54 protein-coding genes (1 of these 54 only partly in view) are annotated in these 57150 nt (G+C 70.5%); 27 read left to right on the plus strand and 27 right to left on the minus strand.

The genetic code is table 11. From position 1 onward, the window contains the following. Positions 1–337 precede the first annotated feature (337 nt). Together AB0I53_RS18120 and AB0I53_RS18125 are read left to right on the plus strand one after the other, a co-directional pair. Positions 338–1864, plus strand: coding sequence for a DUF222 domain-containing protein (locus tag AB0I53_RS18120; RefSeq protein WP_358603721.1), 1527 nt, complete (start codon positions 338–340; stop codon positions 1862–1864). 448 nt (positions 1865–2312) lie between these two features. Beyond that, on the plus strand, positions 2313–2969 hold the full coding sequence (locus AB0I53_RS18125) for a class I SAM-dependent methyltransferase (RefSeq protein ID WP_358603996.1): 657 nt from the start codon (positions 2313–2315) through the stop codon (positions 2967–2969). Positions 2970–2977: 8 nt separating this feature from the next. On the opposite strand, the gene AB0I53_RS18130 is transcribed toward AB0I53_RS18125, so the two are convergent. After that, positions 2978–3763 carry a phosphotransferase gene (locus tag AB0I53_RS18130; protein ID WP_358603724.1) on the minus strand — a complete coding sequence of 262 codons (786 nt, stop codon included), beginning with the start codon at positions 3761–3763 and terminating at the stop codon, positions 2978–2980. Between the two features lie 113 nt (positions 3764–3876). On the opposite strand from AB0I53_RS18130, the gene AB0I53_RS18135 reads away from it, so the two are divergent. Then, positions 3877–5418, plus strand: a complete 1542-nt coding sequence (locus AB0I53_RS18135) for an MFS transporter (RefSeq protein WP_358603727.1) — start codon at positions 3877–3879, stop codon at positions 5416–5418. A gap of 6 nt (positions 5419–5424) precedes the next feature. Here AB0I53_RS18135 and AB0I53_RS18140 read toward each other — a convergent pair whose 3' ends face one another. Both AB0I53_RS18140 and AB0I53_RS18145 read right to left on the minus strand, forming a co-directional pair. Beyond that, positions 5425–6180, minus strand: coding sequence for a lipoate--protein ligase family protein (locus AB0I53_RS18140; protein WP_358603730.1), 756 nt, complete (start codon positions 6178–6180; stop codon positions 5425–5427). Positions 6181–6215: 35 nt separating this feature from the next. After that, positions 6216–7328 (minus strand): FAD-dependent oxidoreductase, encoded by a 1113-nt coding sequence (locus tag AB0I53_RS18145; protein WP_358603733.1) that lies wholly within the window; start codon positions 7326–7328, stop codon positions 6216–6218. 385 nt (positions 7329–7713) lie between these two features. Between AB0I53_RS18145 and pqqC the strand changes: the two genes are divergently transcribed. Genes pqqC through ligD form a run of 4 tightly spaced genes read left to right on the plus strand, consistent with a single transcriptional unit; the run spans position 7714 to position 11635 of the window. Then, positions 7714–8409, plus strand: coding sequence for a pyrroloquinoline-quinone synthase PqqC (gene pqqC, locus AB0I53_RS18150; RefSeq protein ID WP_358603736.1), 696 nt, complete (start codon positions 7714–7716; stop codon positions 8407–8409). Then, positions 8400–9764 (plus strand): pyrroloquinoline quinone biosynthesis protein PqqE, encoded by a 1365-nt coding sequence (pqqE, locus tag AB0I53_RS18155; protein ID WP_358603738.1) that lies wholly within the window; start codon positions 8400–8402, stop codon positions 9762–9764. Before pqqC ends, pqqE begins: the two co-directional genes overlap by 10 nt. Further along, positions 9764–10633, plus strand: a complete 870-nt coding sequence (gene pqqB, locus AB0I53_RS18160) for a pyrroloquinoline quinone biosynthesis protein PqqB (protein ID WP_358603741.1) — start codon at positions 9764–9766, stop codon at positions 10631–10633. The genes pqqE and pqqB overlap by 1 nt, the downstream gene beginning before the upstream one ends. A gap of 45 nt (positions 10634–10678) precedes the next feature. Continuing rightward, positions 10679–11635 (plus strand): non-homologous end-joining DNA ligase, encoded by a 957-nt coding sequence (ligD, locus tag AB0I53_RS18165; RefSeq protein ID WP_358603744.1) that lies wholly within the window; start codon positions 10679–10681, stop codon positions 11633–11635. Between the two features lie 6 nt (positions 11636–11641). Here ligD and AB0I53_RS18170 read toward each other — a convergent pair whose 3' ends face one another. Then, positions 11642–12805, minus strand: a complete 1164-nt coding sequence (locus tag AB0I53_RS18170; RefSeq protein WP_358603747.1) for an MFS transporter — start codon at positions 12803–12805, stop codon at positions 11642–11644. Positions 12806–12859: 54 nt separating this feature from the next. Here AB0I53_RS18170 and AB0I53_RS18175 point away from each other — a divergent pair, with 54 nt between their 5' ends. Continuing rightward, positions 12860–13603, plus strand: a complete 744-nt coding sequence (locus AB0I53_RS18175) for a helix-turn-helix transcriptional regulator (protein WP_358603750.1) — start codon at positions 12860–12862, stop codon at positions 13601–13603. A gap of 1 nt (position 13604) precedes the next feature. Here AB0I53_RS18175 and AB0I53_RS18180 read toward each other — a convergent pair whose 3' ends face one another. Both AB0I53_RS18180 and AB0I53_RS18185 read right to left on the minus strand, forming a co-directional pair. Further along, positions 13605–14849, minus strand: coding sequence for an FAD-dependent oxidoreductase (locus AB0I53_RS18180; RefSeq protein ID WP_358603753.1), 1245 nt, complete (start codon positions 14847–14849; stop codon positions 13605–13607). Between the two features lie 19 nt (positions 14850–14868). Further along, on the minus strand, positions 14869–16116 hold the full coding sequence (locus tag AB0I53_RS18185; protein WP_358603755.1) for an MFS transporter: 1248 nt from the start codon (positions 16114–16116) through the stop codon (positions 14869–14871). A 212-nt stretch (positions 16117–16328) separates the two neighbouring features. On the opposite strand from AB0I53_RS18185, the gene AB0I53_RS18190 reads away from it, so the two are divergent. After that, on the plus strand, positions 16329–17213 hold the full coding sequence (locus AB0I53_RS18190) for a LysR family transcriptional regulator (RefSeq protein ID WP_358603758.1): 885 nt from the start codon (positions 16329–16331) through the stop codon (positions 17211–17213). A 42-nt stretch (positions 17214–17255) separates the two neighbouring features. Further along, the gene (locus tag AB0I53_RS18195) at positions 17256–18440 is read left to right on the plus strand and encodes an esterase-like activity of phytase family protein (RefSeq protein WP_358603761.1); all 1185 of its coding nucleotides are present in this window, start codon (positions 17256–17258) and stop codon (positions 18438–18440) included. A gap of 6 nt (positions 18441–18446) precedes the next feature. On the opposite strand, the gene AB0I53_RS18200 is transcribed toward AB0I53_RS18195, so the two are convergent. After that, complete coding sequence (locus tag AB0I53_RS18200; protein WP_358603764.1) at positions 18447–19184, minus strand: dienelactone hydrolase family protein; 738 nt, start codon at positions 19182–19184, stop codon at positions 18447–18449. A gap of 112 nt (positions 19185–19296) precedes the next feature. Here AB0I53_RS18200 and AB0I53_RS18205 point away from each other — a divergent pair, with 112 nt between their 5' ends. Together AB0I53_RS18205 and AB0I53_RS18210 are read left to right on the plus strand one after the other, a co-directional pair. Further along, complete coding sequence (locus AB0I53_RS18205) at positions 19297–20115, plus strand: class I SAM-dependent methyltransferase (RefSeq protein ID WP_358603766.1); 819 nt, start codon at positions 19297–19299, stop codon at positions 20113–20115. A 104-nt stretch (positions 20116–20219) separates the two neighbouring features. Then, a complete protein-coding gene (locus AB0I53_RS18210; RefSeq protein ID WP_093270020.1) occupies positions 20220–20372 on the plus strand; it encodes a hypothetical protein in 153 nt (50 codons plus the stop codon). Between the two features lie 57 nt (positions 20373–20429). Here the strand turns inward: AB0I53_RS18210 and AB0I53_RS18215 are convergent, their stop codons facing one another. The 11 genes from AB0I53_RS18215 to AB0I53_RS18265 form a co-directional block, all read right to left on the minus strand. Further along, complete coding sequence (locus AB0I53_RS18215) at positions 20430–20894, minus strand: hypothetical protein (RefSeq protein ID WP_358603769.1); 465 nt, start codon at positions 20892–20894, stop codon at positions 20430–20432. Between the two features lie 117 nt (positions 20895–21011). Continuing rightward, on the minus strand, positions 21012–22403 hold the full coding sequence (locus AB0I53_RS18220) for an LLM class flavin-dependent oxidoreductase (RefSeq protein WP_358603772.1): 1392 nt from the start codon (positions 22401–22403) through the stop codon (positions 21012–21014). Next, on the minus strand, positions 22400–23068 hold the full coding sequence (locus tag AB0I53_RS18225) for a methionine ABC transporter permease (RefSeq protein WP_358603775.1): 669 nt from the start codon (positions 23066–23068) through the stop codon (positions 22400–22402). The genes AB0I53_RS18220 and AB0I53_RS18225 overlap by 4 nt, the downstream gene beginning before the upstream one ends. Further along, on the minus strand, positions 23058–23837 hold the full coding sequence (locus AB0I53_RS18230) for an ATP-binding cassette domain-containing protein (RefSeq protein ID WP_358603778.1): 780 nt from the start codon (positions 23835–23837) through the stop codon (positions 23058–23060). Before AB0I53_RS18230 ends, AB0I53_RS18225 begins: the two co-directional genes overlap by 11 nt. Further along, positions 23834–24784: a MetQ/NlpA family ABC transporter substrate-binding protein gene (locus tag AB0I53_RS18235; RefSeq protein WP_358603780.1), complete on the minus strand. Its 951-nt coding sequence runs from the start codon at positions 24782–24784 to the stop codon at positions 23834–23836. The genes AB0I53_RS18230 and AB0I53_RS18235 overlap by 4 nt, the downstream gene beginning before the upstream one ends. Positions 24785–24803: 19 nt before the next feature. Beyond that, entirely contained in the window at positions 24804–25292 is a 489-nt protein-coding gene (locus tag AB0I53_RS18240; RefSeq protein WP_358603783.1) for an acyl-CoA dehydrogenase family protein, read from the minus strand. Positions 25293–25304: 12 nt separating this feature from the next. Further along, positions 25305–26021, minus strand: a complete 717-nt coding sequence (locus AB0I53_RS18245; RefSeq protein ID WP_358603786.1) for an acyl-CoA dehydrogenase family protein — start codon at positions 26019–26021, stop codon at positions 25305–25307. Positions 26022–26071: 50 nt separating this feature from the next. Further along, complete coding sequence (locus AB0I53_RS18250; RefSeq protein ID WP_358603789.1) at positions 26072–27298, minus strand: acyl-CoA dehydrogenase family protein; 1227 nt, start codon at positions 27296–27298, stop codon at positions 26072–26074. A gap of 17 nt (positions 27299–27315) precedes the next feature. Continuing rightward, the gene (gene sfnG / locus AB0I53_RS18255) at positions 27316–28449 is read right to left on the minus strand and encodes a dimethylsulfone monooxygenase SfnG (protein ID WP_358603792.1); all 1134 of its coding nucleotides are present in this window, start codon (positions 28447–28449) and stop codon (positions 27316–27318) included. Positions 28450–28576: 127 nt separating this feature from the next. Continuing rightward, positions 28577–28705, minus strand: a complete 129-nt coding sequence (locus AB0I53_RS18260; protein WP_358603795.1) for a hypothetical protein — start codon at positions 28703–28705, stop codon at positions 28577–28579. 100 nt (positions 28706–28805) lie between these two features. Then, the gene (locus tag AB0I53_RS18265) at positions 28806–29978 is read right to left on the minus strand and encodes an LLM class flavin-dependent oxidoreductase (RefSeq protein WP_358603798.1); all 1173 of its coding nucleotides are present in this window, start codon (positions 29976–29978) and stop codon (positions 28806–28808) included. A gap of 284 nt (positions 29979–30262) precedes the next feature. On the opposite strand from AB0I53_RS18265, the gene AB0I53_RS18270 reads away from it, so the two are divergent. Continuing rightward, positions 30263–30343 carry a putative leader peptide gene (locus AB0I53_RS18270; RefSeq protein ID WP_358603999.1) on the plus strand — a complete coding sequence of 27 codons (81 nt, stop codon included), beginning with the start codon at positions 30263–30265 and terminating at the stop codon, positions 30341–30343. A 40-nt stretch (positions 30344–30383) separates the two neighbouring features. Next, positions 30384–31718 (plus strand): MFS transporter, encoded by a 1335-nt coding sequence (locus AB0I53_RS18275; protein WP_358603800.1) that lies wholly within the window; start codon positions 30384–30386, stop codon positions 31716–31718. 45 nt (positions 31719–31763) lie between these two features. Here the strand turns inward: AB0I53_RS18275 and AB0I53_RS18280 are convergent, their stop codons facing one another. Together AB0I53_RS18280 and AB0I53_RS18285 are read right to left on the minus strand one after the other, a co-directional pair. After that, positions 31764–32306: an acyl-CoA dehydrogenase family protein gene (locus AB0I53_RS18280; RefSeq protein WP_358603803.1), complete on the minus strand. Its 543-nt coding sequence runs from the start codon at positions 32304–32306 to the stop codon at positions 31764–31766. A 13-nt stretch (positions 32307–32319) separates the two neighbouring features. Then, positions 32320–33519, minus strand: a complete 1200-nt coding sequence (locus AB0I53_RS18285; protein WP_358603806.1) for an SfnB family sulfur acquisition oxidoreductase — start codon at positions 33517–33519, stop codon at positions 32320–32322. Positions 33520–33784: 265 nt separating this feature from the next. Between AB0I53_RS18285 and AB0I53_RS18290 the strand changes: the two genes are divergently transcribed. The 3 genes from AB0I53_RS18290 (at position 33785) to AB0I53_RS18300 (ending at position 36661) form a co-directional block, all read left to right on the plus strand. Further along, entirely contained in the window at positions 33785–34630 is an 846-nt protein-coding gene (locus AB0I53_RS18290; protein ID WP_358603809.1) for a metallophosphoesterase, read from the plus strand. Further along, complete coding sequence (locus tag AB0I53_RS18295; RefSeq protein ID WP_358603812.1) at positions 34627–35265, plus strand: 4'-phosphopantetheinyl transferase superfamily protein; 639 nt, start codon at positions 34627–34629, stop codon at positions 35263–35265. The genes AB0I53_RS18290 and AB0I53_RS18295 overlap by 4 nt, the downstream gene beginning before the upstream one ends. 100 nt (positions 35266–35365) lie before the next feature. Continuing rightward, entirely contained in the window at positions 35366–36661 is a 1296-nt protein-coding gene (locus AB0I53_RS18300) for an NAD(P)/FAD-dependent oxidoreductase (RefSeq protein WP_358603815.1), read from the plus strand. An 8-nt stretch (positions 36662–36669) separates the two neighbouring features. Here the strand turns inward: AB0I53_RS18300 and AB0I53_RS18305 are convergent, their stop codons facing one another. Further along, the gene (locus AB0I53_RS18305; RefSeq protein WP_358603817.1) at positions 36670–36864 is read right to left on the minus strand and encodes a hypothetical protein; all 195 of its coding nucleotides are present in this window, start codon (positions 36862–36864) and stop codon (positions 36670–36672) included. 241 nt (positions 36865–37105) lie between these two features. Between AB0I53_RS18305 and AB0I53_RS18310 the strand changes: the two genes are divergently transcribed. Together AB0I53_RS18310 and AB0I53_RS18315 are read left to right on the plus strand one after the other, a co-directional pair. Further along, a complete protein-coding gene (locus AB0I53_RS18310; RefSeq protein ID WP_358603820.1) occupies positions 37106–37975 on the plus strand; it encodes an arpA protein in 870 nt (289 codons plus the stop codon). Positions 37976–38005: 30 nt separating this feature from the next. After that, complete coding sequence (locus AB0I53_RS18315; RefSeq protein ID WP_358603823.1) at positions 38006–39808, plus strand: choline/carnitine O-acyltransferase; 1803 nt, start codon at positions 38006–38008, stop codon at positions 39806–39808. Here the strand turns inward: AB0I53_RS18315 and AB0I53_RS18320 are convergent. Together AB0I53_RS18320 and AB0I53_RS18325 are read right to left on the minus strand one after the other, a co-directional pair. Further along, the gene (locus tag AB0I53_RS18320; RefSeq protein WP_358603826.1) at positions 39805–41112 is read right to left on the minus strand and encodes an SLC13 family permease; all 1308 of its coding nucleotides are present in this window, start codon (positions 41110–41112) and stop codon (positions 39805–39807) included. The two genes, AB0I53_RS18315 and AB0I53_RS18320, sit on opposite strands and share 4 nt — an antisense overlap. A gap of 129 nt (positions 41113–41241) precedes the next feature. After that, positions 41242–42006 carry an IclR family transcriptional regulator gene (locus tag AB0I53_RS18325; RefSeq protein WP_358603829.1) on the minus strand — a complete coding sequence of 255 codons (765 nt, stop codon included), beginning with the start codon at positions 42004–42006 and terminating at the stop codon, positions 41242–41244. Between the two features lie 108 nt (positions 42007–42114). Here AB0I53_RS18325 and AB0I53_RS18330 point away from each other — a divergent pair, with 108 nt between their 5' ends. From AB0I53_RS18330 to AB0I53_RS18340, 3 genes are all read left to right on the plus strand, one after another. Beyond that, positions 42115–43332 (plus strand): CoA transferase, encoded by a 1218-nt coding sequence (locus AB0I53_RS18330; RefSeq protein WP_358603832.1) that lies wholly within the window; start codon positions 42115–42117, stop codon positions 43330–43332. Then, positions 43329–44099, plus strand: a complete 771-nt coding sequence (locus AB0I53_RS18335; RefSeq protein ID WP_358603835.1) for an enoyl-CoA hydratase-related protein — start codon at positions 43329–43331, stop codon at positions 44097–44099. Before AB0I53_RS18330 ends, AB0I53_RS18335 begins: the two co-directional genes overlap by 4 nt. Positions 44100–44210: 111 nt before the next feature. After that, the gene (locus AB0I53_RS18340) at positions 44211–45485 is read left to right on the plus strand and encodes an aminotransferase class I/II-fold pyridoxal phosphate-dependent enzyme (RefSeq protein WP_358603838.1); all 1275 of its coding nucleotides are present in this window, start codon (positions 44211–44213) and stop codon (positions 45483–45485) included. A gap of 3 nt (positions 45486–45488) precedes the next feature. Here AB0I53_RS18340 and AB0I53_RS18345 read toward each other — a convergent pair whose 3' ends face one another. Further along, positions 45489–47003 carry an FAD-dependent monooxygenase gene (locus AB0I53_RS18345; protein WP_358603840.1) on the minus strand — a complete coding sequence of 505 codons (1515 nt, stop codon included), beginning with the start codon at positions 47001–47003 and terminating at the stop codon, positions 45489–45491. 69 nt (positions 47004–47072) lie between these two features. Between AB0I53_RS18345 and AB0I53_RS18350 the strand changes: the two genes are divergently transcribed. Then, complete coding sequence (locus AB0I53_RS18350) at positions 47073–47789, plus strand: TetR/AcrR family transcriptional regulator (RefSeq protein ID WP_358603843.1); 717 nt, start codon at positions 47073–47075, stop codon at positions 47787–47789. 4 nt (positions 47790–47793) lie between these two features. On the opposite strand, the gene AB0I53_RS18355 is transcribed toward AB0I53_RS18350, so the two are convergent. Next, on the minus strand, positions 47794–48492 hold the full coding sequence (locus AB0I53_RS18355) for a class I SAM-dependent methyltransferase (protein WP_358603846.1): 699 nt from the start codon (positions 48490–48492) through the stop codon (positions 47794–47796). Between the two features lie 79 nt (positions 48493–48571). Further along, a complete protein-coding gene (locus AB0I53_RS18360; protein ID WP_358603849.1) occupies positions 48572–51754 on the minus strand; it encodes a cytochrome P450 in 3183 nt (1060 codons plus the stop codon). 143 nt (positions 51755–51897) lie between these two features. Between AB0I53_RS18360 and AB0I53_RS18365 the strand changes: the two genes are divergently transcribed. Both AB0I53_RS18365 and AB0I53_RS18370 read left to right on the plus strand, forming a co-directional pair. Then, a complete protein-coding gene (locus AB0I53_RS18365) occupies positions 51898–52560 on the plus strand; it encodes a PAS domain-containing protein (protein ID WP_358603852.1) in 663 nt (220 codons plus the stop codon). Between the two features lie 173 nt (positions 52561–52733). Next, positions 52734–53879: an alkaline phosphatase PhoX gene (locus tag AB0I53_RS18370; RefSeq protein WP_358603855.1), complete on the plus strand. Its 1146-nt coding sequence runs from the start codon at positions 52734–52736 to the stop codon at positions 53877–53879. A gap of 72 nt (positions 53880–53951) precedes the next feature. On the opposite strand, the gene AB0I53_RS18375 is transcribed toward AB0I53_RS18370, so the two are convergent. After that, entirely contained in the window at positions 53952–54386 is a 435-nt protein-coding gene (locus AB0I53_RS18375) for a MarR family transcriptional regulator (protein WP_358603858.1), read from the minus strand. A gap of 85 nt (positions 54387–54471) precedes the next feature. Between AB0I53_RS18375 and AB0I53_RS18380 the strand changes: the two genes are divergently transcribed. Together AB0I53_RS18380 and AB0I53_RS18385 are read left to right on the plus strand one after the other, a co-directional pair. Beyond that, positions 54472–56253 (plus strand): ABC transporter ATP-binding protein, encoded by a 1782-nt coding sequence (locus tag AB0I53_RS18380; protein WP_358603860.1) that lies wholly within the window; start codon positions 54472–54474, stop codon positions 56251–56253. 155 nt (positions 56254–56408) lie between these two features. Beyond that, positions 56409–57150 carry the 5' portion of a sialidase family protein gene (locus AB0I53_RS18385; protein ID WP_358603863.1) on the plus strand. 527 nt of this gene lie beyond the right edge of the window, so the window shows 742 of its 1269 coding nt (coding positions 1–742); the start codon lies at positions 56409–56411; its stop codon lies beyond the right edge, outside the window.

The following is a 57150-nucleotide window of genomic DNA, read 5'->3' on the forward strand; positions in this document are numbered from 1 at the left end:
CCGGAGGTCAAGCCCGGCCTTGCGGCCGCCCCTTCGGGGGTGAACGGCTTGACATCCGGCCCGCAGCCCCGGTTCGGCTTTCTATCGCGGGGATGGCCCGGTGTGGTCTGGCACATCGGCGTCTTGCGTTGCGGGGCGGCGGTTCCCGGCTTCGCTGGGACTGATGGGGTTCGGTTTCGAGTTGATCCGTTGCAGGGTTTCGTTCGTGGTCGGCTTTCGCTGGCACGTTGCCGGAGTCGTTGTGGGGCGGTCATTCATCGGGGGCTTTCGGCGTGTGGTGATCGCGTCGGGTTCGGGGGTGGGTCGTGCGTACTTTGGATCGCTATAGCGGGCCAAAGTGCTCACGAGCCACGGCGCAGCGGTCGATCACGGCCGGCAATGGGGGCGTTGCGGGTTCGGCGTGCTGGCTTGTGTTGACGTGGCGGGGTTTTCGTGGCAGGTGGTGGGTGTTTCACCTGATCAAGCGCCCTTAAAAAACGTGCGAACGCGTGTTCGAGTCAGGGATAATTGTGGCATGACGCCGTTGGTGAATGCCCAGGACTCGACCGCGGAGGCGATGCCCCTGCAGTCGGTGGTGTCATGCTCCGATGCCGAACTCACCGCCCGCATCCAAAGCTTGGAGACGGAGATGCGGGTGCTGATGTGGGAGCAGTTGCAGTACATCGCCGAAGCCGACCACCGGGGCATCCACGCCGAGACCGGCGCACGATCACTGCAAGTCTGGTTGCAAGGGCTGCTCAACATCGATGCTCGTGACGCGAAAACCCGGGTGACAGTGGCCCGCACTGTTGAGGACCGGCACACCCTGCACGGCGAGCTCATGCCCGCCGACCTGCCTCACACCGCTGCCGCTTTGTCCGAGGGTGCGATCGGGCTGGAACACGCACGCGTCATCGTCAACGGAATCCGCCGGTTGCCCGAATACGCCCGCTGCCACCAAGTCGGCGAGGTCGAAGCGACGCTCGCGGGGTATGCGCGCACGATGTCGCCGCGCGAGCTGGAGAAACTCGCCGAACGCATCCGCTACCTCCTCGACCAAGACGGCGCCTACGACGACGAAGAAACCCAACACGAAGCACGGGAACTCCACTACGCGACCACCCGGGACGGCATGACCGTCATCAAAGCGAGGCTGGACCGCGAAACCGGTGCGAAGTTCGCCGCGTTGATCGAGCCCCTCGCCGCGCCCCGTCCCGAGGTTGACGGGGAGAAAGACCCGCGCACCGTCGGGCAGCGGAATGCCGACGGATTCTCCGCGTTGCTGGATTTGACGTTGGATCACGACGGGATGCCGCGCACGGGTGGGCAGCGACCGCAGATGACCATCGCCATCGACTTCGACGACCTGAAGCGGAACTTGGGGTTCGTCGACGAGTACGGTATGCCTGGCACGTTGAACACCGAACGCGCCATCACCGCACAGAACGCCCGCCGCATCGCCTGCGACGCCGAAATCCTCCCGATGGTGCTTGGCGGTGACAGTCTTCCGCTGGATGTCGGCAGGGCTAAGCGAACCGCGCCCACGCACATTCGAGTCGCGTTGCTTCGACGTGATGGCGTGTGTGCCTTCCCCGGATGCGACCGGCCGCCGGGAACACCCGAAGCGCACCACGTCCAGCACTGGGTCGACGGCGGCGCAACCAACCTGGACAACATGGTCATGCTCTGCGGCCACCACCACCGCACACTCCACAACCAACGATGGGACATCACCATGCACAACGGACGACCCAAGTTCATCCCACCACCCACAGTGGACCCCAGACGAACACCCAGACCAGGCGGCACAGCACAACCCACCAGGCACCGCGAACACCTCCGGGACCTCATCCCCACACCACGGGACCCGGCGGGCGCACCATGATGCCCGAATGCGGATCAGGCGGGCGGTGGCACGCGGCCGCCCGACTGGCTTGCCGATTCTTGGCAGCGCGCCGGGCGCGGTGCGGTTGAGGAGGATCCGTTCGTGCATGAGAGCTCCGGGGGCAGGCTTCGCATACCGCTCGTCACTCACGTCGTGCTCCGGGCGCTAACGAACCACGTCGCCGCTGCCCATCACGCCCGACTTCTTCGAAAACAGCTTTCCTCGTGGCACAATTGAGCGCTTTCACGGGAGTCGTCTCAGCCTCGGTCCTCACGATGCGAAACTCCCGAACCGCGCCGCGACCATCCACCGGCGGTCACAGCGGCGTGCGCAAAGAATGGCATGGCCGGATCCGCGAACAGCAGCTGTCGGAGGGATGCGCATGGAGTGGACGAATGGTGCGGCGATCCGCAAATGGGCCGCGATGCCGGAGGCGGCGTTGGACCGGATGGAGCCGGACGGCGACTTTTGCCGCCGCCATTTGCTGAACGCTTCTTTGCTGCGGTTGCTGGGCCCGCTCGACGGCGTTCGGGTGCTCGACGCCGGTTGCGGTCACGGGTATCTCAGCCGGATGCTGGCCGATCGCGGGGCCGAGGTAGTCGGTGTCGAGCCCGCCCAGGCGCTCTACGACTACGCCGTCAAGAAAGAGGCGGCGCAGCCGCGCGGGATCCGTTACGTGCAGGCCGACCTGTGCGATCTGCCGGATCTCGGCGAGCCGTTCGGAGCGGTGGTTTCCAACGTCGTGCTGGCTTCCATTCCCGATTGGTTCGCTGCGATGCGAGCGTGCGTGGAGTCGCTCGCGCTTGGCGGCGTTTTCGTCTTCTCCATCAACCACCCGTGCTTCGAGCAGTTGGCACCGACCTGGCGGCAGCACGGTGAGTACCGCATCCGTGAGTACCTGAGCGAATACCCGATCGACCAGACCTACGCACCGGACTTCCATCGCACGCTGTCGACCTACCTCAACGAGCTGACGAGGCTCGGCTGCCGCTTGCGCGAGCTGGACGAGCCGGGGCTCGACCCGGCCGCCGCGTCACCCTCCGATGGCTCCGAGGCGTACATCGAGCTGCCGAACTTCCTCGTGGTCGCGGCAGAACGCCGCTGACGGGCCGATCAGTCGCGAAGTCTCCGGACGACGCCGTCCAATCCGGATCGGACGTCGTCCGGCAGCTCGTTGTCGAGGCCGTGGACGACTTCGTACCAGGGGCCGAGCCGATGCCACAGCAAGGCTCGGTCGTGGAGCTGTCGGGTCACCCCGTATTCCTCCGCGAGCGCGGTGGCGAACTCCGGTGGTGTTCCGTGCAGCGTCCACGCCAGGTCGATCGCGCCGTCGCCGACGTGCGCGTCCGAGAAGTCGATCACCCCGGACAGGCCGGTTCCCTGGCACAGCACATGTTCTGGGCCGAGATCGCCGTGGACCACGGTGTCGGTAGGAAACTCTCCGAAGGTGTCCAGCAGAGCGCGCGCCGCGCCACGGTGTTCGACGGGAACCAGCGGTAGTACGTCCGCCCGAAACCTCTCCACGATTTCGGCGAGCTCTCGGGCTGCCTCCTCGGGACCCTGCAGACCCCGGCGGACGGCCTCTGCTGGATCGACGGTGTGCAGCGCTCGCAGGAAGGCTCCCAACTGACGGCCGTGCTCGGCGGTGGGCTCGGAAATGGGTTCACCGACCACCAGTGCGTGCCGGACCACCAACGGTTCCGATGCCACGACGTGGGGCTCGGGCACGTCGAGCGGCAACTGCGGCGCGAGCCACGGCATCAACTCGGTTTCCATGCGCAGGCGATCAGCGACTTCCGCGCGCCGTGGCCGGCGTTCGATCCAGCGCCCGTCGATCAGCGTTGCCGCACTGTCCCAACCACCGTCGATGCTCACCGGTTCCGCCACGCCACTGTCCACCGTTCCAGTAGATCATGGGAATCCACCGATTATTTCCAGCGGCGGCCCGAGTCAATCCTCACGACAGCAGGACGGCGCCGCGGGAGCGGTCGCCAGAGGAAAGGGTTTCGAGCGTGGATACGACACCGACCGCGGGTCGGCGGGAGTGGATCGGGCTTGCGGTGCTCGCCTTTCCGACCCTGCTCCTGTCGTTAGACATGAGCGTGCTGCACCTCGCGGTGCCGCACCTAGCCACCGATCTGCGGCCCAGCAGCACCGAATTGCTGTGGATCATCGACAGCTACGGCTTCATGATCGCCGGGTTGCTGGTCACCATGGGCACGCTCGGCGACCGGATCGGGCGTCGGAAGCTCCTGATGATCGGCGGCGCCGGGTTCGGCATCGCGTCGATCGCGGCCGCGTTCGCGCCCAACCCCGCGATGCTGATCGCGGCGCGGGTGCTGCTGGGCGTCGCCGGGGCCACGCTGATGCCCTCGACGTTGGCGCTGATCAGCAACATGTTCCAGGACGCCCGGCAGCGCGGCACCGCCATCGCGGTCTGGATGAGCTGCTTCATGGGCGGCATGGTGATCGGGCCGGTCGTCGGCGGCGTGCTGCTGGAGAACTTCTGGTGGGGCTCGGTCTTCCTGATGGGCGTGCCGGTCATGGTCTTGCTGCTGGCGACCGCCCCGGCGCTGCTGCCCGAGTACCGCGATGAGAACGCGGGCCGGCTCGACCTCGTCAGCGTGGGACTGTCGCTGGGCACGATCCTGCCGATCGTCTACGCGCTCAAGGAACTCGCCAAGTACGGCCCGCAGGTGCCGAACATGATGGCGCTGGTCGTCGGGCTCGCTCTCGGCGTGGTCTTCGTGCGCCGTCAGCGGCGGATCGCGGAACCCATGCTGGACCTGCGGTTGTTCCGCGTGCGCACCTTCAGCGCCGCGCTGGGCATCGTGCTGGTCGGCGCGATCACCATGGGCGGCATCTTCATGCTGGTCAGTCAGTACTTCCAGCTGGTCGCCGGGTTGTCGGCGCTGGAGGCCGGTGTCCTGATGGTTCCGCAGGCCGGTGCCGTGGTCGTCGGGTCGCTGATCGCGCCGCGGTTGGCCAAGCGGTTCCGGCCGGAGTTCGTGCTCGGTTTCGGCATGCTCGTCGCGGCCGCCGGGATCCTGCTGTTCGCCCTGGTGGACGCCGGGAACGGGACCGTGCTGGTGACCGTCGGCATCGCGTGCGCGAGCTTCGGCATGGGCCCGCAGGGCGTGCTCTGCACCGAGATGGTGGTGAGCTCGGTGCCGCCGCAGAAGGCCGGCGCGGCGTCGGCGATGTCGGAGACCAGCGGTGAGTTCGGCATCGCGATGGGCATCGCGTTGTTCGGCAGCCTCGCCACCGCCGTCTATCGGGGCGTCGTCGTGTTTCCGCCGGAGGTGGCGCCCGGCATCGCGGCCGAGGCCGGGGACGGGATGGCCGGCGCGGTTACCGCGGCGGGGCGGCTGGCCGATCCGGAGAGCATCCTCGGACCGGCGCGGGAAGCCTTCACCAGCGGTTTCCAGGTGGTTTCCATCGTCAGCGCCACCATCGTCGCGCTGTTCGCGGTCATCGGCATGGCGCTGCTGCGCAAGCGCTCCGGGCCGGAGGCAGAACCGAAGGTCAGCGAACCGGAAGCCGCTGCCGTGTGAGGAGACTCAGTGGACCGCGACACGGTGGTCTTCCGCCAAGTCGCGGGCCCTGCCGAGCAGATCGTCGGCCAGCCGTGTGGGGACGAGGCCGAACCGTTCGTCGTAGGCCGCGACGACATCGGCTTCGAACTCGTCCAGGGACGCGCCGGGCGACTCGGCCGCCACGGACCCCACCGAGTCGTCGTCGAAGGGCAGCTCCAGGTGCCGGTAGACGGCGGTCAGCAACGGCCGCAGCACCTCGTCGTCGTCGAAGATCGCTACCGCGCTGAACAGCCAGGCGCCGCGCACCATCCGCTGCGCGGTGCCGACCAGCTTCACCCGGCCTCGCGCGTTCACGCTGTGCGCGCCCGGGCAGTACTCCCCCGGCACCGCCCCGACCTGCGCGCCGACGCCGTGCTTGCGCAGCACGTCTGCCCACAGTTCGGCGTAACCCACGAACCGCTCATCCATGCCCGCCAGGTAGCCGGGGTCGGGGCCGACGTGGTCGACCACCAGCGAACGCTCGGTGTAGGCCACCGCGCGGCCGCCGGGGGCGCGCAGGACCGGCGTGAACCCGGCGTCCCGCACGGCGCGGACGGCGTCGGGGAAGCCGGGCAGCAGGGTGTCTCGCCGGCCGAAGGCGACGACGCGGGTGTCCGGCCGGTACACCCGCACGGCCGGCCCCGACTCGCCGCCGCTGACGCGGCGCAACATCGCATGCGCGACCGCGACCTCCAGTGCCTGGTCCGAACCGACGCCGAGCGCGCCGCGAAAGAGCTCCACGCGCCGATTCTACTGGCCGGAAGTTCCCGGTCCGGCTACAGCGAGGTCGGGATGACCGGGTGCCGCTCGAAGAGGATCGTGCCGCGCACGATCGCTTCCTTGTAGAGCGCGGCCTTCCGGCCGGTCAGCACCGCTTCGCGCGGGCTGTCGTCGGCGTGCACGAACTGGATCAGCCCGTCGCGCCTGCCCAGGCTGATGCACTGGTTGAGGTAGCGGAACCGGATCGGCCGCGGCGCTCGCCCGGCCAGCCGGTCGGCGATCGCGCGGGCGGCGTGCTGCGCCGACGGCAGCCCGGTCGCGCACGCCATCCGCAGCTTCTGCCCGCTTCGCATGCGCACCGCCGCCGCATCGCCGATCCCGGTCACCTCCGGGTGCGAGACCGAACGCAGCATCTCGTCCACTACCAACCGACCGTGCTCGTCGACGGCGAAACCGGCCTCGCGAGCGAGCTCCGGCACCTTGAAACCGGCCGTCCACACCACGGTGTCGGCGCCGATGTGCTCGCCGTCGGCCAGCACCAGCCCGTCCGCGCGCACTTCGGAAACCCTGGCCTGCTCGAGAACTTCGACGCCGAGCCGGTCGAAGGTGCGCCGCAGGTAGTCGCGTCCGCGCCGGGAAAGCCCGGCACCGAGCTCTCCCCCGTTCACGAACCGGACCTTCAGCCCGGGGTGCGATTCGGCCAGCTCGGCGGCGGCTTCGATGCCGGTCAGCCCGCCGCCCACCACTGCGACGACAGCGCTGTCGGCGATGCGTTCCCGCAACCGCACGGCCTCGTCGCCGGTGGCCACGGTGTAGGCGTGCTCCCCGACGCCGGGCACCGATCCCATGTCGGCCACACTGCCCAGCGCGTAGATCAGCAGGTCGTACCGCACGGCACGATCCGAGTTCGCCAACCGCACGGCCTTTTCCTCGGCGTCGATCCCGGTCACCCGGTCGACGACCAGGTGCACGCCGGTGCCCGCGACCAGGTTGGCCAACGGCAGGTCCCGCAGCTGCTGCCCGGCTGCGAGCTGGTGCAGCCGCACCCGCTCGACGAACCGGTCATCGGCGTTGATCAACGTCACCTCGGCATCGGTCCACCGCGCCGCGAGCTTCGCGGCGGCCAACCCGGAGTAACCGGCCCCGACAACCACAACCTGTACCGCCATGATTCCGTCCTCCCAAGATCCGCGCTGCGATGCGCGAAGGAGGAACGGGACACCGGACCGAAGTGTGACATGCTGTGACCGACGTCACTTGGCCGCACAATCGCCGGTTCGCTTTATTCCCCTTATTCGCCAATGCGAGACGCAATTCCGGCGTTCGGGGTATTGGTTGCGGCGGTCGTGTTGTTCGGGTGGTGGAATCTTGATTCCGGGCGCGCGCCGCTTGTACGGTTCGGGTTCGCTTGTTCTCCTTGCGAATTGGAGGTCTCGTGATGGCCGCTCCTTCCGAATCCGCCCCCGCTCCCGCGCCGCCGAGCTGGACTCCGCCGCTGGTCGAGCAGTACGAGACGCGCCCCGAGGTCACCGCTTACGCGCACGACGGCAGTCGGTGACGCAGCCGCTCGCCGAATCCGAATTCCGGGAATCGCTGCAGCGGTTGGCGAAGCGTTACTGGGCGCACCACCCTTTTCACCTGCGGTTGCACGATGGCCGCTGCAGCGCCGCGGAAGTTCGGCTTTGGGTGGCCAACCGGTGGTACTACCAGCGGCATTTGCCGCAGAAGAACGCGGCCATCGTCGCGAACTGCCCGCTTCCCGAGGTGCGGCGGATCTGGGTCGAGCGGATCGCCTTCCAGGACGGGGCCGGCGACACCGACGGCGGCCTGCACGACTGGCTGGTGCTCGGCGAGGCCGTCGGCCTGCAGCGGGACGAGGTCGTCGACGAGCGCCACGTGCTGCCCGGTGTTAGGTTCGCCGTCGACGCCTATCTGGACTTCTGCCGCCGCAAACCGTGGATCGAGGGCGTGGCCGCGGCGTTGACGGAGATGTTCTCGCCCGGTCACATGGCCGACCGGATGGCGGCCTGGAAACGCCATTACGACTGGATCGAACCCGACGGCCTGGCCTACTTCGAGCGGCGGATCCCGGCCGCTCGCGCGGACAGTTCCGTGACGCTTCGAGTCGTGCTCGAACACTGCGCGACGCGCGAGCAGCAGGACGCCGCGATTCGGGCGTTGTCGTTCAAATGCGATGCGCTGTGGGCGATGTTGGACGCCATCGACTACAAAGGACAGTCATGGACGTGACCGCCGAAAGCCGCCCCGGGTTGCGGCGCGGGGTCCGGTTCGTCCGCGACCGGGTCCGCGGGAAGCATGCCTTGCTGTACCCGGAGGGCGTGCTGCTGCTCAACGACACCGCGGCCGACATCGTGCGCAGGTGCGATGCCAGTCGCACGGTCACCGAAATCGTCGGGGAGCTCGCAGCCGCGTACCAGGGCGCCACCGCCGAATCCGTGCTCGAACTGCTCGCGGACCTCGACCGGCGCCGGGTGCTGGGCGCGGAGCCCGTCGGCGTGGTGGAGTCCGGTCAGCAGTCGGCAGCGCCGCGGGCCGGGCTGCCCCTGGGGCTGCTGGCCGAGCTGACCTACCGATGCCCGTTGCAGTGCACTTACTGCTCGAACCCCTTGAACCTGGCCGACTACCGGGACGAGCTGGACACCGAGGCCTGGTTGCGCGTCATCGACCAGGCCCGGTCCATCGGTGTGCTGCAACTGCACCTCTCCGGCGGCGAGCCGGCGTTGCGCCGCGACCTGGTCGCCCTCGTCGCCGCCGCCCGCGAACGCGGCATGTACACGAACCTGGTCACCAGCGGGTTCTCCCTGCCGCAGCGGCGATTGCGCGACCTCGCCGCCGCGGGGCTCGACCACGTCCAGCTGTCGGTGCAGGATTCGGCCGCGACGTCCGCCGACGTCATCGCCGGGCGCCGCGCGCACGCCCGCAAGCTGGACGTCGCGCGCGGCATCGTGGAAGCCGGGCTGCCGATGACCGTCAACGCGGTGCTGCACCGCGGCAACATCGGGCGGCTGCTCGACATCGTCGAACTCGCCGTGGACTTCGGCGCGGAACGCGTGGAGCTGGCCAACACCCAGTTCTACGGCTGGGCACTGCGCAATCGCGCCGCGCTGATGCCCAGCCGCGAACAGGTCCAGCGCGCGGACGCGGACGCGGCGGTGGCCCGCGAGCGCTACGGCGACCGGTTGGAGATCGTGTACGTGGCGGCGGACTACTTCAGCCCGCGCCCCAAGCCGTGCAACTACGGCTGGGGAAACCGGCAGCTGGCGGTGGCGCCCAACGGCGATGCGCTCCCCTGCCCCGCCGCCGCGCAGCTGCCCGAACTGGGCGTGCCGTCGGTGCGCGATTCGGCGCTGGATTCGATCTGGTTCGATTCGGCGGCGTTCAACCGCTTCCGCGGCACCGAGTGGATGCCGGATCCCTGCCGCAGCTGCGCGCTGAAGGACGTCGACTTCGGCGGCTGCCGGTGCCAGGCGTACCAGCTGGTGGGCGACGCGGCGGCCACCGATCCGGCCTGCTCGCTGTCCGAGCACCACGAACTGATCCGCGTCGAGCCCGAGCCGCGGCCCGCCGTGCCGAGGCGGATGTGATGCGGGTCCGCGTCCTCGGCACCGCTGCGGGTGGCGGCCTTCCACAGTGGAACTGCGGGTGCGCCAGCTGCTGCCGGGCCGCGGAACTCGGCGTGCGGCGCAGCCAGGACTGCCTGGCGATCAGCGGCGACGGAACCTCCTGGTACCTGGTGAACGCCTCGCCCGACCTGCGCACCCAGCTGCTGGACAGCCCCGAACTCCGGCCGGCACCGGGCACCCGGCGCACGCCCGTCGAGGGCGTCCTGCTCACCAGCGCCGAGCTGGACCACACCCTCGGCCTGCTCACCCTGCGCGAAGCCGCCCGGCTCCCGGTCTACGCGACCACCGCCGTGCATCAGGCGCTTCGGCAGGCCTTTCCGATCACCGAAGTCATCGGCAACTACACGGAGGTTCGGCCGGAAGTCATCTCCGATCGCCAGCCGCTGGCCGGCGGGCTCGCGGTCGAGGCCGTCGGCGTCAGCGACAAGCGTCCCCGCTACGCCCGCGAGCTGCCCGGGACCGACTGGGCCGTCGCCTACCGGTTCACCGGCTCGGGCCGCAGCCTGGTTTACGCGCCGTGCCTGCCCGCCTGGAACGACGCATTCGAGCGGATCATCGACGGCGCCGACGTCGTGCTCCTGGACGGCACCTTCTACACCGAGGACGAGCTGACGCCCGCGTCCGGCAGCGATCGTCCCGCGCGCAGCATGGGGCACCTGCCGATCCGGGCCGCCCTGCCGGAGATCGCCCGCCACCCGGCGACGCGGTTCCTGTTCACCCACCTCAACAACACCAACCCGCTGGCCCACCCCGACGCCCCGGAGCTCGCCGGCGTGCACGAGGCCGGCGCGGAGATCGCCGCCGAAGGCCAGCTGCTGGTGCTGGACTGACGACCTCGATTTTCGCCGACACCGGGAATCGGGTATCAGGGAAGGATGAACGACGAGCCGCCCACCGCGGACGAGCTTGCGGCGCTCGACGAGCTCGGCGCCAAGGGCCGCTGGCGGCTGGCCAGGCGGGATCTCGCGCTGACCAACCTCGACAAGGTGCTGTTCCCCGGCCGCGACGGCGAGGCGCCGGTGACCAAGCGCGACCTGATCCGCTACCACGCGCTGATCGGCCCGGTGATGCTGCCGTACCTCGCCGACCGACCGCTGAACTCGCACCGCTTCCCGAACGGCGTGGACGAACCCGGCTTCTGGCACAAGGAGGTCCCGAGCCACGCGCCCGACTGGCTCCGCCGCTGGCGCTACGAGGACGCCGAGGCGGGCGACACGCAGTGGTACCTCGTGCCGGACAGCGTTCCCGCGCTCGCCTGGCTGGCCAACTACGCGGCGCTGGAGCTGCACGCGTGGACCTCGCGCGTGTCCGACGTCCACCACCCGACCTGGGCACTGTTCGACATCGATCCCGGCAGCCGGACGACCTTCGAGGAGGTGCTCGTCCTCGCCCGCCTGCACCGGACCGCGATGGAGCACCTCGGCGTCGAGGCCCGGCCGAAGGTGACCGGGCAGCGCGGCATCCAGATCTGGGTGCCGGTCGAACCGCGCTACACCTACGCGGAAACCCGGGCCTGGGTGGAGAAGGTGTCCAAGGCCGTCGGCGGCACCGTCCCCGAGCTGGTCAGCTGGGCGTGGACGAAGCAAGACCGCCGCGGCCTGGCCCGGCTGGACTACACCCAGAACGTCATCAACAAGACCCTCGTCGCTCCCTACAGCGCCCGCCCGCGACCGGGCGCGCCGGTGTCCGTGCCGCTGGAGTGGGACGAGCTCGACGACCCGGACCTGGCCCCAGACCGGTGGACGATCCGCACCGTCTTGGACCGGGTCGCGGCAGTCGGCGACCCCTTCGCCGCACTCCTCGGCGTCGAGCAGCGGCTGCCGCCGGTCTGAGCCGCGTCAGCGGGCCGCCGCGACCTCCAGGGCGGCCGGCTCGTGCAGGGTTCGCCCGAGCAGCCACGCGATAACCGGGAACACCAGCAGCGTCGTCAGCGCCGTTTGCAGGGACGTCGCCTCGGCGATCGCGCCGAGCACCGGCGTGGCGATGCCTCCGACGCTCACCGCCAGGCCGAGCGTCACGCCGCTGGCGGTGCCGACCCGGTTCGGCAGGTAGTCCTGTCCCAGCGTGACGTGCAGCGAGAACGGGATGTACAGCAGGACCGCGGCGAGCGCCACGAAGACGTACACGCTGACACCGGGCGCGTAGACCACGCCGGCCACCGCTGGGATGGACGCCGCGTACGACAGCCGCAGCGCCCGGATGCGGCCCCATGTCGTGGCCAGCTTGCCACCGAGCACGGTGCCCGCCGCTCCGCCGGCGAACAGCACGAACAACGCCGCGGCGCCTGCGGTTTCGCCGCCGCCCACGCGTTGCTGCACCCACAGCGCGACGAACGCGCTCAGTCCGATGTAGACGATCGACCGGGCGATGACGATCGCGGTCAGACGCAGGAAGACCGGCCAGTCGTCGCGGCCCCGGTCGGCCTTGGCGCCGCCGGTCGCGGCGGAGCCGGCGATCAGCGAGCGGAGCACGGCGGTGGTCACCAGCCCGCCGAGCAGGGCCGGGATGATCAGCCACGGCGAGGCGGACAGGCCGCCCGCGGCCAGGATCGGGGTCACCACGATCGGCGCGAGCGCGAAACCGATGTTGCCGCCGAGGGAGAACCAGCTCATCGCCAGGTGGTTGCCGCCGGAAGCGGCGCGCGCGAGCCGGGCCGACTCCGGGTGGTAGGCCGCCACGCCCAGCCCGGACAGCGCGACCGCCAGCCACGTCAGCACGTAGGAGTCGCCGACGCCGCACAGCGCCACGCCGAGCCCCGCGGTCACCATGCTCACCGGGATCAGCCACGGCATCCGCACGCGGTCGGTGAGCGCGCCGAAAATCGGTTGCACGACGGACGAAAGCAACGTCGCCGCCAGCACGATGCCGGACACCGCGACGTAGCCGTATTGCCGCTCCAGCACCAGGAACGGGACGATGGCCGGCACCGCTCCCTGGTAGATGTCCACGCCTGCGTGCCCGACGGCCAGCAGACCAACAGATCGAGTTCTTTCCTGCGTCACCGTGCGATCGTCCGGCAAGCGGCAGCTGTCCCGCTTTCGATAAACTGCCATGTTGTGTCGAAAATCCGCCACACGCCGAGAGCGCCCACCGCGCTGCGGCTCCTGCCGTCCGGTTCCGGGGTCGATGCGCACCGGCACGACGACCACCAGATCGTCTACGCCGGGCGCGGCGTCCTGTCGGTGACCACCGACGCGGGCAGCTGGATCGCACCCGGCACCCGTGCGGTGTGGGTTCCGGCGGGCACGGTGCACGAGCATCGTGCGTACGGCGAAACCGACCTCCACACCGTCGGCCTGCCCACGACCGACAACCCGCTGGGGCTGACCTCGCCCGCGGTGCTGGCCGTCGGCCCGCTGCTGCGCGAGCTGATCCTCGCCTACACCCAGGAGAACGACTACGACGCGGCCGAGCGGGACCGGTTGCGCTCGGTGCTGTTGGATCAGCTCTGCCGGGCCCCGCAGCAGCCGATCCGCCTGCCCACCGCGCGCGACCCGCGGCTCGCCGCGGCATGCGCGATCCTCGCGGGAGATCCCGCCGATCAGCGCACGCTGGCCGCGCTGGGCGCGCAGGTCGGCGCCAGCGAGCGCACGCTCAGCCGCCTGTTCCGGGCCGAGATGCGGATGACCTTCCCGCAGTGGCGGACGCAGCTGCGGCTTTACCACGCGCTGCGGCTGCTGGCCGAAGGCGACGCCGTCACCACGGTGGCGCACCGGACAGGCTGGGCGTCCACGAGCGCGTTCATCGAGGTGTTCCGCCGCACCTTCGGCCACACGCCGGGCGATCAGCGCAACCGCTGAGTCATTCGGGCAGCCGGGCGCCCTGTCGGTTGAGCTCGGCCCGCACCGCCGCGGTGCCGACGTCGCCGCCGGCGGTGGTGAAGGCCGCCGCTACACCGGCCGCATGCCCGGTGGCGAACGCGGTGCCCATCGCGCGCAACGACGCACCCGCGCCGCGGTCGCCGTCCACGGTGCGACCGGCGGCGAAGAGGTTCGGCGTGTCCCGGCTGTGCAGGACGTCCAGCGGAATTCCGTAGAAACCGGGATCGCCGATGAACTTCCACTCCGACGGGATGCCCGGGCCCGGGTGGTACTCGATCGGCCAGGCGCCGATCGCCACCGCGTCGTCGACCGGGCCGGGCTGGAGCACTTCCTTCTCCGTGAACCGGTACCGGCCGACGAGGTGCCGGGACTCCCGGGTGCCCATCTCCGGCCCGGTGCTGACGATGTACGCGCCGCCGCAGCCGGGCAGCGAGCGGACCACCTGCAGGTACGCCTGCGCCTGCCGGCGGGCGCCGATCTCGGCGCGAGTGGTGTCCGCCGCACTGCGCGCGTCGTAGCCCTCGTCGGCGAGATAGGTGATGAGGTCGCCGGAGATCGGCATCCGCGCGATGAGCCCGCTCTCCGCGGTCAGGTCGGGCGCGCCGGCCTTCTTCGCCGCGCGCACCGCGACACCGATGGCGTCCTTGGTGATCTCGGTGTCCGCCGGGATGCCGCCGAAGCGCACCCCGAGCGTGCCGTTCTGCACCCAGCCGTCGTTGCCGTAGCGGACCTCCGCCCCGGCGTGGTGGGCCAGGTCGGCCTCGCCGGTGGCGTCCACGAAGGCCTTCGCGGTGAAGTCGTGGATCCCGGAGTGGTCGGCGACGCGCACCGCGGTGACCCGGTCACCGTCGCGGTCGGCGCCCAGCACGTGGGTGTGCAGCAGGACGTCGACCCCGGCCTGCGCGCACAGCTCGTCGGCGACGCGCTTGACGCTCTCGGGATCGAAAACCGCTGCCACCGCCGTGAACCTGGTCGGCTCGCTGATCGCGCCCATCTCGCGCAGCGCGGTCACCACCTCGCCGGCGACGCCGAAGACGGCCTGCCGCTTGTCGTCGCGCGTGTAGAGACCGCAGTAGGTCACGACGTTGCGGAGGGTCGCCGCGCCGCCCAGGCACGGTCCGCGCTCGATCAGCAGGGTCCGGGCACCGGCGCGGCTGGCCCCGATCGCGGCGGCCACCCCGCCGGATCCGCCGCCGGCCACGATCACGTCGTAGTGCTGGGTCACGTTCGCTCCACTTTCCTTGTCAAGCAACAGCTTTGGCGGTATCGCCGGCCTTGTCGGCGGCCGGCGGGGCGGCGCCGTGCTCCCGCACCCCGAGCATCAGCAGCATGCCGAGCAGCGGCCCGGCGGCCAGCGTCACGAAGGCCAGGAAGAACGATCCGGTCGCCTGGAAGACGACGCCGAGCACCACCGGCACGATCGTGCTGCCGAGCTGCCAGAACGCGTTGGTGGCGCCAGCCGCCGAACCAGCCAGCCGCACCCCGGAGAGGTTCGGGATGAGCGCGACCATCAGCGGGCTGTAGACGTAGGCCGCGATGCCGAGGAACGGCGCGATCCACATGAACGCGGTCAGGTTGGTCGCTGTGCCGAACAGCAACAGGGTGACCACGAAAGCGCCGAGCACGACGATCGTCAGCATCTTGCGCTTGCCGCCGAATACGTCGCTGATCACCCCGATGAGCGGCTTGGCCACCACCGCGGCGATGCCGAAGATCGCGACGACCGCGCCGGCCTGCACCGGGGAGACGTGACTGCCCTTGATCATCAGGGCGTTGGACCAGGTGATGAACCCGTAGGTGCCCCAGAGCCCGCCGAACCCGGCCAGCCCGAGCAGGAAGAGGTCCCGGTTGCGCAGCAGCGAGCCCAGCTTCGGCACCTCCCGCGCCGAGCTGTCGGCGGTCTCGGATCCGTTGCGCAGGAAGAAGAAGCACAGCACCGCGACCACCATCGAGGCCGCGCCGAACACGTGGTACGAGGTCTGCCAGCCGGAGGACTCGATGAGGCTCGGCACGATCGCGTTCGCGATCACCGTGCCCAGCGAGGTGGCCGTCATGAAGATGCCCATCGCAAAGCCGCGGTCCTTGGCCGGGAACCACTGCGAGATCAGCTTCACCCCGGCCGAGTAGTCGCACCCGGCGAACACACCGATGCAGGCCTGGAACGTGATGCCCATCGCCACCGAGGTGGTCTCGCCGAACAGGATCATGAACCCGCCGGCCACGAACAGGGTGCACGCGATGACCATCCGCCCGCCGAGCCAGTCGGTGAGGATGCCGCCGCCGGCGTTGGAGATGACGTAGCCGACGTAGTAGCCGGTGGCGAAGACGCCCAGCCCGGCCAACGAGACCCCCAGGTGCTCGCCGACCGAGACCGACGCAGGTCCCCACGTGGAGCGGTCCACCGCAGTCATGGTGAACGCCGCCCAGGACAACAGGAGCACGACCCACCGGTACGGGTGGCGCACTCCGCTGGCGGTCGGGATGGGACTCATCGTTGAGCGCTCGCTTTCTGCGATCCGGTTGCGACGTCCTGCTCACGAGGCAGAGGTTCGCCCGCCGAGGCTGGCGCGCCGCACTGCCACCGACGAGGATTCCAGATAGGACGTGCGACATCGGGAAGTACACCGTCTTGACAGCGTGACGTCCAATACCACCTAATCAGATAGGCCATGCTTCGCAGGCATGACTACTGCGTGGAGGTGAAATGGAACTGCGCCATCTGCGGTACTTCGTCGCCGTCGCGGGCGAGCGCTCGATGTCCCGCGCCGCGGAACGCCTGCACCTGACGCAACCATCGCTGAGCAGGCAACTGCGCCAGCTCGAACGCGATGTGGGCGTCACGCTGTTCGAGCGCACGCCGACCGGCACGACCCTGACCGCGGCGGGTGTCGCCCTGCACCAGCACGCGCTGCTCCTGCTGCGCCTGGCCGATGCGAGCCGCGACGCGGCGCATTCGGCGAGCGAGCGCACCCGCGAGGTGGTCGACATCGGCATCCCGCCGGGGCTGGCCGCCGACTGGGTCCTCGAGACGCTGGCGGCGCTGCGCGCCGAGATCCCGCACGCGTCGGTGACGCTCACCGAGGCGAGCAGCACCGACCAGCTGCGCATGGTCCGGGAGGGGCGGCTCGACCTCGGCCTGGTGCACGAGCGGCCGCTTTCGCTGCGCGGCAACCGGCTTTTCGACCACGCCTTCGGGATCGCGGTGCGCGCCGGGCACCGACTGGCGGGGCGGGACACCTGCCGCGTCCGGGATCTCGACAACCTCCGGCTCCTGGCGCACGGCCGCGAGCAGGTGCCGGTCGCGCACGACCGGCTGATCGTCGCCGCGCACGACGCGGGCGCCGTGCCGCTGTGGCGGTTCGCGCAGTTCTCCGAGCACGCGCTGGCCTGCGCCGAGGCGACCGAGGCCGAGGCGGTGCTGCTCACCGAGCATTCCGCCCGCCGGCTGCTGCCGGGCTGGCCGTGGGTGCCGCTGGTCGATCCGCCGCTCGAACTGACCACCTGGGTGGTGTGGCAGGCGAGCACCCGCCCAGTCGTCGAGCAGGTGGCCAGGTTGATCTCGAGCCGCGCGAGTCGCCCGGACGAGTGATCAAGCTGGCGCTGCCGATGGGCGGCCGGTTGGCTGCTGATCATGCGAACCCGAACCTCATCGGCAGTGCTCGCCGCTGCCGCCGCGCTGTTCCTCGTTCCGGCGGCATTCCCCGCCGCGGCAGCGGAATCCGATTCGGCCCGGCTGCTGGGCACCTACGTGGTGCCGCACGACCTGCAGGTGGACGGCACCCCGGTCGGCGGGCTGTCCTCTGTCGACTACGACCGCCGCAGCGGGGACTTCGTCTTCGTCAGCGACGACTGGTCGGACTACGCCCCGGCCCGCTACTACCGGGCCAACGTCGCCGTGACCGAGGACGGCGTCGACGACGTGACGTTCACCGGCGCCAAGGTGTTCCGCCGCCCGGGCGGCACCACCTACCCGACCATCGACACCTGGCGCGAAGAACAGCACCGGACGCCGCGCGCCCTGCGGAACATCATGGGCACCGTGGATCCGGAGGAACTGCGGGTCGACCCGCTCTCCGGCGACGTCGCCTGGACCAACGAAGGGCAGCGCAACGTCCCGGCCGACGGCTCGGCCCGGGGAACGGTGCTGCTCGACCCGGCGCTGCGGATCTCGCACCGCGACGGCTGGTACGTGCGAGACCTGCCGACCGCGCCGAACGAGAAGATGACGATGGGCGAAGCGGGCCCGCGCGTCAACGAGACCTTCGAGGGCCTGGCCTACACCGCCGACGGCATGCGGCTCGTCTCCGCGCTGGAAGGCCCGCTGGAGCAGGACGGGCCGGCGGCCAACGCCGACCACGGCGCCTTCAGCCGGATCACGGTGCACGACCGGGCGGGCCGCCCGATCGCTCAGTACGCCTACCCGGTGGAGCCGCTGTTCGCGCAGCCGCAGCCGCCGAACGACTGGAACACCAACGGAATCTCCTCGCTGCTCGCCGACGAGCAGCCGGGCCGCTTCCTCGCGCTGGAGCGCGGCTACGCCAGCGGGGTCGGCACGAAGGGCCGCATCTTCGAGTTCAGCACCGACGGCGCCGACGACGTGATCGACCGGCACTCGCTGGCCGACGGCGGATTCCGCGCCGTGCAGAAGAAGCTGGTGGTCGACCTCGACGAGATCGGGCTGCCCTACACCGACAACGTGGAGGGCATCAGCTGGGGGCCGCGCCTGCCCACCGGCGAGCGGGTGCTCCTGGTGGTCAGCGACAACAACTTCTCGGCCCGGCAGCAGACCCAGCTGATCGCCATCGCCGTCCCCTGACCGGACTCACGACCTCAGGTGCTCGGCGAAGAAGTCCTCGATCCGCCGCCAGGCGTCGGCGGCGGATTCCGGGTGCGGGCCGGTGCCGGAGATCCGCAGCAGCGGACGCAGGATTCTCGGAGCGTTCTCGGCGTCGTTGAGGAACGAATGGCCCGCCTCCGGGTATTCCTTGACGTCGTGCGGGATTCCGGCCCGTTCGAGGGCCGCGTCGAGCTTCGCCGCGGCACCTTTCAACATGCCGTCCCGGCCGCCGTAGCTGCCGACGACCGGGCACGCCTCGGCGAGCGCGCGGTCGATGTCCTTGGGCAGCTGGCCGTAGTTCGCCGAGGCCGCGTCGTAGATGCCGCGGCCTGCGGCGACGAGCGCGAAGGCACCGCCCATGCAGAAGCCGATGAGGCCGACCTTGCCGGTGCAGTCCGGCCGGTCGGCCAGTTCGGTGCGGGCCGCCTCCAGGTCGGCGTAGGCGCGGCCGCGACCGGACAGCGCGGCGCGCATCGTCGGGACCAGGCAGCGCCGGGTGCCGCCGTCGGTGAACAGGTCCGGCAGCAGCGCCAGGTAGCCGGCCTCGGCCATGCGCTCGGTCTGCCGCAGCATGACGTCGTCGACGCCGAACGCCTCGTGGACGACGACCACGCCTGGCCACGGGCCGGGCGTGGTCGGCGTCGCGAGGTGACCGGTCAGCTTCCGGGAACCGCCGAGGGCGGTGCTGCGCCGGGTGAGGTCGATGGCAGTGGGTGCGGGCACGGAGTCCTCCGGGAATCTGCGGTGCGCTGCCTGATCAACACGACGATACGGCGGATTTCGCCCCGCCCCTACCCGGTCGTACAGTCCGGTGGGGCGACGAACGGAGTGGCCGATGAGCGGCAGGGTCGATTTCAGCGGCGTGCAGTCCACGATGCTCGTCACGCTCTACCTGCGGGCGCTGGAAAGCCGTTCGGAGGATTCGATCCTGCGTGACCAGGCCGCCGTCGAGGCGGCGCGCCGGATCGACTACGACTGGCGGAAGCTGCAGCAGCCCGGGTTGGCCAGCAACCGGTTCGGCGTCGCGCTGCGCGCGAAGCAGCTCGACGACTGGGCCGCCGACTTCCTCCGCCGCAACCCCGATGCGACCGTGCTGCACCTCGGTTGCGGGCTGGACAGCCGGGCCTTCCGCCTCGACCGGCCGGCCGGGGTCCGCTGGTTCGACGTCGATCTGCCCGACGTCATCGAGCTGCGCCGCGAGCTCTACCCGGAGCCCGGCGACTACCGCACGATCGGCGCCTCCGTGACCGATCCCGCGTGGCTGGCCGACGTCCCCGCCGATCGGCCGGTGCTGGTCATCGCCGAGGGCCTGCTGATGTACCTGCCGACCGTCGAGGTCGAGCGGCTGCTGCGCCGGATCACCGACCGCTTCCACCGCGGCGAGTTGATCTTCGACGGGGTGGCGCCCTGGGTCGCCGGATTCACCCAGCGGATCCCGGAACGCCTGCGCAAGGGCTACCCGCCGTACCTGACGCCGCTCCGCGGCGGCCGCGATGTCGAGCGCTGGGACCCGCGCCTGCGGTACGTCGAAGATGTCGCCGTGACCAGCCAGTTCGCGAAGATCCCGGACCGGACCGTGCGCGCCGTGTACCGGCTGATGAGCAGGTTCCCGGCGCTGCGCGACTGGCTTCGGCTGGTCCGCGCCGAGTTCTGAGGCCCTAGGCGGCGGGTGACGCGCGTCGCACTTCGTTCTCCGGCGCTCCGGTGCATCTGGTTGGCATGCTGATGTTGTCCTGAGATCGCCGACCGGAGGAGAACATGAGCACCGAACCCGACCGTCCCAGCAACGAGGCCGAGACGGGCAGGCACAGCCACGCCGCGCCGGAGGGCGCCGGGGTACACCCGCTGATCGACCTGTCCCGCGATCCGCGCCCGGGCGTGCCCGACCACGCCAAGCCGGACGAGGACTGACCAACACCACGAGGGGGGCACGCGATCGCGGTTGATCCCGCGGTCGCCGCCCTGGTCTCACCGCCCCCGGGCGGCCCGTGACCAGGCGTCGAACAACCGGCGCGCCGAGCCGCCGATCGGCCCGACCGCATCGGCCAGCACCGCCGGGTCCGGGAGCTCGGCACCGTCCACTGCGGACACCGCTGACGCGGCGTCGCCGATGGTGCTGGAGCAGACCGAAAGCAGGTGCTCGGGCACGGTCAGCGCCGGGTCGGTGCAGCCCACCAGAGGCGTTCCGACGGCCGCGATCAGCGGGAACACCGTGCCGGGAATCCCGATCGCGGCTTCCGCGCGGGCCGAAGCCTGCAGCGACGGCACGTCGCTGATCTCGTAGCGGCTCCACAACGCCGGGTCTTCCCGGGGGTGCAGGCCGACCAGGATTCGCTTGCCCGCGGCCTGCAGTTCCGCCGCCGCGGCCATGAGCAGCTCGGTGCCGGGCGCCGCGCCGCCGGTGTCGTCGGAGCGCGTGACGCTGGTGAGCACCAGGACCAGTCCCGGTTCCGGCGCGCGCTGCGGCAGCGCGTCGGTCTGCGGCGAGCCGACGACCCGGATCTTGCGGTGGATCCCGAGGTAGCTGCCGAACGCGCAGGCCTCCGCCGGTCAGCGGGGCGCATTGCGGAACGCTCCCCGGTACGCCGCCGCGGGGTGGCGCGGGTTCAGGCGCCCGTGGTGCGCGGCGATGTCCGCGAACAGCCTGTCGCGGAAGGTTCCCGGCTGGTATTCGGTCTGCGCCAGGCCGCGGCGGCGCAGTTCGGGCAGCAGGCCTTCGATCACCTCCGTGTAGCTGCCCGGGATGACGTGGTTGATGATGTTGATCCCGTCCACTCCCGCGGACTGCCAGCGCTCCAGCTCGTCCGCGATCTGCTCGGGCGTGCCGACCAGCCGCATCCGCTCCGCCCGGTACCGGACCATGTCCTCGATGGTCGGGTTGCCGCCGGGCACCGAGTCGATGACGGCCTGGAGCACCCCTTGCCCGCCCTCGACCTCGAGGTCCTTCAGCGGGGTGTCGACCGGGGCGTCGCCGAGGTCGACGCCCATCCCGCCGAGCATGTGCGCGGCGAGGCCGTCGACCGAGAGGTACTCGTCGTAGTCGGCCTTGCGCCGCCGGGCCTCGGCTTCGGTGCTGCCGACCACGAAGGACAGTCCCGCGAAGAACAGCAGATCCTCCGGCCTGCGGCCGTGTTCGACGGCCAGCGAGCGGACCGTGGTGGTGACCTTCTGGGCGTTGCGCAGCGAACCGGCGAACATGAACACCGCCTCCGCGTTGCGCGCCGCGAACGCCATGCCCGCCGGTGAGGTTCCGGCCTGGAACAGCACGGGCGTGCGCTGCGGTGACGGCGCGACCAGGTGCGGGCCGGCCACGGAGTACCGCTCGCCTTCGTGGTGGATCTTGTGGATCCCGGCGGGGTTCGCGTGCCTCCCGGCCTTGTCGCGCAACAGCGCGTCGTCTTCCCAGCTGCCTTCCAGCAGCTTGTAGACGACGTCCACGTACTCGTCGGCCCACCGGTAGCGCTCGTCGTGCGGGGTGAGCCCGGGCAGGCCGTAGTTGCGGTGCGCGTTCTCCAGGGCCGAGGTGACGATGTTCCAGCCGGTCCGGCCGCCGGTGAGGTGGTCGAGCGTGGCCGCGCGGCGGGCGAACGTGAACGGGTGCTCCTGGATCACCGAGCTGGTCCACGCCAGGCCCAGGTGCTCGGTCACCGCGCCGAGGGCGGAGATCATCACCGACGGGTCGTGCGAAGGGATCTGCAGTCCCTCGGTGGCGAAGATGTCCCAGTTGCCGCGGTAGTTCCCGTACAGCCCCACGACATCGGCGAAGAACATCGCGTCGAACCGGGCCGCCTCCAGCTGGCGGGCCAGATCGGTCCACAGGGACAGCTCGTCGAACCGGTGCTGCTGGGCGTCCGGGCGGCGCCACTGGCCTTCCAGGATGTGCGAGGTGGTCGCCATGACGAACGCGCTCAACCGCAGGCGACGGCGGTTCCCGGCGCTCACAGCCGCTTGTCCAGACGCCGCACGGTCAACGTGCCGGTCAGCTGGACCAGCTGCACCAGGGCGATCATGACCACCACCGCGACGATCATCACGCCCGTCTCGTACCGGTAGTAGCCGTGGCGGATGGCGAAGTCGCCGATGCCTCCGCCGCCGACCAGGCCGGCGATCGCCGAGTACGAGACGAAGCTGATCACCATGATCGTGATGGAACCGGCCAGCGCGGGCCGGGCCTCCACCAGCAGCACGCTCCAGATCGTGCGCAGCTTCGAAGCGCCCATCGCCTGGGCTGCCTCGATCACGCCGGGATCGATCTGCAGCAGGTTCTGCTCGACGAACCGCGACAGGTACGCGATGGCGTTGACGCACAGCGGCACGGTCACCGCGACGGTGCCGACGCTGGTGCCCACGATCAGCCGGGTGATCGGGATCATCGCGATCAGCAGGATCAGGAACGGGAACGAGCGCACCAGGTTAACCACCGCGTTCACGACCTGGTGCAGCCGGGGCGACGGGCGCAGCCCGCCCGGCCTGCTCGCCCAGAGCAGCACGCCGGTGGGGATCGCAGCGAGCACCGCCAGCGGCACCGTGATCAGCAGCATGACGGCGGTCTCGCCGAGCGCCTCCAGCATTTCGGGCAGGGCAGCGGTGATGCTGTCAGCCTGCATTGGTCTCCTCCAGGCTCCGTCCGGGCCGCAGCCGGATGCGGTCGTCCAGCAGGAAGCGGGCGATCTCGGTCTCCGGCCGCAGCGGCGAGCCGTCCAGCCGCAGATGCTCGACGACCTTGCCGCCCTCCATCACCGCGACGTCGTCGGCGATCGCCCGGACCACATTCATCTCGTGGGTGACCAGCACGATCGTGATGCCGAGCCGCTCGTTGACCTCCTGGAGGTAGCGCAGCACCGTGATCGTCGTGCGCGGGTCTACGGCGCTGGTGGGTTCGTCGCACAGCAGCACCGCCGGCTCGTTGGCCAGCGCCCGCGCGATGGCCACCCGCTGCTGCTGCCCGCCGGAGAGCTTCGCCGGGTACGCGTCGGCCTTGTCGGCGAGGTCAACCACGGCGAGGGCCTCCGCGACCCGGGCCGCGCGGGCCGCCTTGCCGACCCCGGCGATGCGCAGGGCGAGCTCGATGTTCTGGGCGGCGGTGAGGTTGGCCAGCAGGTTGAAGTGCTGGAAGATCATGCCGATCTTGGTGCGTCTGCGGCGCAGCGCCTCCTCGTCCAATGTGGTCAGTTCTTCGCCGTCGACCAGCACGGAGCCGGAATCCGGGCGCTCCAGCAGGTTGATCAGCCGCACCAGCGTCGACTTTCCGGCGCCGGAGAAGCCGATGATCCCCTGCACCGAGCCGCGCGGCACGTGCAGGTCGACATCGTCGACTGCGGTCAGCGGGCCGTCCGGGCCCGGGAACCGCTTGGTGACACCCCGCAGCGTGATCAACGTCCGCCGTCCTTCCACCACTGGCCGAGCTGGGCCTGCGGGTCCTCGGTCCACGGCAGCGGCGCCCAGTCGCCGTAGAACCGCACGAAGAAGTCGCGCACCGGCGGGCTCTGCAACGCCGCCTGCAGCGCCCGCGCCTTCTCGGAGCCGGCCTCGTCCGCGCGGCCGCCGACCACGATCCGGTACGGGATCGCGTCGACGTCCTTCTCGCGCAGCAGGGCGTCGCCCTCGACCGCCAGCTTCATCTCGATCGCCTGGCGGGAGAACAGGAATCCGGCGTCGACGTCCGGCAGGGTCTGGGTGAGGGTCTGCTGGTCGACCTCCACGAACGAGTAGCGGTGCGGGTTGTCCACGATGTCGCGCTGGCTGGTGGTGACCACCTGGGCGCTGTCGCGGAGCTTCAGCCGGCCGGCCTCGGCGAGCAGGTGCAGCGCCCGGCCATTGTTCGCCGGGTCCACCGGCAGCGCGATCCGCGCGCCGTCGGGCAGCTGCGAGACGTCGTCGTAGCGGGTCGAGTACAGCCCGGCCGGGGAACCGACGACGTAGCACAGCGGAACGACGTTCGTTCCGTTGTCGCGGTTGAAGGTTTGCAGGTAGGCGCCGTGCTGGAAGAAGTTGAAGTCCGCCTCGCCCGCGCTGACCGCGTGGTTCGGCTGCACGATGTCCGTCACGTAGCGCACGTCCAGCTTCCAGCCACCGGCTTCGAGCTGCTTGCGGGCCAGTTCGAGCGGTTCGTGGTACGGCGGGCTGTCGGTGGCGACGACGGTGATGGTGCGTTCGTCGGACGCGGACCCGCCGGCGAGCCCGCAGCCGGTCACGGCCGCTACCAGCAGCCCGATCAACGGGATCAGCCGCAACGCGCGGAAGGGCAGCCGGGAACTGCGGTCGGTGGGATGCGCGCGATTCGAGGCGTGCGCGGGTCGGGAACTGTGGTGCGGTTGGGACACTTTCTCGATGCTCTCTTCGTCAGATCTGGCCGTGCCGGGGAGGGCGGGTGCCGTTGAGGACGTAGCGGCCGATGTGCTGGATCTTCCAGCGGACCGGGTCGTGCAGGGTGTGCGTGCGGGCGTTGCGCCAGTGCCGGTGCAGGTTGGTCTCCGCGAGGCTCGACCTGGTGCCGGAAACCTCGAACAACGCGCTGCCCAGCTCGACCGCGACGCCGTCGGCGAACGCCTTCGCGGTGGCCACCGCGATCGACGCCTGGGCCGCCGAGTCGGCGTCGAGGTCGGCACGTGCCGCGTCGAGCGCCGCTCCCGCCTTGTCGAGCAGCGCCTCGGCGGCGCGCAGCCGGACCGCCAGTTCGCCGAATCGCTGGATGGTGAGCGGATCATCCGCCGCCGCCTGGACTCCGGCTTCGCCCCAGGGCCGGCTGCGGGTGCGCACGAACTCGGCGGCGTCGGCGAACGCTCCCCCGGCGATGCCGACGTCGATGGCCGCGTGCAGCGCCTGCGCCAACGCGCCGTGCAGTTACGGGCGGTCGAAGGTCAGGTGGTGCGGCACGATCCGGTCGGCTGGAACCAGGACCTGGTCGAGCTCGACGGTGCCGCTGGCGGTGGTCCGCTGGCCCATGCCCGCCCAGTCGTCGACGACGGTGACCCCCGGCGCGTCCCGCGGCACGTAGGCCACCTGCAGCCGGTCGCGGTCGTCCTTGGCGAGCACCGGGATCCAGTGCGCGAGCAGGGCACCGGTCGAGTAGGCCTTCTTGCCCTGCAGGACGAAACCACCATCCGCTGTGGATGTCAGACTGGTCTGGATCTCCTGCACAGTGCGGCTACCGGCCTCCGACTGCGCGTTGCCGAACCTCTTTCCGGCCAGTACCTCGGAGAAGAAGAACTGCCGCTGTTCGGCGGTGCCGTTCTCCCGGAGCACGTTGACGTAGGCGAAGTGGCTCTGCGGGATCTGCGCGATGTTCGGGTCGGCGGCGGCCAGCAGCCGGAAGACCTCGACCAGGGTCCGGGCCGACACGTCGGCGCCGCCGTGGCTGCGTGGCACGGTGATGCCCAGCAGACCGCTCGCCGACACGGCGTCGAGCTCCTCGTGCGGGATACGCCGTTCGCGGTCGCGCTCGGCGGCACCGGCCGCGAACCGCCGCGCGAGCCGCGCCGCCAGTTCCAGCGCCTCGGTGTCGTCGCGCACCAGGCCCGCGGTGCTCGGCTCGGCACCGACGGGCGGAGAGACTGCCATCAAGAACTCCTCGGGTTGTGCGGATCGCGCAGTGCTCCCCGCGGAAGCGGTCAGGTGTACCAAGTGGGTTCGGGGAGTTCGCCGAGCAGCGCGTAGCGCCCGACCTCGACCCGCTTGTACGCCACGGGGTCGTGCAGGCTGTGCGTGCGGAGGTTGCGCCAGTAGATGTCCAGGCCCACCGAGCTCGCCGTCGCACGCGCACCGGTCACTTCGAAGACGCGGGTGCCGATCTCCAGGCCCGTGTCGATGATGCGCTGCTTCGCGGCCGCGATCAGCACGGCGACCCGGCCCCGCTGCTCCTCGGTCAGCGATTCGCGCTCGGCGTGCAGCAGCTGGGATATCTCCGAACCCGCCTTGTCGATCAGCGCCTCGGCGGCCCAGAGCTTGGCCTGCAGGTCACCGAACGCGTCGAGGATGTAGAACTCCTCGGTCGCCGCGTCCTTGTTGTCCCCACCGTAGGGCCAGGGCCGGGTGCGCTGCGTGGTGTACGAGACGCCCGCCTGCAGCGCCGCCTGGGCGATGCCCAGGTAGAAGTTGGCGAACACCAGCTGGATCACCGGTACGTTCAGCGTGTTGTAGGTCAGGGACTGGAACTCCTTGTCCACGTATCCCGCCGCCGAAGCCCAGGGGACCCGGACGTCGTCGACCACCACGCTGCCCGATTCGGTCAGCCGCTGGCCCAGGTTGTCCCAGTCGTCGCCGTACACGATGCCGTCCTGCGCGGACGGCACGATCGCGAAGACGTGCTTGCGGCTGTCCTCCAGCACGCCCTCCAGCACCGTCAGATCGGAAACCTTGCTGCCGGTGGAGAACGACTTCTTCCCGCGGAACACGAGCGTGTCGCCCTCGTCCGCGATGACCAGGTCGTCGTCGCGCGGGTTGACCGCGCCGCCGAAGAAGTAGTTGTTCGCGGTGTACAACTCCTCCACCGCCGCGATCTGCTCCGGAGTGCCGACCAGACGGGCCGCCCACGCCCACAGGTAGTGGTAGCCGAGCAGCTGTCCGATCGAGCCGTCGCCCTTGGCGACCTCGCGGATCACCCGGTACGCCGTCTCCCAGGATTCGCCGGCACCACCGTGCTCGCGCGGACCGAGGAGCGTGACCAGGCCGGCGTCCTTGAGCAGCCCCACCTCCACGTACGGAGTCCTGTTCGCGCGGTCTCGTTCCAGTGCGTCCTCGGCCAGCACGGCCGCGACCTCGCTCGCGCGCTCGATCCAGCCCGCCGCCGTGGTGGGCCTGGCTTCGTTGAAGTTGCGTTGGGTTTCGTTCGCGGTCATCGTCTTTTTCCCTTCGCTCAACGGGCGTTGCCGACGCCGATCGGGTCGCCGGTGCGGTCCAGTTCTGCTTCCAGATCGCGGACGATCGGCAACACGTGCTCGCCGAAGTGCGCCACGTCTTCGAGGTAGTGCAGGAATCCGAGCAGGATGAGGTTCGCGCCGCGCTTCTTGTACTCGACGATCCGGTGCGCGATCTGCTCCGGGGTGCCGATCAGACCGGTTCGGAAGCCGTCGTTGTACTGCACGAGATCGGCGAACTCCGAATCGGCCCACATGCCCTTGCCGTCCGAAGTGGACTTCCCGGCCTGCCGGACGGCGCGCCGGAATCCCTCGACCGCATCGGTGTCGGCCTTTTCCACGATCTCCCGCAGCACCTCGCGCGCCTGCGCCTCGGTGTCGCGCGCGATCAGGAAGCCGTTGAGGCCGAACCGCACGGTGCGCCCGTGCTCCGCCGCGAAGGAACGCACGTCGGCGACCTGTTCCGCGAAGCCGTCGAATTCCTTGCCGTTGCTGAAGTACCAGTCCGACACGCGGCCCGCCAGTCGCCGCGCCGCGGTGGAGTTGCCGCCCTGGAAGATCTCCGGATGCGGGCGACCGGGCACCTGGTGCGGCTGCGGCCGGAGGCTGAAGTCGTGGATCCGGTAGAAGTCGCCGCCGAAGTCGAAGTTCGGCTGGGTCCACAGGCCGCGCAGCACCCGGATGAACTCCTCCGTGCGCCGGTAGCGTTCGTCGTGCTCTAGCCACGGCTCGCCGAGCCCGGTGAACTCGTCCTTGAACCAGCCGCTGACGATGTTCACCGCGAAGCGGCCCTGGGAGAGGACATCGGCGGTGATGCCGAACTTGGCGAGGATCGCCGGATGCCACAGGCCCGGGTGGGCGGCGACGATCAGTTTCAGGCGTTCGGTGGCCAGCAGCAGCCCGAGGCTGAAGGCCGCCGGGTCGTGCTGCTGGGCGGCGCCGTAGCTGGAGGCGTAGCGGACCTGGCTCAGGGCGTATTCGAATCCGCTGTTCTCCGCCAGCACGGCGAGCTTCTTGTTGTAGCCGAAGCCGAAATCGGTGCGCTGTTCGATCTTGCTGGTGACGAGGCCGCCGCTGACGTTGGGCACCCAGTAGGCGAATTTCAGCGGTTCGGCCGGAAAGGCATCGGACATTCTCATCTCCTGTCGCGCATGACGCGACAGCGCACGCAGACGTGCGCCGTCAGGGCGCGAGGCCGCAGTTCACCTCGCGTGAAAGGGAATCGGCCGGATTTTCCTGCCGTTGCGAAAAGGGAGGAGATCAGAAGTCGCGACAGGCCTGCGCGCCGACGCGAACCAGGTCGACGTGGCGGCGCTTGGTGAGCCTGTCTGCGAAGAACACGAAGCTATGCCACCAAGAAACGACCACTCCTGTCAACGGGCGCACCACGCTTCCCACCTAGCGGACAACAAAAAGGCCGTGAGTACTTTGTGTTGCTATAGCAGCACAAAGTACTCACGGCCCCGTTCGGCCAGGAATCGGCCGTTCGTCAGGAAGTGGCGGCGGGCTCGCGCGAGACGTCCGCGAACGGGATGCTCGCCGGGTTCACCTCCCCCGCGCCTGCCGGGTGCCGCCACAGCCCCTTGCGCTCCAGGATCGGCAGCACGCCTTCGCCGAACCAGTAGGCCTCCTCCAGGTGCGGGTGTCCGGAGAGCACGAACTCGTCGATGCCGAGCGCGTGGTACTCCTCGATCCGCTCGGCCACCTCCGCGTGGCTGCCCACCAACGCCGTCCCGGCGCCGCCGCGCACCAGGCCGACACCAGCCCACAGGTTCGGGTAGATCTCCAGGTCCGCGGTCGAGCCGCCGTGCAGGTCCAGCATCCGCCGCTGGCCCTCCGACTCGCTGCGCGCCAAGCCCTCCTGCACCCGCGAGATGGTCGCCGGGTCGAGCGCGTCCAGCAGCCGCCGCGCCTCCGCCCACGCCTGCTCGCTGGTGTCGCGGCTGATCACGTGCAGCCGGATCCCGAAGCGCGGGGCGCGGCCCCGCTCGGCGGCGAGGGCGCGGATCCACTGGATCTTCTCCGCGACCTTCTGCGGCGGCTCGCCCCAGGTCAGGTACACGTCGGTGTGGTTGGCCGCGACGGTGCCGGCCGCGGGCGAGGAGCCGCCGAAGTACAGCTCCGGCACCGGGTCCGGGGTCCGGGCCAGCTCGGCGCCCTCGACCCGGATGTGCGCGCCGTCGAGATCGACCCGCTCGCCCCGCCACAACGCCCGCACCACGTGCAGGAATTCGTCGCAACGCACATAGCGGGCGTCCTTGTCCAGGAAGTCGCCGTAGGCGCGCTGCTCGCTGCTCTCACCGCCGGTGACCACGTTGAGCAGCAGCCGCTGCCCGGAGTGGCGCTGGAACGTCGCCGCCATCTGGGCGGCCAGCGTCGGCGACAGCAGGCCCGGCCGGAACGCGACCAGGAACTTCAGCCGCTCGGTGACCTCCGCGAGCATCGCCGTCGACAGCCACGCGTCCTCGCACCACGCACCGGTCGGCGTCAGCGCGCCCTCGAAGCCGAGCTGCTCCGCGCTGCGCGCGATCTGGCCGAGGTAGGCCAGCGTCGCCGGGCGCGATCCCGCCGCCGTGTTGGTGGTCGCCACGCCGTGACCACCGCCGACGAGGTACCGGCTGTCGCCGTAGGTGGGCAGGAACCAGTGGAACTTCAAAGACATGCGCAACTCCAGGGAAGGCCGGCGATCGGAACCGGACCATGTGAGTCCATTGTGGACGAATGCGGCGCGGTCTGGGCCGGCCGAAGCGAGCTGGAATCAGGTCAGCGGCGACACGCCTGCGCCGCCACGCGGTGGAAATCCACGTGCCGCCGCCTGGTGAACAACGTCGCGACCATCACGCGGCAATCGCAGCAGAGGCCCTCAGGAGTGTCAACCGATCTCACCTGCCGGACCGGTGCGCGGCCTGCTTGACACCGGTTCGACCGCCTCCATAGCGTCGGCGCGTGCTCCGACCGGTACTGCTGACCAATCGTCACCACGTGGATCTGCTGCGGGTGACCTCGGCGGCGTGTTCGGCGTTCTGATCCGCCCGAACCCGTAAGCACCGCCTCAGGAGGCAGCAGCATGACCGCGGGTACGCACGTCGACGCGCCCGGAACCCGGCAGGTGCCGGAGAAGGACGTCCGCACGGTGATCGTGTCCAGCCTGATGGGCACCACCGTCGAGTGGTACGACTTCTTCCTCTACAGCACGGCTGCCGGCCTGGTTTTCGACAAGCTCTTCTTCCCCACCGACAACCCCACCGTGTCGACCGTGCTGGCCTTCGCCACGTTCTTCGTCGGCTTCGTCGCCCGCCCGCTCGGCGGTGTCCTCTTCGGACACGTCGGCGACCGGATCGGGCGCAAGCGGACGCTGGTGACCACGATGGTCCTGATGGGCCTGGCCACGGCCGCGATGGGCGCGCTGCCCACGTACGCCGAGATCGGCTTGCTCGCGCCGATCCTGCTGGTGCTGCTGCGCGTGGTGCAGGGCCTGGCGATCGGCGGCGAGTGGGCCGGCGCGGTGCTGATGGCGGTCGAGTACGCGCCGCCAGGCAAGCAGGCCCGGTACGGGGCCTGGCCGCAGGTCGGCCTCGCGCTGGGGCTCGGGCTCGGCACCGGGCTGTTCGCCCTGCTCGGCAACCTGCTGGACGACGAGCAGTTCCTCGGTTACGGCTGGCGGATCGCGTTCGGGCTGAGCATCGTGCTCGTCGTCATCGGCCTGGTCATCCGGCTGCGGGTCGCCGAGACACCGGCCTTCGAGGAGGTCCGGGCGGCCCGCGACACCTCCAGCGCGCCCTTCCTCGACCTCTTCCGCGACCGCACGGCGCGGCGCAACACGCTGCTCGGCCTGCTCTCCCGCTGGGCCGAAGGCGCGGCCTTCAACACCTGGGCGGTGTTCTTCCTCGCCTACGCGACGTCGACGCTCAAGCTCCCGCGCACCGATGTGCTGGTGGCGGTCATGCTCGCGGCGATCACGCTGGCCGTGCTGCTGCCGGTGTTCGGCCGGTTCGCCGACGGGTGGACGCCCCGCCGGACCTACGCGTTCGGCGCGGCGCTGTTCGCGCTGTCGGTCTATCCCGCGTTCCTGGCCTTCCAGACGCGTGACCCGCTGCTGATCGGGCTCGTGATCGTCCTGGTGCTGGGCGTCATCCACGCGATCCTCTACGCACCTCAGGGAACGCTGTACGCGCAGCTGGCCCCGGTGCGGCTCCGCTACACCGGGATGTCGTTCGTGTACCAGTTCTCCGGCATCTACGCGTCTGGACTGACGCCGCTGATCATCACCGCGCTGCTGGCCGCCGGCGGCGGTTCGCCGTGGTGGGCCTGCGGGTACCTGGTGCTCACCGGCGCCATCGGTGCCGCCGCCACCCTGGCGCTGCGCCCGCGCGACCTGTACTTCGACCGCACCGGGTCGTGAGTGCTGAGTCCGGTAAGAACCGGTTTTCGTACTCACGACCACGGGTCATGCCGCACCGGGCGATCCGGTCGTCCAGACGAACACCGGCAGGCTGTCGTTGATGGCGTGATCACCCACCGCGCGGGCCTTGTAGACCAGCGGGTTGTGCACGGTGAGCGTCCGCGCGTTGCGCCAGTGCCGGTCGAGCAGCTTCTCCTGGCTCACGACCGATGATCCGCCCACGTCGAAGACTTCGGCCACCGCGCGCAGCACCAGATCGGCGATCCCGACCTGAGCCTTGGAGACATCGACTTCCGCAGCGATGACATCCGCCCGTGAGCCCTGCTGCGCGCGGCGCACCGAGCCGACCGCGGCCTCCAACATCGCCTGCGCGGCGAACGCGGCGCTGTGGATCTTGCCGACGACCTGCTGGACCAGCGGATCGTCCTTGGGCAGGGGCGCGCTCGCGTGGTTGTAGGAGCGCCGGCGCTGCTGCACGAACTCGGTCGCGTCGCGAGCGGCGCTTCGCGCGACGCCCACCAGCGCGGCGAGCAGCACCAGCTGCGCCAGCGCGGTGTGCACGCTCGGATCGCGGTCCCAGGCCGTCACCCTCCCGTTCCCGTCAGACGATTCCGTTGCGCGGCGGCCGAATCCCGTTCAGCGCGTGGTTCCCGAGGTGCTGGACCTTCCAGCGCCGCGGATCGTGCAGCGTGTGGGTCCGGGCATTGCGCCAGTGCCGGTCCAGGTTGCGGCCGGTGCGCGCCGACCGGGCGCCGATGAGCGAGAAGATCTCGCTGGACACCGACACGGCCGCCTCGTCCGCCTGCGCGCGCACGGCGGCCACCGCCACCGAAGCCTCGGCCGCCAGCTCGTCGGCGTCCGCCGCGCCCGCGTCCAGCGCACGCCGCGCGGCGTCGAGCGCATCGCCGGCTTCGCCCAGCAGCGCACCGGCCGCCCGGACCCGCAGCGCGAGCTCGCCGAACAGCTGCACCACCAGCGGCTCCTCCGCGGTGCGCTCGACGTTCGCCTCCCACCACGGGCGGCTCAGCTCGCGCACCGCGGTCCCACCGTCGCGCAGGGCCGCATCGGCGATGCCGACATCGATCGCGGCGTGCAGGTACTGGCCGAACGCCCCGAAGATCTCCGCCTTCTCGAAGGTCCGGTGGTGCGGCACGACCCGCTCCGCCGGCACCAGGACGTCCTCCAGCAGCACCGTTCCGCTGGCCGTCGTGCGCTGCCCGATGCCGTCCCAGTCGTCCAGCACCGTCAGGCCCTCTGCACCGGCCGGCACGAACGCGGCGTTGATCCGGCCGTCCTCGTCGACGGCGAACACCGGGATCCAGTGCGCGAACAGCGCGCCGGTGGTGTAGTTCTTGGTGCCGCTGATACGGAAGTCGCTGGTCGGCAGCTTGATCAGCTTGGTCTCGAAGGCGTGCGCGTTCTTGGCGCCGGCCTCGGCGAGCGCGTTGCCGAACCGCTTGCCCGCCAGCGCTTCCCGGTAGAAGAAGTCCAGCTGCGCCGGAGTCCCGTTGTGCGCGAGCACGCCGAGGAAGAAGAAGTGGTTCTGCGGGATCTGGCCGATGCTGGAATCCCCCGCCGCCAGCAGCCGGAACACCGCACCCAGGGTCCGGTTCGAGACCTCCGCGCCGCCGTGCTCCTTCGGCACGGTGATACCCAGCAGGCCGCTCGCGGACAGCTCGTCGAGCTCGTCCGCAGGCAGGATCCGCTGCGCATCGCGCTGCGAGGCGCCGGCAGCGAACCGCTCGCCCAGCCGGGCGGCGACGGCCAGCGCCTCGGCGTCGCCGGAGATGATGTCGACCATTGAAACCTCAATTCGCGGGGGAAGAACCGGATCGGCCAGGGCCCGGTTGATGGAGCCACCGACGCGGCGGGAAACCGCCGGCACGGCCCTCGATGGCCGGTGCGGATCGCTCTGCCGCGGACACTACCGGGCGATGCGTTTCGTTCAACCGCGTTTCAAATCCTGGTCATTCCGAACGAAACCCGCGCGAAACAGGCGCGATCGGTCCATTGTGGTCGTCCGAATGCGCCCAGCGGGCCGGCCGCGGATCGGTAGGATCCGGATCATGCACAGCACTGGTCGGCTGCTCGCCGTGAGCGACTTGCACGTGGCGTTCCCGGACAACCGGGCGATCGTGGCGGAACTCCGGCCGGAATCCCCGGACGACTGGCTGATCGTGGCCGGTGACGTCGGCGAGTTCGCCGCCGACATCGAGTGGGCGCTGCGCCTGCTCAGCGAGCGCTTCGCCACCGTGATCTGGGTGCCGGGCAACCACGACCTGTGGACCCACCCGAAGGATCCGCTGCAGCTGCGCGGCGAGCAGCGGTACCGGCACCTCGTCGAGCTGTGCCGCGGCCTGGGCGTGTTGACCCCGGAAGACCCGTACCCGGTGTGGACCGGCGACGGCGGCCCGGCCCGGATCGTCCCGCTGTTCCTGCTCTACGACTACTCCTTCCGGCCGCCCGGGGCGAAGAACAAGGCCGAGGGGCTAGAACAGGCCTACGCCAAGGGCGTCGTGTGCAGCGACGAGTACCTGCTGCACCCGGATCCGCACCCGAGCCGGGACGCCTGGTGCCTGGCCAGGGTCGAGGAGACCGAGCGCCGGCTGGCCGAGCTGGACGACGGGCTGCCGACCGTCCTGGTCAACCACTACCCGCTGCTGCGGGAGCCGACGGACGTGCTGCACTACCCCGAGTTCGCGCAGTGGTGCGGCACCGAGCTCACCGCGGACTGGCATCGGCGCCACCGCGCCTCGTGCGTCGTCTACGGGCACCTGCACATCCCGCGGATCACCCGGCACGACGACGTGCCGTTCCACGAAGTCTCCATCGGCTATCCGAGGGAATGGCGCCGCCACGGCCACCCGCACGGGCTGCTCCGCCAGGTGCTCCCGGCGGAGGCCCGGTCTTGATCGGCGCGATCCTCCCGGGCCACGCCCGGTTCGCCGAGACCTTCGACGATCGCGTCGACATCGCCCTGTTCCCCGAAGAAGAGGCCGTCATCAGCCGGGCGGTGGCCAAGCGCCGCAACGAGTTCGCCACGGTCCGGCACTGCGCGCGGGAGGCGCTCGCCGAGCTGGGGCACCCGCCGAGCCCGATCCTGCCCGGTGAGCGCGGCGCGCCGGGCTGGCCGGACGGTGTCGTGGGCAGCATGACCCACTGCGCCGGATACCGGGCGGCCGTGGTCGCGAGCGCCGCGGACCTGGCCTCGATCGGCGTCGACGCGGAACCCGACGCGCCGCTGCCGGACGGCGTTCTCGAAGCCATCGCCCGCCCAGAGGAGCTGGACCTCCTGCGGCGCCTGCCGCCGGGGCCACACTGGGACAGATTGCTGTTCAGCGCCAAGGAATCCGTCTACAAGACGTGGTTCCCGCTCACCCGGACCTGGCTGGACTTCGCGGAGGCGTCCATCGAGCTGCACCCGGACGACGGGACCTTCCGCGCCCGGTTGCTCGTCGAAAGCCCAGGCCCGCCGCTGCGGGAGTTCCACGGGCGCTGGCTGGCCGCCGGCGGGCTGGTCGTCACCGCGATCGCCCACGCCGGGTGAGCAGCGCGAACCGACAATCAACTCGTTCGGTGGATCGAGGCGCCGCGTCGTCGGCACCAGAATGCGCAGTTGATGCGGAACGCCGGAACGGGGGGAGTGCATGGAGTCCTACGACGTCGTCATCGTCGGCGCCGGGTTCTCCGGGCTGACCGCCGCTCGCGAACTGTCTCGGCGCGGCCGCTCGGTGGCGGTGCTCGAAGCGCGCGACCGCATCGGCGGCCGCACCTGGACTGATGAGCGGCTCGGCCGCCGCCTGGAGATGGGCGGCACCTGGGTGCACTGGCTGCAGCCGCACACGTGGAGCGAGATCACCCGCTACGGCCAGGCCGTCGAGCCGAGCCCGAGCTCGGAGGAGGTGTTCTGGATCGCCGACGGCGCGGTGCACCGGGGCAGCCCCGAGGAGTTCGACGCGCTGATCGAGCGCGGCATGGACCGGCTCGCCGCGGACAGCCGCACCTGGTTCCCGCTCCCCTACGAGCCGCTGCAGCGCGAGGACCTGGACCGGATCGATCACCGGTCGGTCACCGACTACTTCGGCGGGCTCGACCTGACGCCAGCCGAGCGCGAGGTGAACACCGGCGTCTGGGCGGAGCACTTCAACGGCCCCGCCGCGGTTTCCGGGCTCAGCCAAGCCATGCGGTGGTGCGCGGCGGCGTCGGGAGACTGGCGGCTGCTGCACGAGGCGACCTCGGGCTACCGGCTCGTCGCGGGCACCGCCTCGCTGGCGGCGGCGCTGGCGGCCGACAGCGATGCCGACATCCGGCTCGGCACGGTCGTGTCCGCCATCGCCCAGGACGACGGCGGCGCGACGATCACCACCGCCGACGGCGCCCGCCTCGCGGCGAAGCAGGTGATCTGCACGCTGCCGCTCAACGTGCTCGGCACCGTCGACTTCCGGCCCGCGCTCGCGGAGGCCAAGCTGGCGGCCAGCGCCGAGCGCACCGCGTCGCAGGGCCTGAAGACCTGGATCCGGGTGCGCGGCGAGGTCCCGCCGTTCACCGGCTACGCGCCGGACGACCACGACCTCACCTTCGTCCGCCCGGAGTACGCGGTGGACGGCGACACCATCCTCGTCGCCTTCGGCACCCGCGCCCACGACCTCGACCCCTCGGACAAGGCGGGTGTCGCCCGCGCGCTCGCGGCGTGGCGGCCGGACCTGGAGGTCGTCGACGTCGCCGGGCACGACTGGATGACCGACGAGTTCTCCCGGGAAACCTGGCCCATGCAGCGCCCTGGCCAGCTCACGAAGTACCTGGCCGCCCTGCAGCGGCCGCACGGCGCGATCCACTTCGCGGGCTCGGACCTCGCCACCGGCTGGGCGGGCTTCATCGACGGCGCGGTGGAATCCGGGCTCCGGGCCGCCCGGGAGGTCGCCGCCGCGCTGCGCGGTTCGTGAGCCACCGGTCAGCTCCGCGGCATCGGGATGTGCGCGCGCTCGCGCCCCTTCGGGCCGTTCTCGACGAAGTCGGCGGCGAAGCGCATGCCCTCCTGGTACGCCTCGACCCGCGCGCGGCCGATCTCGGCCTCGATCTGCTCGGGATGCAGTTCATCGGCCAGTGAACGCACCTCGGCCAGCCGCCGGCAGGTCTCGTCGTCCATACCAGTTCCGCCCTTCTTCGTCGCGTCCCCCTGATCCTCTCGGCTTCCGGCGAGTTCTGCACGATCGAGTGGCATCCGGCGTCCGGCGGGGCCCGCGCAATATGGCCACCGTCACTGCGCCCGCCGCGAAATCGGCAGTAACCACGATGATCATCTGTCGTTGATCCTGGAGTGCTGGCGCGATCAACGTCGATCGCCCCGAATCCGGCGTCGACGAGCTTTGCACGTGGAGGGGAACTTCATGAGCGCAGCGGAAGTCCAACTTGTGGAGCAGGTGGTGGACACGGCGCGCTACCCGCTGTCGGACCCGGCGAGCGCCGCCTGGCGGGATGCCGTCGACCGGGCCCGGCGCGACCTGCGCGACGACGGCTGCAGCGTGCTGCCCGACTTCATCCGCCCGTCGCGGCAGGACAAGCTGCGGCGGGAAGGCGCGGAGATCGCGCCGCTGGCGCATTACGACGTCGAGGTCGTCAACGCCTACAACATCGACACGAACACCGAGCTGCCGGCCGATCACCCTGCTCGCACGACCATGACGCGCGGCAACGCGTTCGTCGCCCGAGACCGGATCCCGCGCCGGTGGATCATCCACCGGCTCTACACCAGCTCGCTGTTCAAGCGCTTCATCGCCGAGTGCGTCGAGCTGCCTGCCGTCCACGAGCTCGCCGATCCGCTGGCCGGGCTCTGCCTCAACGTGGTGCGGCCCGGCATGGACCACCCGTGGCACTTCGACACCAACGAGTTCGCGGTCAGCATGCTCACCCAGGAGCCGGAGGCCGGCGGGATCTTCGAGTACTGCGCGAACATCCGGTCCGCCCGCTCGGAGAACTTCGCCGACGTGCGGGCGGTGCTGGCCGGGGACGGCGAGCACCTGATCCGGCGGCTGACGCTGCGCCCCGGCGATCTCCAGCTGTTCAAGGGCCGCTTCTCGCTGCACCGCGTGACCACCGTGCAGGGCCGCGCGCAGCGCCACTCCGCCATCTTCGCCTACAGCGAGCGCCCCGGCGTGATCGGTAGCGTCGCGCGGACCAAGCAGATCTTCGGCCGGGTCCTGCCGGAGCACCTGGCCGCCGAAGGCCGCGCGGTGCGGGGCGATCGGCTGCTGGACTGACGAGTCGACCGGTCGAACCAGGAATCGAGGATGACATTGAACAGCAGTGAGACGTGGGCGACCAGCACCTTCGGCAACGAGGACCGGCTGCCCCGGGTGCCGCTGCCGACCCTGGCGGAAAGCTGCGAGCGGTTCGTCGAGTGGTGCGCGCCGCTGCTCAGCGCGGATGAGCTGGCGGCCACCGAGGCGGCGGTGGAGGCGTTCCAGCGCCCCGGCAGCCCGGCCCACGCCCTGCAGGCGGCGCTCAAGCGGTACGACGCCGAGGAAGGCGTGCGCAGCTGGCTCGACACCTTCTGGCCGTACCGGTACCTGGGCCGCCGCGACCGGATCGCGCTGAACGCGAACTTCTTCTTCCTGTTCCGGGAATCGGCGCAGCAGCAGGTCGAGCGGGCGGCCGGTCTCATCGCCGCGGCGGTCGACTACAAGCAGCTGCTCGACGCGGAGGCCATCCCGCCGGTCGTCCAACGTGGACAGCCGCATTCGATGGAGCAGCAGAAGTTCCTGTTCTCCACCACCCGAATCCCCGGCCCGGTGCAGGACACGGTGCGCGCGCCGTACTCCGCGCAATGGCCCGGCCCGTCCGATGCCCGCCACATCGCGGTGTTCTACCGCGGCAACCTGTTCCGCATGCAGGTGCTGAGCGCGGAGGGCCGGCCGCACACGCCGGACGATCTCGCTACCGGGCTGCGCGCGATCATGAAGGCAGGCGCGACGCGAGCCGCGACGGACACCTCCGTCGGGCACCTCACCACCAAGGCACGAGCGGAGTGGGCCGCCAGCCGGGAAGCGCTGCTGGCCTCCGATCCCGGCAACGCCGCGGCGCTGGACGCGATCGAGACCGCGCTGTTCTGCCTGTGCCTCGAGGACTTCGCACCCGAGAGCACGCAGGACGCCTGCGACCACCTGCTGCACGGCGACAGCGGCAACCGGTGGTTCGACAAGGCCGTGTCGCTGATCGTCTTCGCCGACGGCACCGCCGGCATCAACGTCGAGCACTGCGGCCTGGACGGCACCACGATCCTCAACTTCGTCGACACGTTGCTCCAGCACGTGCCGGAAGAGAGCCGCGCGACGCAGGGCCCGCCCGTCGTGGATCCGATCGAGTTCGCGCTCGATGCCGACCTGCGCGCCGATGTCCGGGCCGCGGCCGAGGCGTTCGCGGAATACGCCGACAACACCGCCACCACCACGCTGTCGTTCCAGGACTTCGGGGCGAACCGGACCAAGCAGCTGGGCACGTCGCCCGACGCGTTCGTGCAGATGGCTTACCAACTGGCCCACAAGCGCTCCAAGGGCCTGACGGGCGCCACCTACGAGTCCATCGCCACCCGCCAGTTCCAGAACGGGCGCACCGAGGCCATGCGCGTCGTCACTCCCGAGGTCCTGCGGTTCGTCGCGACGATGGACGATCCCGGCGCGGACGCGGAGACGCGCCGAGCGGCGTTCCGCGCAGCCGCGGAGAAGCACGTGGCGCGGGCGAAGGAGTGTCAGGCCGGGCTGGCACCCGAGCAGCACCTGTGGGAGCTGCAACTCGTCCAGCGGCGGCGCGGCGCGGAGCTCGGCGCGACCGAGCCCATCGACCTGTACGAGTCGCCGGGCTGGCTGAAGATGCGCGACGACTACCTGAGCACCAGCTCGGCACCGTCGACGAACATCCGGTACTTCGGTTTCGGTTCCACCAGCAGCCAGTGCATCGGCGTCGCGTACGTGCTGCTCCCGGACCGCTTCAACCTCTACCTGAGCACGCCGAAGCCGGTGGCCGACGAGATGTTCGCCTTCGCCGAGAACCTGACCCGGGCGGTCCGCGAGCTCCAAGAGCTCCTCGCCGCCTAGGCGAGCATTCCGGGCAGGACCAGGAAGGCGCAGGTGACGACCGGACCGACCAGGACCATCGAGAATCCCCAGCGGAAGAAGAACTTCCGCATCGAAGCGCGGATCCGCTCCGGGCCCGAGGCCACCACGGTGGCGCCGATGGTGGACATCGGGTTGATGTCCACCAGGGACGACGACAGCGCCAGCGCGCAGATCACCCCGGCCGCCGGCACCCCGCCGGCGGCCACCAACGGCAGCGCGAGCGGGATGATGATCGCCAGCAGCGCGGTCGTGGAGCCGAACGCCGAGATGAGCCCGCCGCACAGGCAGAGGATGAACGCCGCCAGCAGCGGGCTCGGGATCGCCGCGCCGACCTCGGCGACGAGCTTGACGGCTCCCATGTCGTCCAGCACGCCGACGTAGGTGGCGATGCCGCCGACGAGCAGGATCGTGGACCAGTCGATCTCCTTGACCGCCTGCGCCGTCTCCTTGGTGAAGCACAGCGACAGGACAACACCCAGCCCCAGCGCGACCGCGCCGACGTTCACCTCGACGCCGACGGCGGTCAGCACGACCACGAACACGACCAGCAACGCCAGCATCACGATCGTCAGGCGCTGGAACACCGAGAGCCGGGCCGCGGTGCCGGTCTTGGTCAGCAGCGCCGTTTCCCCTGCGCCGCCACCGGAACCCGGCGCGACCTCGGTCGGCTCCTCGGGCGCCGCCTCGGCCACGAGCGCGCGCCGGAACAGGACGGATCCGGCGGCGAAGAGCACCACGTTGATCCCGATGGCCGCGCCGAACAGCAGCAGCGGATTCACCTCGATCCCGCTGCGCCCTGCGATGCTCGTCGTGATGAGCCCGAACAGGCTGATCGGCGCGAACGACCCGGCCGAGCCGCCGGTGGCCATCGCCAGGCCCATCACCACCGGGCTCAGGCCGTTGCGACCGGCGAACGACAGCCCGATCGGGATGAGCACGACCGCCGCCAGCGGCGACCCGAAGCTGGCGACCGCGAGGGAGAGCGCGAAGAACAGCGCGGGCAGCAGCGCGACCCGGTCGCCGGTCGCGCGGACCAGCCTGTCGATCATCCAGTCGAGGGCGCCGTTGCTGCGCGCGATGCCGAACAGGTAGGTGACGCCGAGCAGCAGGAGCATGATGTCGACGGGGAAGCCGCTCAGCACGTCGTCGAGCGACGCGCCGCCCAGGGTCGTGCCGACGCCCAGCGCCGCGGCCAGGGCGAGGACTCCCATGTGGACCGGTCGCACGGTCGCGATCAGGAACGCCACCGCCAACACGAGCAAAGCCAGTACCTGCGACGCCATTTCGCTCCCCGTCGAGCCCGGACCACATCGTGGTCCACCTGACTGCATTGTGGTCCACGGCACCGTATGGTCGTGATCCCGGACACGTCAAGGCGCGATGCCGGAATTCGTTGGCACGACGGCGAACCGCTACGGCAGCGGAACGACCGACGCCGAGAGCTGTTGGGCGATGCGCGAAGCCGTGTCGCGGACCTGCCGCCCGACGGTCGCGTAGCGGTTGCGCGTGAGCCGCACCTTCGGCGCGGACACCGAGAGCGAGCCGACCGCGCCGGTGCCCGGCGGGCAGATGGCGGCGCCGATGGCCACGATGCCGGGCTGGTGCTCCTCCTCGTTCACGGCGTAGCCCTGCCCGCGGATGGTTTCCAGCTGGGCCAGCAGCGCATCGGGATCGACGATCGTGCGATCGGTGAGCCTGGACAGGTACTTCGCCAGGTAGTCGGCGACGTCGTCGTCGGGCATCGCGGCCAGCACGGCCTTGCCGTTGGAGGTGGCGTGCAGCGGCGAGCGGAGGCCGAGCGAGTAGAACGTGCGCAGCTGGTGGGCGCTGTCGAGGCGCTCGATGAGCACCACCTCGTTGCCGTCCGGCACCATCAGGTGCACCGTTTCGCCGGTGGCCGCCTGGAGTTCGCTGAGCAGCGGCAACGCCACCGACCGTAGATCCCGGTCGTTGGCGGCCTGGCTGCCGACCGAGAACGCCCGGCCGGTGATCGTCCAGCGGCGCAGCTCGTGCCCGGCGGGCTTGATCCACCCGGCCTCGTGCAGCGTGGTCAGGCAGCGCTGGACGGTGGTCTTCGGCAGCCCCAACCGCTGGGTCAGATCACTGAGCCCGGCGGGCTGGTTCTCGGCCACCGCTTCCAGAACGCGGAGGGCGTTCTTGACGCTCTGCATCGACATGATCCACCTCTTGACGCGATGTGCGGCGCATCGTAGCGTCCAGATCCGTTCGGTCCACTTTACGGATCGATGGACCACATAGTGGACCACAGAACCGGAGGTCGCCCCATGACGCACGCGCCGTTGACCGGGATCCGGGTGATCGACCTGACGCGCGTGCTCGCCGGGCCGATGTGCACCGCCCTGCTGGCCGACCTCGGCGCCGAGGTGATCAAGGTGGAGCCGGTGCCGCACGGCGACGGCTCCCGCGCGTTCGGCCCGTTCGACGGGGACCGAAGCCAGTACTTCGCCGCGGTCAACCGCAACAAGCGCTCCCTCGCGCTGGACCTGCGCAGCCCTGAGGGCCAGGACGTCCTGGCCAGGCTGGTCGCCGATGCGGACGTGCTGGTGGAGAACTTCCGGCCGGGCGTGCTCGCGAAGCTGGGCCTGGATCCCGCGCGGCTGCGGGCGGAGCACCCACGGCTGGTGATCGCCAGCATCAGCGGCTACGGGCCGACCGGCCCGGAACGGGAAACGCCCGGGCTCGACCAGATCGCGCAGGGCATGTCGGGCCTGATGTCGGTCACCGGCGCCGGCGCGGAGACGCCGATGCGCGTCGGGGTGCCGATCATCGACACGATCACGGGAATCATGGCGGCCTTCTCGGTCGCAGCGGCGGTCGCCGGGCGGGAACGCACCGGAACCGGCACCCACGTGCAGACCTCACTGCTCGAATCGGCGCTGGCCGCGCTGACCTTCCACGCGCAGGGCTACCTCAGCACCGGCGAAGTCCCGCAACCGCAGGGCAACGACCACCCGGTGATCAGCCCGTACGGGATGTTCGACACCGCCGACTCCCCCATCAACATCGCCGCCGGTTCGCCGCGCCAGTGGGAGGCGCTCTGCGCCGCGCTCGGCGATCCGGCCCTGGCCGAGCGCCCGGAGTACGCCGACGGCGCGGGCCGCGTCGAGCACCGCGCCGCGCTGCGGGCCGATCTCGAACGGCTGCTCCGCGCCGAGGGATCGGCGCACTGGGTGGCGGCGCTGCGCGAGGCCGGTATCCCCTGCGGACCCGTGCACCGGGTGGATCAGGTATTTGCCGATCCGCAGGTGCAGGCGCTCGGTATGGTGCAGCAGGTCATGTCGGCCGCCGGAGCCTCGATGCCGTTGCTGCGCGCGCCGATCTGGATCGACGACCAGCCCGCCGCGGTGCACTCCCCGCCACCGGAGTTCGGCGAGCACTCCGCGGCGGTCCTGGCCCAGCTGTTCAACGAAGACGAGATCGAGGATCTGGACCGCCGCGGCATCACCCACCTGCCGACGACCACGGGAGCGACCAAGCGATGAACGACCTCACGCCGGGCCGGCTGGACCTGCACATCGCCGAGCACATCGCCTGGATCACCATCGACAACCCGGGCAGGCGCAACGCCATGAGCGCGAGCATGTGGCGGCAGGTCCCCGACCTGCTGACCAAGGTCGCCGACGATCCCGCCGTCCGGGTCGTCGTGCTCACCGGCGCGGGCGACGCGTTCTCCGCCGGCGCGAACATCAATGAACTGGACGAGATCGAGGGCGGCCGAGAGGAGAGCGTGACGGTGACAGCCGAGCGGGCGCTGCTCACCTGCCCGCTGCCGACGATCGCGCTGATCAACGGGCTCTGCATCGGCGGCGGCTGCCAGCTCGCCGCCGCCTGCGACATCCGCATCACCGACACCGGCGCCACCTTCGGCATCACCCCGGCCAAGCTCGGCATCGTCTACCCCGCCTCCAGCATCGCCCGGCTCACCGAGCTCGTCGGGCCGGCGAACGCGAAACTGCTGCTGTTCTCCGCGGACTTCTTCGACGCCGCACGCGCGCTCCAGATGCGACTGGTCGACGAGATCACCGACGACGCCCGCGGCCGCGCGACCGCCCTCGCGACGACCATCGCCGGGCGCTCCCAGCTGACGGTCCGGGCATCCAAGCAGCTCATCGACATGGCCAGCCGAGGCGAGTCGCTCGACGAACGCCGCCAGTACTGGCAGGACCTGTCCACTGAAAGCGGCGAGAGCGCCGAAGGGATCAGCGCCTTCCTCCAGCGCCGCCCGCCGGAGTTCCCGTTCCACGGCTGATCATCGCCGACCACAGTGGACAAATCGGCCACCGCTGTTGGCCGACAACAGATCGCCGAAGTGGCGACCTGTAGGCTTCCCGCAGGTCGCCGCACGCGAAAGGGAAGCACGATGCCCGTTGGTACGAACGCCGAGACAGCCTCCACACTGGTCGAATCCGCCCGCCGCGACTACCGCGAACTGGTGGACGCCGGCCTGTCGTTCGACCTGACCCGCGGCAAGCCCTCGCCCGAGCAGCTCGACCTGGCGGCCGATCTGCAGGGCCTGCCCGGCGCCGGCCGGCACACCGCCGCGAACGGCACCGACTGCCGGAACTACGGTGGCCTGCAAGGCCTGCCGGAGATGCGGGCGCTTTTCGCGGACTTCCTCCAGGTGCCGGTGGAACAGCTGCTCGCCGCGGGCAATTCCAGCCTGGAGCTGATGCACGACTGCCTGGTGCACGCGCTGCTGAGCGTCCTGCCGGGCGCCGAGTCGCGCTGGGTCGACCAGGAGCGCATCGCCTTCCTGTGCCCGGTTCCCGGATACGACCGGCATTTCGCCCTCTGCGAGCGCTTCGGCATCGAGATGATCCCGGTCCCGATGACCGCCGACGGGCCCGACATGGCCGAAGTCGAGCGGCTGGCCGGCGAGGACCCGGCGATCAAGGGCATCTGGTGTGTGCCGAAGTACAGCAACCCGGACGGCACCTGCTACTCGGACGAGACGGTGCGGCGGCTGGCCGAGATGCGCACCGCCGCCCCGGACTTCCGGATCTTCTGGGACAACGCCTACGCGGTGCACCACCTCACCGATGAGCGGGTCGAGATCGCCGACCTGCTCGCGGCCTGCGCCGAGGCGGGAAACCCGGACCGGGCCTTCGTCTTCGGCTCGACCTCCAAGATCACCTGGGCCGGGGCCGGTGTCGCGTTCTTCGGCTCCTCGCCCGCCAACCGCGACTGGCTGCTGGCCAACAACTCGAAGCGCTCGATCGGCCCGGACAAGGTCAACCAGCTCCGGCACGTGCTCTTCCTCGAGGACGCCGACGGGGTGCGCGCCCACATGGACCACCACCGCGCGCTGCTGCAGCCGAAGTTCGAGGCGGTGCTGCGCATCTTCGAGGCGGAGCTCGGCGGCACGGGCCTGGCCGAGTGGACGTCCCCGAAGGGCGGGTACTTCATCTCGCTGCGGGTGCCCGACGGCTGTGCCAAGGACGTGGTGCGCCTGGCGGCCGAGGCCGGGATCGCGCTGACCCCGGCCGGTGCCACCCATCCGCACGGCGTCGACCCGGACGACGCCACCATCCGGATCGCCCCCAGCTACCCCGGGCTGCGGGAACTGGAGCAGGCGATCCGGGGCCTCACCACCTGCGTCCGCCTGGCCGGGTACGAGAAGCGCCTGGCCGGCTAGCCGCTAACGACCGGTGACCGAGGCGAGCACCTTGTGCAGCGTCTCGGGATCCGCGCTTCCTGGTGCGCGCCAGGCGATGAAACCGTCTGGCCGCACCAGCAATGCGCCGTCGACGTCGACGTTCACCGAGGACGCCCAATCCTCGTCGAGCTGCACGGCGTTCAGGCCGATCTCGCGTGCCGCCTCGGCCCAGTGAGCGCCTTCGGGGCCGGTCAGCACCGTGAAACGGGACTTGATCAGGTCCAAGGTGGACACGCTCGTCCCGTCCAGCCAGCGGTGCGGAAGCCGCGAGCCGGGCGCGCCGTCCAGGCTCGCGGCGACGTCCTCAGTGGACGGAACTTGCACCACGGGGTCGATCATCGCCGAGGAGTCGTACCGGTGGGCCATCAGCACCACCGGGGCGTTCCACATCCCGACCGCGGCGCGTTCCGCGGCCGCCGCCGGATCCCAGTGCAGGCGCGGGTGCTCCCAGCGCAGCAGCGCCTGCCGGGTCACCAGCTCGGCGACCGCGTGGCGCTCCTCGTGATAGCTGTCCAGCAATCGGTCGCCCGCCTGTCCGGCCAGCACCATGCCGAGCTTCCAGGCGAGGTTGTAGGCGTCGGCCACGCCAGTGTTCAGCCCCATGGCCCCGAGCGGCGAGATGGCCCGCGCGGCGTCGCCGACGAGGAACGCCCGGCCGGAGCGGAATTCGTCCGCCATCCGCACGGTCGCTCGCCACGGCAGCGCGTTGACGATCTCCACGGGCACGTCCGCGCCGAGCGCCGTGCGGACCGCTGCGGCGCACTGTTGCGTCGAAAGGCCGCCGACCACATCCAGGCCGACGTGCAGCACCCAGCGCTTCTCGCCGACGGACAGCATCATGCCCGGGGCGTCCGGATGGCTGACCTGCACCATGACCGGCATCGAACCGAAGTGGCCCACCAGGTCGGCGTTGAACAGGATGTTCACGGTGGTGTCGCCGATTTCGCCCGGGCCCGTGGTGGCGATCCCCAGCTCGGCCCGCACCGAGCTGTTCACGCCGTCCGCGCCCACCAGGTAGTCGGCGTGGATCACGCGCCCATCGGACAACGTCGCCGCCACTCCATCGGCGTCCTGCTCGACTGCGGTCACGGCCACGCCGAACTCGACAGTCGCCCCGCGTTCGCGGGCCGCCGGTAGGAGCGCCGTGTCGAGCCGATCCTGCGGGTAGTGCCCGTGCGGCATTTCCGGCGAGATGCCGGAGGAGATCGGCGACTTCGCGTATCGCGGCGCCTGGCTGCGGTCGATCTCGGCGACCGTGCGCGCGTCCGCCTTCCACAGCTCCGTCGACCGGACGGCGACCTCGTCGACCGCATCGCGCAGCCCGACCTCGCGGAAGAACTCCAGCGTGCGCTGGCTGATCCCGAGCGCGCGGGGATGGTTGGACGGCGCGGCGCGGCGCTCGACGACCAGTGATGGCACGCCGTGGTGGCCGAGGAACACGGCCATGGCCAGGCCGACGGTGCCGCCGCCGGCGATGAGGACCGGTATCCGGGACATGGGAACCTCCATGGTTTGGGAACACTGTGCCCACTTGGGAACACCGTACCTGATGCGTACACTGTGCCCATGTCTGCTCGATCACAGCCCGCGACCCTGGTCTGGATGCGCGACCGGGAGCGCGGCAGCCGCCCGGCGCTCAGCGAGGAGAGGATCGTCCGCACCGCGATCCGGCTCGCCGACGCCGAAGGCATCGACGCGCTGTCCATGCGGCGGATCGCGGCCGAGATGGGCTCCGGCACCACCTCGCTGTACCGCCACATCACCAACAAGGACGAGCTGATCGAGCTGATGATCGACGCGGTGTACGGCGAGATGCCGCTGCCGGAGCGGGCCGGCGAGGACTGGGTCGCCGAGCTGGCCGCCGCCGCCCGGATCTTCCGCGCCGCGCTGCTGGAACACCCCTGGCTGGCGCAACAGGCATCCCGGCGCCCGGCCCTCGGCCCGAACGTGATCAAGCATTCCGATCACGCGCTCGGCGTGGTGGGCCGGGCGACCGGCGACGCGACGCAGGCGGGCGTGGTGGTCGCCTCCGTCAACACCTTCGTGCTCGGCTCCGTGGCCTCGGAGCTGGCCGAGTTGGAGGCGCAGCGCACGACGGGCATGACCGAGGACGAATGGCGCAATTCGGTCGGCGCCTACGTGCAGCAGGTGGTCGACTCAGGCAGGTTCCCGCACTTCAACCGCCGAGTCCTGGAGGCAGGCGAACCCGACCCCGGCGCCCGCTTCGAATTCGGCCTCGGCTGCCTGCTCGCCGGCATCGCCACCGCCCTCGGCCGCCCGTGACACGTCAACGGAGGTCGGCGACCTCCCACAGACCCAGCGCCTTGTCCGCGTACTGCCCGTCGCCTTCGACGCAGCCCTCGACGATCAGTTCCAGCGGGGCCGGGAAGCCGAACGGCGCCAGCTGGAAGTTCAGCGGGCGCCAGTCGCCGGTCTCCGCATCGACGTTCACATCGAGCCCCGGGAACGTCGTGGCCAGCAGGTACCGCGCCCCGCTGCGCCGGATGTTGCGCAACGCGGCCCGGATCTGGTCGAAGGTGAGGTGCACCAGGCAGTCCCGGCACAGCACGAGATCCACCGCGGGCAGCGGATCCTCGGTGAGGTCGAGGATCTCGAACCGGCGTTGCGCGGCCCCGTAGCGATCCCGGTTGCGCGCCACGAGTTCCGGCACGATGTCGGCGCCGAAGTAGGTTTCGACGCCCAGGTCGGTGGTGCTGAGCCAACCGAAGTCCCCGCACGGGACGTCCGCGACGGAGCGCACGCCCCGCCGGCGCAGCAGCGCGGGGATCTCGGCCCGGATGTGCTCGGTCGCGGTGTTCTCCGAACCATGCCCGGAAACCGATTCCTCACTCCCCCACAGGTTGTGCTGGTAGATGTACCGGAACACCCCGCCGGTCTCCTGCCGGACCAGGTTCTCGCGGTGTTGTCGGTAGTTGACGTTCGACAGCAGCTCCGGACGCCCCCAGCCCATCCCGGATTCGCTCATCCCGTCGTCCCTTCCCACAGCTCCACGGCCGCCGCGACCGACGGCTCAGCACCGACCTTGGCACAGATCGCGAAGACCGTCAGCCCGCGTAGACGTCCTCGACGTAGCGCCCGTCGGCGATGAGGCCCTGCAGCCAGGCATCGGCGGTTTCCGCGTCACTACTGGGAATTTTCTCGCGGTACACGGTGCGGAACGCGTCACGCACTCCCGGCGCCATGCGGTTGCCGTCGCCGCAGACGTAGACCTTCGCGCCGGCCTGCAACAGGTTCCAGATCTCGTCGGATTCCGCCGCGATGCGGTGCTGCACGAACCGGTGCCCGCCGGCCGGCGCCTCGCTGAAGACCGGACGGACGGCGACCGCGCCGGCCGACTCGGCGGCCGCGAGTTCCGTCGCGTGGAGGTAGTCGGCATCCGCCGCGTCGCAACCGAAGTAGCACAGCGCCGGGGCGAGCCGGGCGCCGCTTTCGACGAGGCCGCGCCGGTCGGCGATCGCGCCCCGGAACGGCGCCAGGCCCGTACCCGCGGCGACCATGACCACCGGGACGTCCGTGCCGATGCGGAACGCTTCGCGACACGGCTGGACGCGCGCCAGGACGGTGTCGCCCGGCCGCACCGCGTTGAGGTATCCCGAGCCGGTCCCCCGGAACTCCCCTCGCCCAGAGCGCGCCGGCGCCTGCAGGCGCGAGACCATCAGGTCGGCGTGCCGCGGATCGGCCGCGGGTGAGGAGGAGATGGAGTAGTGCCTGGGCCGCATCGGCGGCAGCAGGTCCAGGATCACCGGCCAGGTGAGGACTTCCCGCAGTGCGGGGTGATCCTCGATCACGTCGAGGAGCGTGCGCTGGTCGGCGGCGTCGTCGGCGAGCACCAGGAGGGCTGCCTTCTCCGGCGGGCACGGGTTGAGTTCGGCGAGGACGCCGAGCTGTTCGGCGGTGGGACGATCTTGCAGTTCCACGTGCCTGGCCAGGAGTTCGCGCACCGCGATCGGCCGGTCGATCGGGAGGGCGTCGCGGCCCGGGCGGCTCGGGGTGATGTTGAGGATCGCGTCCGGATCGACGCGCAGCACCTCGACGGCGCGTTCCACCAGCGCCGGGTCGTTGACCGGGAGAACCGTCAGGTGGTCGGCGGTCCGGTAGCCGCACCCCTCGGGCAACGCCACCCGGACGAGGCGCTTGACCCGCGGATACGCCGGATCCGTAAGGGTGCCGACCTCGGTCACCGTCATCTCGACCATGTCGTGCCGCGCGGCGAGCGCGTCAAGCGGATCGCCGACGATTTCCGATACCGCGTAACCGGTTTCGTCCTGCGAGGCCGCCCCGGCGGTCGCGGGATCACCGTGCCGTTCCAGCAGCGCGTTTCGCAGCGACGTGGTGAACTCCCGCACCGCGCCGGTCAGATCGCCCGCGGCGTCGGCCGCCGCGCGCTCGACGATCCGGGTGCCGCCGAGCTCCGCGAGCCGGGCGTCGAGGCGCGTCGGGACGTGCTGGTAGGTGGCCGCCCAGTTGCGGTCGCCGACGCCCAGCACCGCGAAGGTCACGCCTTCGGCCGCGCCCGGTTCGGCCTCGTCCAGCCAGCGCGCGAACGACACCGCGTCGTCGGTCGGGTGGCCGTTGTAGGAGGCGGCGACGATGACGACCGCCCGGTCGGCGGGCAGCCCGCCCGCATGGGCGTCCAGCGGCGCGACTTCGACCTCGCAGCCGAGATCGGCGCCGGCGTCGGCGAGCCGGCCGGCGAAGTCGCGGCAGGTGCCGTAGTTCGAGCCGTGCAGGAGGAGCAGTTCCGTGCCCGGCAGCACACGGCTGGGCAGCCCGGCGTCGACCACCGGTTCGTCGCCGGCTCCGGAAGTGCCGGCGGGCAGCGCCGCACGATTCGCCGCCCGGTCCGCGGCGGTGCGCGGCAGGAGGGTCAGCGTCAGCCCTTCCGGTTTGAGCGTCAGCGTTTCCTTGACGTCGAGCCGGTAGTCGGCGTGATCGATCAGCCGGTACCGGTGCACCAGCAGAGCGAGCAGCATGGTGGCCTCGTGCAGGGCGAACTGCCGCCCGATGCACGCGCGCTCGCCGGTGCCGAACGGCTTGAACGCGTGCGGCGAGCGGGCCGCCTCGGCCTCCGGGGTGAACCGCGTCGGGTCGAACAGCTCCGGGTTGTCGCCCCACACCGGATCGCGGTGCAGCATCGGCGTCAGCACCGCCACGGATTCCCCGGCGCGCAGCGGAATCCGCCCGCCCAGCAAGGTGTCCTCGCGCGCCATCCGCCCGAAGCTGGGAGCGGACGGCCACAGCCGCAGCGCCTCGTTGAGCACCTGGCGCGTGCCGGTCAGGCGGCCGATGTCCTCGAACGTCGGGTCCGGTTCGGCGTCGCCCCACACCTCGTCCACCTCGCGCTGCACCATGTGCAGCGCCGTCGGGTGCTTGGCGAGGAAGTGCAGCGCGAACGACAGGGTGCCGGATGTCGTCTCGTGCCCGGCGATGAGGAAGGTGATGATCTGGTTGCGGATGTTCGCGAGGTCCAGCGTGGTGCCGTCGGCGGGGTGCGCCGCGCCGAGCATGAGCCCCAGGAGGTCGTCGGCCGACGTTTCGCCCGCGGCCGTGCGGGCGCCGATGACGTCGTCGACCACGGACGCCAGGTACTCCGCGTCGGCCCGGAATGCCGCGTCCCGCGCGGCGTGGTCGGCGTCGGGCGGCGCGGTCAGCCGCGACATGCTCCAGTCGAGGCAGCGCACCATGGAGCCGACGAACGGGTGCGGCTCGTCGCGGTCGAACGAGCCGAAGTCGAAACCGAATCCGGCCAGCCCGATGGTGTCCAGCGTCATCCGCGTCATGTCGTCGGGCACGTCCACCGGCGCGCCGGCGGCGGCCCGGCGGTCCCAGGATTCGAGGAGGCGGCGGGCCACCCGCAGCATCACCGGGTGGTAGGTGCGCATCGAACCGAGGGCGAAGGCGGGCATCAGGATGTCGTGCGCCTTGCCCCAGTTGGGTTCCTCGTTGTAGGCGGTGAACAGGCCGTCGCCGGCGAACTCGCGGACGTTCTGCAGCGCCGGGCCGACCGCCTTGGCGAACCGCTGCTCGTCGGCCAGCTCGATGACCAGGCCCAGGTCGCCGACCAGGAGCGTCTCGCGGCCGTGGAAGCGGCGCCGGAACACCGGGCCGTGCCGCCGGGCGAGCGCCATCGCCTGCTGGGTCGGCCTGCTCGTCAGGCCGGTGTCCGAAACGTCGATGACGGGCACGCCGTCGTCGACTCGCGGCTGGATCAGGGTGGCGTCGGTCATTCGGGGCGCGTCCTCTGCTCGGGAGTGGTTGCTGCTTCCACGTTCGCGGCAACAGCGGGCGTCACGAGGCATCGGCACTACATGAATGCGTAGTAGTCTCTGCGGCATCGGACTTGCATCCTGATCTTCGAGATGGCAGTGGCATGGGACAGAAGGGGCGGGACGAACCGCCGGGGCGCGTGTACCGGGATGATGCGGTGGCGTGGCGCAACCGGGCGGTGATCCTGCTGGACCACCTGCCGATGCCGGTCGCGGTGTGCGACACCGGAGGCGCGATCTTGCTGGCCAATCCCCTGATGGCCGCGGAGTGGGGCACGCTCCCCAGCCAGTTGCGCGGTCAGAACGCGCTCGACTTCTTCCGCCCGCGCTCCAGCGATCAGCTGCACCCGATCGTCGAGGCGCTGCGGCGGCGCCGGCGATCCCGCTACCCGGTCGAGGTGCGCTGGTCCGCGCCGGGCGGGTCGGAGCGGCACGGCGAGATGACGGTCGACGTGGTCAGCGAAGCGCCGGATGCCGCGACCGCGCTGCTGTTGCTGCTGAACGTGCTCGGCGACATCACCGAGCCGGCCGAACGGCCCGATGCCGCCCTGGTGAGCCCGGTGGAGGCGCGGATCCTCGCGCTGGCGGCCGGTGGCGTCACCACCGCGCAGATCGCCAAGTCGGTCGGCCTGACCGCGGACGGTGTCAACTACCACCTGCAACGCATGTCCCGCCGCTGGCGCGTGCCGAACCGAACCGCGCTGGTGGCCCGCGCCTACGTGCTGGGCGTGCTGAAACCCGCGACCTGGCCACCGGAACCCGCCTGACGCTCCACTTAGGACAACCGTGGGCGCGTTCTGGTCCCGCCGTCCGTTTCGTCGTGAAGTGTTCACCGGTTCTGCACTGATCCGATGCCTTGCCCGCCCCTAGTGTCACGGTGCCCGTTGGCAGTTCCGGCATCGCGCCGGCGGGCGTCACTTCTCATCGGAGGAGCAAAGCCGTGGAACGTCGCACCTTTCTGCGTGCCGCCGTCGCCGGTGGCACCACCATCGCATTCGGGTTCAGCGTGACGCGCGAAGCGATCGCCTACCCGGCGCAGACCGGTCCAAGCCCCTACGGCCCCCTGCAGGCGGCCGATGCCAACGGCATCCAGCTGCCGGCGAACTTCGCCAGCCGCGTGATCGCCCGCTCCACCCAGCAGATCGCCGGAACCGGCCACACCTGGCACGGCGCCCCGGACGGCGGCGCGTGCTTCGCCGACGGAACCGGGTGGATCTACGTCTCGAACGCCGAACTCGGCTCCGGCGCGGGCGGGGTGAGCGCCGTGCGGTTCGACGGCAACGCGAACATCGCCGCCGCGTACCCGATCCTCTCCGGCACGACGCAGAACTGCTCCGGCGGCGCCACCCCGTGGAACACGTGGTTGTCGTGCGAGGAAACCGACCTCGGGTACGTCTTCGAGACCGATCCGTGGGGCGCGAAGCCCGCCGTCCGGCGGGACGCGATGGGGCGGTTCAAGCACGAGGCCGCGGCGGCCGACCCGGATCGCAAGGTCGTCTACCTGACCGAGGACGAAACCGACGGCAACTTCTACCGATTCGTGCCCACCACCTGGGGCGACCTGTCCGCCGGCACCCTGCAGGTGCTGGTCGACGACGGCGGCGCGCTGTCCTGGGTGGACGTTCCCGACCCGGACGGCAGCCCCACCCGCACCCGCCGCCAGGTCGCCGGGGCCAAGGTGTTCAACGGTGGAGAAGGCGCCTACTACCGCAACGGCACGTGCTTCTTCACCACCAAGGGCGACAACCGCGTGTGGGCGTACGACGCGGTCAACAACGCCCTGGCCATCGCCTACGACGACAACTTGACCGGCAACCCGCCGCTGACCGGTGTCGACAACATCACCGGCGCCCCGGCCGGCGATCTCTACGTCGCCGAGGACGGCGGCAACATGGAGATCTGCATCATCACCCCCGATGACATCGTCGCCCCGTTCCTCCGGGTCAACGGGCAGTCCGCCTCCGAGCTGTGCGGGGTCGCCTTCAACCCCGCGGGCAGCCGCCTGTACTTCTCCTCGCAGCGCGGCGCCGCCGGCTCCAACAGCGGCGGCATCACCTACGAGGTGACCGGCCCGTTCCGCGGCTGATCCGCCTCGACGTCAGGCCCGCGAGTCCTGCCCGGACTCGCGGGCCGTCTTGTTCACCACCGCCGAGGCCCATCAGCCCGTCGACGCCTGGTCGACCTTTTCCAGCAGTTCCAGCAGGGTTTGCCGCTGTTCGGCGGTGAGCGGGGCGAACAGCTCACCGGCCGCGCGGGCGCGGAGCTCGGCCAGCCGCTTGCACATCTTCCGGCCTTCCCGGGTCAGCTCCAGCAAAGTGGAGCGGCGGTTCCCGGGATCGACCTCGCGCCGCAGCAGGCCCGCCTCCTCGAGGGCGTCGACGATCGGCGTCACCGCTCGCGGCACCACGTGCAGCCGTTCCGCCAGCTCCGCCATGCGCGGTGGCGTCCCGCACCTGCCGAGCACGGACAGCGCACGCGCTTGCGCGGGGGTCAACCCGAGGTCCCCGGCACCGCGGCGCTGCAGGACGTGCGCGGACTTGGCGAGCCGCAGGAACAGCCCGCCGAGACGTTCTTCCTCACCACCGGCATCCACCCGGCCAGTTTAACAGAGTGACAGTAATAGTGAACTATGGTAAATATGAAGCTGTCTCTGCATCCGCTCGCCGCTGGAGCCGCCTATGTCATCGCCCGAGAAATCCACTCCCCCGCCCGCCCAGTTCCGCCGCATCGGCCGCCTCTTCCGCCCTCATCGAGGCACGCTGCTGGTCGTCGCGCTGCTGGTCGCCGCGTCGTCCCTGGTGTCCGTCGCGTCGCCGTTCCTGCTGCGCGAGGTCCTCGACGTCGCCATCCCACAGCAACGGCTCGGCCTGCTGACCGCGCTCGTGCTCGGCATGATCGGCGTGGCCGTCGCGACCAGCGTGTTCAACGTCGCTCAGACGTACCTGTCCACCAAGGTCGGGCAGAGCGTGATGCACGGCCTGCGCTCAGCGGTCTACGCCCGGCTGCAACGCATGTCGCTGGCATTCTTCACCTGCACCCGAACCGGCGAGATCCAATCCCGCATCGCCAACGACATCGGCGGCATGCAGGCCACCGTCACCTCCACCGCCACCTCGCTGGTCTCCAACCTCACCACCGTGCTGGCGACCCTGATCGCGATGGTCGCGCTGGACTGGCGGCTGACGATCGCGTCGGTGGCCCTGCTGCCGGTGTTCGTGTGGATCAGCCGCCGGATCGGCCGGGAACGCAAGAAGATCACCGCGAAGCGGCAGCGCCAGCTCGCATCGATGTCCGCCGGCGTGCAGGAATCCCTTTCCGTCAGCGGAATCCTGCTGGGTCGCACGATGGGCCGGGCGAGGTCGCTCACCGATGCCTTCGTCGCCGAGTCGGCCGCGCTGGCCCGGCTCGAAGTCAGCTCCAGCATGGCGGGCCGGTGGCGGATGTCGAGCATCCAGATCGTGATGACCGCGCTGCCCGCGCTGATCTACTGGGCGGCCGGCGTCACCAGCACCTTCGGCGTCCCGCTGATCACCCTGGGCACCCTGGTCGCCTTCGTCACCTTGCAGCAGGCCCTGTTCCGGCCGACGTTGTCACTGCTGTCCACCGGCGTGGACGTGCAGAGCTCGCTGGCGCTGTTCGGCCGCATCTTCGAGTACCTCGACCTGCCGATCGACATCGACGAACCGGAACGACCGGCGCGGCTGCCGCGAATCGAGGGCGAGGTGCGGCTCGCGGACGTGTCGTTCGCCTACTCGCCCGAGGCCACCGACGGAACCCTCACCGGAATCGACGTGACCGTGCCGGCCGGCACCAGCCTTGCCGTGGTCGGCGAAACCGGGTCCGGGAAGACGACGCTCAGCTACCTGGTGCCGCGCCTCTATGACGTCACAGGCGGGCAGGTGCGCATCGACGGTGTCGACGTGCGCGAGCTCGGCTTCGACACGCTCGCCGACGCGGTCGGCGTGGTCTCCCAGGAGCCTTACCTGCTGCACGCCTCGGTGGCCGAGAACCTGCGCTTCGCCAAGCCCGACGCAACCGACGAGGAACTGGTCGCCGCGGCGAAGGCGGCGCAGATCCACGACCACGTCGCAGCACTGCCGGACAGCTACGACACCTTGGTCGGCGAGCGCGGATACCGGTTCTCCGGCGGAGAGAAGCAGCGGCTCGCGATCGCCCGCACGATCCTGCGCGACCCGCCGATCCTGATCCTCGACGAGGCCACCAGCGCCCTGGACACCCAGACCGAACGTGCGGTGCAGCGGGCACTCGACGCGCTGTCCTCGGGCCGGACCACGATCACGATCGCGCACCGGTTGTCGACCGTGCGCGACGCGGACCAGATCGTGGTGCTCGACGGCGGACGGATCGTGGAGCGCGGCACGCACGACGAACTGCTGGCCGTCGACGGCCGCTACGCGGCCCTGGTCCGACGCGACGACCAACTCCCATCCGCCGCGTGAACACCTGCGTTCGCCGCAAGTTTCGGTCCGATTCACCTGATGTTCAAAATTCACCTCTTCTCCGGTTCGACAGTTTTTTTCCGCCTCCACTGGCAGGATTGCGATGATCTTGTTCGGGGGCGAACTGCCGTACCGGTACGGCGGAGAGGATTTTCGTGAGCATTCGCCACACTTGGAGGATCGGCGCCAAAGTGGCGTCCGCGGTGCTGGCCACCGCGGTGCTGAGCAGCGCGTGCGCGGACGCGCCCGAGCCCGCCCGGTCCGAAGCACCGCCGTTGGGTCCCGTGTTCGCCCAAGGCGGCGGTGGCGGTCAGGCGTTGGCCGGGACCGAGGTCTACAAGAAGGGCGAAGGCGGCTACAGCTGCTTCCGCATCCCCGCAATCGTGCGCACGAAGGATCGCAGCACGCTGCTCGCCTTCGCCGAGGGCCGCCGCCAGGACTGCGCCGACACCGGCGACATCGACGTGGTCCTCAAGCGCTCCACCGATGACGGCAAGACCTGGGGCGATATTGAGCTCGTCGTCGACGGCGGCGGCGACACCCGGGGAAACCCGGTGCCCGTAGTGGACGGTGAGTCCGGCCGGATTTCGCTGTTGACAACGCACAACCCCGGATCGGAGTGCAAGTCGGGCGCGAAGTGCACCCGCACGCCATATCTCCAGCACAGCGCGGACCCGAAGGGCACGAAGTGGACCGCGCCGAAACCCCAGCCGCAGCTGACGAAGGGCGAGTGGAACACCTGGTACGCGACCGGGCCCGGGCACGGACTCCAGCTGACCCAGGGCGAGCACCGCAACCGCATGCTCGTCGGCATCACCTTCGGCGGCAACGACGGCCGCAAGGGCGCCGGGCTGATCTTCAGCGATGACGGCGGGACGAGCTGGAAGCTCGGCGCGG

This window comes from Saccharopolyspora sp. NPDC050389 (assembly GCF_040655595.1).
Classification (GTDB): domain Bacteria; phylum Actinomycetota; class Actinomycetes; order Mycobacteriales; family Pseudonocardiaceae; genus Saccharopolyspora.

Bases quoted from the DNA above. Each gene is read 5' to 3' on its own strand.
- sfnG (WP_358603792.1), bottom strand. From the start codon at position 28,449: ATGTCCGATGCCTTTCCGGCCGAACCGCTGAAATTCGCCTACTGGGTG.
- AB0I53_RS18210 (WP_093270020.1), top strand. From the start codon at position 20,220: ATGAGCACCGAACCCGACCGTCCCAGCAACGAGGCCGAGACGGGCAGG.
- AB0I53_RS18310 (WP_358603820.1), top strand. From the start codon at position 37,106: ATGAGCGCAGCGGAAGTCCAACTTGTGGAGCAGGTGGTGGACACGGCG.
- AB0I53_RS18185 (WP_358603755.1), bottom strand. From the start codon at position 16,116: ATGAGTCCCATCCCGACCGCCAGCGGAGTGCGCCACCCGTACCGGTGG.
- AB0I53_RS18195 (WP_358603761.1), top strand. From the start codon at position 17,256: ATGCGAACCCGAACCTCATCGGCAGTGCTCGCCGCTGCCGCCGCGCTG.
- AB0I53_RS18190 (WP_358603758.1), top strand. From the start codon at position 16,329: ATGGAACTGCGCCATCTGCGGTACTTCGTCGCCGTCGCGGGCGAGCGC.
- AB0I53_RS18380 (WP_358603860.1), top strand. From the start codon at position 54,472: ATGTCATCGCCCGAGAAATCCACTCCCCCGCCCGCCCAGTTCCGCCGC.
- AB0I53_RS18125 (WP_358603996.1), top strand. From the start codon at position 2,313: ATGGAGCCGGACGGCGACTTTTGCCGCCGCCATTTGCTGAACGCTTCT.
- AB0I53_RS18360 (WP_358603849.1), bottom strand. From the start codon at position 51,754: ATGACCGACGCCACCCTGATCCAGCCGCGAGTCGACGACGGCGTGCCC.
- AB0I53_RS18145 (WP_358603733.1), bottom strand. From the start codon at position 7,328: ATGGCGGTACAGGTTGTGGTTGTCGGGGCCGGTTACTCCGGGTTGGCC.
- AB0I53_RS18290 (WP_358603809.1), top strand. From the start codon at position 33,785: ATGCACAGCACTGGTCGGCTGCTCGCCGTGAGCGACTTGCACGTGGCG.
- AB0I53_RS18300 (WP_358603815.1), top strand. From the start codon at position 35,366: ATGGAGTCCTACGACGTCGTCATCGTCGGCGCCGGGTTCTCCGGGCTG.
- AB0I53_RS18275 (WP_358603800.1), top strand. From the start codon at position 30,384: ATGACCGCGGGTACGCACGTCGACGCGCCCGGAACCCGGCAGGTGCCG.
- AB0I53_RS18345 (WP_358603840.1), bottom strand. From the start codon at position 47,003: ATGTCCCGGATACCGGTCCTCATCGCCGGCGGCGGCACCGTCGGCCTG.
- AB0I53_RS18285 (WP_358603806.1), bottom strand. From the start codon at position 33,519: ATGGTCGACATCATCTCCGGCGACGCCGAGGCGCTGGCCGTCGCCGCC.
- AB0I53_RS18355 (WP_358603846.1), bottom strand. From the start codon at position 48,492: ATGAGCGAATCCGGGATGGGCTGGGGGCGTCCGGAGCTGCTGTCGAAC.
- pqqE (WP_358603738.1), top strand. From the start codon at position 8,400: ATGGACGTGACCGCCGAAAGCCGCCCCGGGTTGCGGCGCGGGGTCCGG.
- AB0I53_RS18325 (WP_358603829.1), bottom strand. From the start codon at position 42,006: ATGTCGATGCAGAGCGTCAAGAACGCCCTCCGCGTTCTGGAAGCGGTG.
- AB0I53_RS18265 (WP_358603798.1), bottom strand. From the start codon at position 29,978: ATGTCTTTGAAGTTCCACTGGTTCCTGCCCACCTACGGCGACAGCCGG.
- AB0I53_RS18250 (WP_358603789.1), bottom strand. From the start codon at position 27,298: ATGACCGCGAACGAAACCCAACGCAACTTCAACGAAGCCAGGCCCACC.
- AB0I53_RS18315 (WP_358603823.1), top strand. From the start codon at position 38,006: ATGACATTGAACAGCAGTGAGACGTGGGCGACCAGCACCTTCGGCAAC.
- AB0I53_RS18225 (WP_358603775.1), bottom strand. From the start codon at position 23,068: ATGCAGGCTGACAGCATCACCGCTGCCCTGCCCGAAATGCTGGAGGCG.
- ligD (WP_358603744.1), top strand. From the start codon at position 10,679: ATGAACGACGAGCCGCCCACCGCGGACGAGCTTGCGGCGCTCGACGAG.
- AB0I53_RS18340 (WP_358603838.1), top strand. From the start codon at position 44,211: ATGCCCGTTGGTACGAACGCCGAGACAGCCTCCACACTGGTCGAATCC.
- AB0I53_RS18320 (WP_358603826.1), bottom strand. From the start codon at position 41,112: ATGGCGTCGCAGGTACTGGCTTTGCTCGTGTTGGCGGTGGCGTTCCTG.
- AB0I53_RS18350 (WP_358603843.1), top strand. From the start codon at position 47,073: ATGTCTGCTCGATCACAGCCCGCGACCCTGGTCTGGATGCGCGACCGG.
- AB0I53_RS18305 (WP_358603817.1), bottom strand. From the start codon at position 36,864: ATGGACGACGAGACCTGCCGGCGGCTGGCCGAGGTGCGTTCACTGGCC.
- AB0I53_RS18205 (WP_358603766.1), top strand. From the start codon at position 19,297: ATGAGCGGCAGGGTCGATTTCAGCGGCGTGCAGTCCACGATGCTCGTC.
- AB0I53_RS18330 (WP_358603832.1), top strand. From the start codon at position 42,115: ATGACGCACGCGCCGTTGACCGGGATCCGGGTGATCGACCTGACGCGC.
- AB0I53_RS18365 (WP_358603852.1), top strand. From the start codon at position 51,898: ATGGGACAGAAGGGGCGGGACGAACCGCCGGGGCGCGTGTACCGGGAT.
- pqqB (WP_358603741.1), top strand. From the start codon at position 9,764: ATGCGGGTCCGCGTCCTCGGCACCGCTGCGGGTGGCGGCCTTCCACAG.
- AB0I53_RS18245 (WP_358603786.1), bottom strand. From the start codon at position 26,021: ATGGCAGTCTCTCCGCCCGTCGGTGCCGAGCCGAGCACCGCGGGCCTG.
- AB0I53_RS18335 (WP_358603835.1), top strand. From the start codon at position 43,329: ATGAACGACCTCACGCCGGGCCGGCTGGACCTGCACATCGCCGAGCAC.